We start from the raw sequence: 54,649 nt of genomic DNA on the forward strand, positions 1-54,649 counted from the left end.
TTGTGGACAGCATCGGTGAAGCGCGCCAGCAGTTTTCCGCCGCTGCCGATGCGCGCGGCAATCTCGGCTGGTTGCGCCGCTGGCTCGATAGGGACGGCGGCATCGGCCGCATTCCGCATCTGATGATCGGCATGCCGGGGGCGGGTTCCGTGCGCGAGCTCACCGGCACCGGGGCTGCGATCGCGACCCGGCGCTGGGCCGTTCTCGACGAGATCACCGCCTTCAACAACAACAAGAAGCCGTTCACCGTCATCGCCAACCAGATGGGGCAGAACGACACGGCCGCCACCTACACGCAGTTCTTCAACACCAACTACAGAAGCCTGGTGACACGGCTTCGGGCGCGCTACCCCGGCGTCAAGATTGTCGCATTGCCGCCGCTCGGCCGCACCGTGTCCACCCGCACGGTCACCCTGACATCGGTCGGCACCGTCGTCACGGCCACGATCGCCTCGGGCATCAATGGGCTTACGACCGGCCAGACGGTGTCGATCTCCGGCGCTGCGCAGACGGAGTATAACGGCAATGTGGTGATCACGGTCACCGGGCCGAACAGTTTTACCTATAATTTCGCCGGATCGGCGACATCGCCGGCGACTGGCACAATCACCGCCAACGATCTCTATCTCAGGGCCTCGTATCAGAGCTTCTCGGCCAACAACACCTGGCCGGCGGATGGCACGGATGCCTCGGGCAAATGGCGGCTGCGCGCCGATATAATGGCGAAGACCTCGGTCTGCTGCGACGATACGATCGATACCTATGCGGCCTGGGTCTCCGGCGAAAGGGATGGCGTCTGGCCCGGCATGCTGGAGCTGCCGAGCACGGCGGTGACCGTGCAATCGGGTACGGATGGGGTCGCGACCTATACGACGATCGAGGTGGCGGATGCCAGCATCTTCGGGCCGGAGCAGGAGATCAGCACCTATGCCGGGCCGGATGGCCTTGCCCGCCTGTCGACCACGTCGATCGGCAGCATCTCCGGCAATACGATCACCATTTCGATCCCGCGTTCCACGGTGCTGCCGGTCGGCTCCATCGTCCGCCCGAGCGTCACGCCGGATGGCGTCCATCCCTACGGCGCCGTGATCGACCGTGTCGTGGGCGGCATTCCGCAATCCGAAAAGCTGAAATTCAATCCATAGGCAGAGCGAACGAAGAGGCCTTCGCGTCACTTCGGCTCCGGCTGCTGGATGACCGGCGGCGGCGTTTCGCTCTTGCCGCTGCCTTGAATGAACGGCTTGATCACCGGGATGCTCAGGATCGACGCGACCATGACCCCGATGATGATCATCAATAACATTCTCATGGGCGCCTCGCTTCAGATCGATTGAGCTGTCTTGCGGCATGCATACGCCTCTTCGGGAATCCGAAGATTCAACATCCCCAGGCTGAAAACGTTCCATCCCACAACAGAGCACCGATAGAGATGACATCCAATGACGATATCCTGCGCGCCCTCGGACGCGTCGAGGGCAGGCTGACCGGCATCGAGGAAAACGTGGCACTTCTGCGCAACGAGGTCGGTGACGAAAAGGCCAATGCCCACGACTTCAGCGCCGTAATCCACAAGCGGCTCGACGAGCAGGCCAGGCAGATCGCCCATCTCGATACCCGGGCGGCGATCAGCGGCGGTGCGGATGCGTTAATCCGTGAGGAAATCAGAACCCTCAAGGAGACCGTCGAGAAGAACCAGGAGGCGGCGGGGCCGGCGCTTGAAGAGTGGAAACGGATGAAGACGATCGGCTACGGGATATCGGGGTTGATTGCCTTCGCCGGGCTGACGATCGGGGGCATCATTGCCTATGCGAGCGATGGCGCGGTGGCGGCGCTTCGGCATTGGTTGAAGATCAATTGAACTCGGTATTGCCGGTGAACGTCCTGGTGCAACAGCAGTGGCGGGCCTGCCAATCAGCGGTGAACCTCCTCAGAGCATATTCCCAAGCCGATTCCCGTTTAGGCTGGCAGGATGAACCACCTGCGGTTCCGGTCCCTCGATCAGCCGCTCGTACTCCTGCTCCGGCACGCCGTAGCAGCCGCCTGCAATCTCGATCAGCTTGTTGCGATCCGTAATGCGGACGTTGCCGCGTGTCGATTTAATGGCGTGCATGCCTTCGAGAATGTGCAGTTCATCGGTGACGCCCGCCCGCCTGACGCCCAGCATCAGCGCCAGGAATTCGTGGGTCAGTGGCAGATCATTGCCGTCTATGCGGTCGTGACACATGAGCAGCCAGCGGGCCAGCCGCTGATGCATGTTGAACTTTGCCGCAGCCAGCGCGCTGTGGGCAAGCTGCAGCTCGCAGGTATGCACATAACGCAGCAGCAATTGCCGCACGCAGGGGTGCTCGAGGACCGAAAGAAAATCCTCGGTGGCCACCTGAAGCCCGAAGCCCGCCACCTGCATGAAGGCTTTGTTCGGCGTTTGGTCGACGCCGAGGACGACAGGGTAGCCGGCGATGCCCTCGCGGCCGATATGACGGATTTCAACGCTTTTGCCGTCGGCGCTTTCCGCAACCATCGAGGCGAGGCCGCTTTCAAGAAAACAGACATGCTCGATCGGCTTGTGCGGCAGCACGAGCGGATGGTTGACGGGAAGATCGACAGGTTGGAGAAGCGGCGCGAGAAGCTCGAAGGCATCCCTCGGAAACCGGCGCAACAGTCTGTTCTTCACTCCGCTCTGGACCATCATTGTCATGATCTTACACCGCCTGCTGAATGCCCAACGCGAGGTTAATCCTATGGTTCAAGCGATTTCACAGTCTGTGCGGTTTTGACAATTGAAACGGCTCGTCAGGCGTCTGCGCCGGAGGCGCCAAAGCACGCTCGATCGTTCGGATTCGCATCCTCGCGCTTCAGCTCTTCATTCGGATTACGTCGGTCGCAAAAGGGGCGCACATCTTCGCGCGACATGCATTAGTCCAAGTGAATAGCCGACCGGAAGGGGACTGTCGCAACCAACGCGCCGTCTTCCGTCATGATCTCGAAGGCGCCGCCATTCGCCGGATCGCCGGTACGGATCCTCTCCGCCACGATTTCGCGGGCGGCAGCGGTTGCTTCCTCGCATGCAAGCTCAGGTGAGGCCAGGTCAATGCCTTCCGGATCTTCCTCGAAGACATCGTTCCGGCGGACATGGAAAAAATACTTTGGCATGATTTCCTCCGTCAAAGAGATTCCCCCAAACCGCGCGCAAGGCCAGTTGTTCCCCCGATCTTCGATCGAACTCCATGCCAAAGTGCCGAGTGCAGAAAAAAGCCCCACCGAGGCGGGGCGAGTTGGTTCTTGGGAGGAATGGTGGGCCGCACGGAGGTATCGAAGTGCATGGTTGTGAAACCTGCCCTCCACACGACCCGGCGCCCCTTACGCTTGCGGAATGCTCTTGTTCCCTGGCTGATGGAATATTCTCATCAATCGTTGCACTGAGCGCGGGTTCCACATCGTCGAAAGGAGTATTCTTTCCTCCATCCTTGCCGCGCGGCAAACCTGATAGTGGGTTAATTTCGGAACATGTCATCGCTAAATTTTAGAGTTCGCTAATGAACAAATCAGCGGCATTCAGGTTCTCCTTTCGAAAGGAGATCGACATGAAGAGCATGAACAATCGCCAGGTTCGCATTCCCGGTCCGCGAGAGCACGATGTTGCGGAGCACTGCCGCAAGTTCGGCATCGGCCCGGCGGAGGAGAAGAAGCTGAAGAAACTGCTCGGATCCAAGGCGCCGCTGCATGAGATCCAGGCCAATGCGCCGCCGCGCCAGCCAAGGTGGCGTTAATTGGGAGACGTTCGAAGCGGTTTCCCCGGGAATTGCATAATCCAAAAGATGAGAGCGATTCAGTCATGAAAGCTGAATCGCTCTCATTCGTGAAGAGGTCGCGAAAAGCGGCGCATATGAGCGTTTCACGCCGCGTTACGGCATTGATTCAAAGATTGAGCGAGACGATGAAGCGTCGGCAAGGCGTAGGAAAAGGCCCTTATTGCCTGGATTTCTGAATATCGATGGAGTTTAAGATGTGGGCCAACTGCTCGGCTGGCTCCGCTTCTACCCGCTGAAAGCCCCGCTCCGGCGGGGTTTTCGCGGCGGTCCGATCTGGCTGACGATCTTCACAAGCCGATCGGCGTGACGGCCGCAGTCGTGCCGGGCAGGGGTCAATGAGCCCTAGGAGGATTTTTCGGAATCGCGGTGCTGTCGCACTGCCTGGAACTTCAGGCAATATGAGGGGTTTTGCCGGCGGATCGCGCGGCAGGTCTCGTCTCCTGTACCACTGCTACCCCTGCAGTTGCTGCGCGGTCCACTGATGCAAACGACTCACGGAAGGCTTACTCGCGGCTCTTGACAGCGGGCGAAGCCACGCTTTTCGTCCGTCACCTGCAACGCTTAAGAAGGCACTGTTGCGCGCCCGCACAGCCTATCAATGCCGTGGTTGCCGCGACAGCATCAGGATGTAATCGTCTGCGATATCGGCAACCACCATGGCGGCTTCCGCGGCCGTGTATCCCCTGCCGATGGCGTCGCTGACGATCTTCATCACGGCAGGTTCAAGCGCTTCGCGGCAATCGGACAGGCTTTCGACATGCGGGCATTTTGGACGAAATTCCAAGACGTTATTCATGGCACACCCTCCATTTGATTGAGCTCGAGCCCTGTGAAGGCAAGCCGGCCTCTCCCAGAAAGGCGGGCCACGGTTCCGGCGAGCTGCTTCAGGAACCAGAAGCGTTATCGTGAAGCTACGATGGCATAGGAGCGGATGTATTCAAGCGCATGCTGATATTAAGGTAAGCCAGTAGGGTTAATTCGTCCACCGATGTTGCATCGTGGCATCGCCGGCAGAGGGAAAGCCGGCAGTCGCGAATACAATGTCATCCGAATGTTGCAGCGGTATTAGGATGACGACATGCATGAGCGCCTGCCAGACCATGTTCTGCCTTAGGCGCTGATGCGCCGGCCGGCCTTGTCCGCCTCTTTGCGATTGGCGCCGTGTTTTTCGATGATGTCCCGGGCATCTTCGTTGGAAATACGGTGTTTCTTCGCGAAATAGATGACGTCGTAGGGTCCGTCAGCCACGGCCGCTTTGGCGGGCTGGACCTTTTTGCTTGTATCATTGGTCATGATTTTTCCTTTCAGGGCAAAGTTGCGCCGGACATCAGCTGATGTCGCCGCGCGTCAGCTCTGGTACAGGATGATTTTTGGCCGGGTCGCCTCGAATCGGAATCCTGTTCTCAATTAAAGAGTTAGAGCATGATGTCGTTCGGTCGGCTGAAGAATTGGCTTCGCGCCGTTTTATCGATGCGCTCGGGCCGTCTTGTGTTTTTCCCAGATCTGCGTCGCCTGCGCTGCGATCCCGGTCTTGTGGAAGCGCAGCAGGTGCAGTCCTTCGTTCCGTCGTTTTTCGTTAAAGGCGCTGTTTTCGTAGTCGGTGCCTTCGACAATGCTCTCACTTTGAAGAACGGCCTTCAATTCCTGCACGTAGTGCCCAGTGATGTTGAAAAGGGCTTCATTCTCAGGTGCGTCTGTCATCATTTTCCCTGTGGGTGGTCGTGTGGCATTGAACGCGATGCTGCTTCAGCAAGCCGCGTTGGTAAGATGCATCAAGCAATCCGCGCCCCTATGGGAAGGCTGGTATCGGACAGCGCTTAGCCGTGTCTGTCTGGAGTTCCATATATCGTGCAGCAAAGCCGCGCCGAGAATCGACGGTAGAGGCGCAGCAGGTCTGAAGGCGGCACCTTAAACCACTTGTCTCCCCGATACCATCTCAATCGAAATGCCGAAGAATATGGAGGGAGCAGGGCCGTCTTCGCTTTCCGAGTTTAAGGCAAGCGATCCGGGTTCCCACCAAAACGATTGCTTCTGCAGGAGAGACCAGGCGTGGAGGCGTTCGTCATGCCGGGCCGGCGTATCGGTCAGCTCATCATAGGTGCCCTGAACAAGCACGCTCTTCCACGTTCGGTTTTCGCCGAATTCTTCAACCTGAACACAGGCCGGTGAATGAGCCCGCAATAGGTCAATCTTCAGGCCCGGCATTGAAAATACGAAAAGCCGGGCTTTTTCATAGGCATACTGGATGGGAACGATATAGGGATATTTTTCGCCCAGGCATGCCAGATGGCCACGGGTGTGGCCTGCCAGAAAGGCGAGGCAATCTTGTTCACCCATTTCTCGCAGTTGCATCGCGCTATCCACTTCGTTTGATAGGCAGCGTCTTCGGCTCGCGGCAACAGTCTTTGCAGCGCTACCAGAACACATCGTTGAGAATGATATAGACGATAAAGGCCAGACAGATTGCTGGTGTCGATTTGACCAGAAAGTCGATGTACCGGAACCTGCCGATATGCTGGGCGAGGCGTTTCCACGAATGGATGTTGACCGTGGAAGACATGATGCCCTCCTTTGGTTGGGGCCGGACTTTGATTACCCCGGGAAGCAGCGCCCGTTCACAAGCTGCCACTACACCAGATATGGGCGCCAATCAGCTGCACTACAAGGCGTGGCGGATTGCCGGTCCGGCAGCGAGATCCCGCTGCTGTGCACGATCGCAAAGGGCGGCGCGGAGGTGCCAGGATTACTGGGCACGTCCATACGCGATTGCGCTTCTACCTCAACCATTGCTTCGATCAGTTTCAGCCGATCGAGTTTCCGCCGTTGATCGTCGTAGAGCCTGCTGAGCAGCGCATAGGCCGGCCCGGAGGGTCTGCCTTTGCGCAATAGTTTCCTGATCACCATTTCCTGATCGGCAACGCGATGCGCCGCCTTCACGATATGGCGACGCGCCAGTTTCAGGTCTTTCGGGCGGTATCGTGTGGAAACCATATGCTTTGCTCCCCCTGTCTCATCCGGCAGTAGCAGGATGGTGGCCATTTCAGTTCACCGGCCGCATGCCTTCCAGCGATCAGCGAAAATCTGCAGCCGTGAGCGTGAAGTTGTTTCCGCGTCGATGCTGATAGGCTCTCGATGCGGCCTCCTGAATGGCAGAGCGCGCCGCATCAAAGGCATTGAGATAGGCGGCCTCGGAGGAGTTCTGGGTGATCGCGCTGCCGAGGGCTGCTTCTTCGACCAGAAACCGGACTTCGAACATGCCGTCATAGCCGGTGAAGCGGACGCCTTTTCTCGCTTCGTCGAAGCTGCGGCTTCTGTTGGGGAAAATAAGTGCCATTGCGGTTATCCTTGGAAGTGGGCGCGGCCGACCTGCGGAACTCGGGCACCGGTGATGATGATGGATGCACGAGGGAGCGAATAGCTTGACGCCGGATGTCCAGCGATCAGCCTGCCTGCATGTCCGGGCGTCGGCAGATCTTAGTGGATGGTCTGCACGATAACCCGGTTTTCAAGCAAGGCTTCCGATGTCTTGATCAAGCGCATCGTACCCGTGATAACCTCATCGGAATAGAGCGAATCCGCACGGGAAATTTCGTCCGTCATATCGCGGAGAACTTTATTGATCTCCAGCAGAGGCGGCACGAATTCCACCAATCCGGCGGCTGCCAGCCCGTGCGTCAGGCGCGCGATCGCCTCTCGCAGGTGATCGACCAGCGCACGCCTTTCCACCGGCAATGCCGACGGCTTTGTGAGGGTCGCTTCATCGTTGAACTGCATGATGCGCATCCTCCTTTAGCTAAAATGGGTTCCGCCATGGCATTATCAATGGCGGCTGCCGAATGAGGTTGCGGTCAGCCGGCAATAAGCGCAAGCTAATTTATCGGCGGGCACGATACGGGCACCGCTGCTTGGGGCGCGCCAGTGAACCCTAGCCCCAAGAAGGAGGACGTCATGTCTTCCACGTCAGATCAGTTTTTCGGTGTCGACAATCTGAGAATGCTCGATCGTATTCTGCGAAAGGCCGGCTTTCGCGGCGGCGAAACCCACGCGGCCGATGAGGGTGAGATCACCGCCACAAGCTTCCTCATTGGTTGTTTCCAGATGGGCATCGTCGATGAGGCCGCGTTGAGGTCGTCGCTGAAAATGTATCTCGCGACACAGTTGAGTTCAGGCCCGCTTCCGCAGGCAATGGAGGACGGCTCCTTTGCCCGATGGCAGGATGACGGCGGTGCCCCGGTGAAAGCCCATCGGATCGCGCGGTATACGGCGTCCGGGCGTGCGGACGCACCGCTGCGGCCGCCAGCCTACCGTTTTCCCAAAACCAGGCTGCCTGAACGACTGTCCGAGATCCCGTGAACAGGCCTGCTGCGATGTCGCCGGCAACCCCCGATCGATCGTCGCGATGACATGACGAACAAGGAAGAAGACATGTCTGGGATTCACGCAGTTCAAAAGGACAGGGCCAGGAAAAGCAAAATCATCGCCTTCTTGCGGAAAATCGTAACCTTAAGCCCGACTGCAGACGATCTCATAGCGCAGGCGCGTCAAGCGCGGTTGTCGTCAGCGGAGGAGGGGATCGATAGCGCCGCCTATGGTCTGGCGCGTCCACACAAAGGTCCGTTCGATAACGCGACGGCATTCAGTGCTTCCACCTACGACCATGATCTCCCGACGCGGCAGCAATTGGAGGCGGCGCAACGCAGCCACTCCGATGCGGTAAAGCAGCAAGAGGCAAACCGCCAAACAGGCAAATTTCGTAGGCGTGCAAAGCGGACGAAGCTGAAATCTCCCTGAGCAGGAAATAGAGAGACGGACGGCGCCCTGTAGATTTTTGCCGCCTGAGCGGTGCTTGGCTTCCGTCGAAAAGCCCGCCTCAGGCAGGCTTTCCTGTTTTGCGGCAAAGCTCAGGCCGCCGTCAGGCCGCCCCAAACGGCACGGCGACGAAGGTCTTGTTGCCGTCGCGTTCGACGAGCAGCAGCACCGACTTGCGGCCGGCCTTGCCGGCCTCAGTAATCGCGGTCTTGACGTCGCGGGCGTTGTGAACCGGTCTGTCATTCACCGAGACGATGACATCGCCGGACTGGATGCCGGCGGTAGCCGCCGACTCGTCCGGGGCGACCTTGGCGACCACAGCACCGCTGATCGAGCGCGGCAGGTTGAACTCTTGGCGCATGTCGGGCGTCAGATCGGCAAGGCCGATGCCGAGGCTCGGCTGGCCGGTGCTCTGGCCTTGGGCGTCCGGGTTCTCAGTCGCCGCCTGCTTCCGGCCTTCCTCATTGGTGCCGACGGTGACGTTGAGATCGATCGTCTTGCCGTCGCGCCAGACGCTGAGGGATTTTTTGGCGCCCGGCGAAAGGTCGGCGACCAGGCGCGACAGGTCCTTCGGCGTCTTGACGCTCTCGCCGCCGACTGAGGTGACGATATCGCCGGGCTTCAGGCCGGCATGGGCGGCCGGCGTATCGGCAGTGACGGCGGCAACCAGCGCGCCGCCGGTCTTGTCGAGGCCGACGGCATCGGCGACATCCCTGGTGACCGGCTGGATCTGTACGCCGAGATAGCCGTGATCGATCGAGCCGTCCTTCTGCAGCTTGGCGACGATCGTCTTGGCCTCGTCGGAGGGAATGGCGAAACCGACACCGACGCTGCCGCCGTTCGGCGAATAGATAGCGGTGTTGATGCCGACGACATTGCCGTTGCGGTCGACCAGCGGACCGCCGGAATTGCCGTGGTTGATCGGCGCGTCGATCTGGATGAAATCGTCATAGGGCCCGCTGTGCAGGTCGCGGCCGCGCGCCGAGACGATGCCTGCCGTCACCGTGGTGCCGATGCCGAAGGGGTTGCCGATCGCCAGAATCTGGTCGCCAAGCTTCAGCGTGTCGGAATCGCCCCAGGCAATGGTCTGCAGCGGCTTGCCCGCCTCTATCTTCAACACGGCGACATCGGATTTCGGATCGGTGCCGATCAGCTTGGCCGGCAGTTCCGTGCCGTCATCCAGCGTCACCTTGATGTCGACGGCATTGTCGATGACATGGTTGTTGGTGACGATCACCCCGTCGGGGCTGATGATGAAGCCGGAGCCGAGCGCCATCGCCTGCTGCGAAGGCCGCTTTTGCGGTGCCTGGCGCAGCAGCGGGATACCCTGATCCTCAAAGAACTGGCGGAACTGCTCGTCCATCGGCGATCCCTGCTCTCCGGCGCTGACATCGGTCGCCTTCATCGTCGTGGTGATGGTGACGACGGCAGGCTTGTCGGCATCGACGATGGAGGCAAAGGAGCCGCTCGGCGCGAGAATGCCGCCGGTATCAGAGGCCGCGGCAACGGCATTGGAGGCGTTGATGGCGAAGGGCAGGCAGGCTGCGCCGGCGATGATGGCGGCCCCGACAAGCGCTGCGGTGCGATGGTTGCGGAGGATGTGTGACATGGTGGTGATCCCTTGGGCGGGTCCCTTGCGAGAGCGTTGGCTTGGATGGCGTCGTGGTTCCATGTCCTGGGACCTGGCGTCGGATGGCGTTTGGCGCCAATTCCTCCTGGGAACACGCAGTCGTCGAGGGCGGTGGCCGGGGGAAGAGAAGAATTGGCGCTTGGGATTCATATGATCCCACCAAGCGGATTTACAAATTAAAGTTTGATCATGTTTATATTGCCGATTTGTAAGATTTGGCTGGAATTTAATCTTCGCTCCCGATGTGTTCCGGCCGACTGCCCCGCTTCAGAAATTCCGGCCTGGTCTTGCCTCGTTTCGCGTCCTTCGCGATGTTTTCATTCGAAAATAAATGGACTTATTCCCGAAGGCGGTGATCCGATTGCCGCCTGCGCCCGTAATTTGCCGAAAGACGATCCTGCGGCTGTTTCCGGAAATTATAGTCCCGGATCCTGTTGCGAATATAAAATGTTAGTAGACTCTAAATTATTTCTTCTTCAGAAAGTAAAGATCGCGAATCGAGAGCTAGCGAGTCTCGCGGGCGACATACAATGGGGCGGTGAGGACGGCAGTGGAGCGGGGGCGGAAGGCCAGGCGCGGCGCGCATGTGAAGTTGAGCGATGTGGCGAAAAAGGTTGGGGTCAGCCCCATCACGATTTCGCGCGCGCTTCGCAATCCTGAAATCGTCTCGGAAGATTTGCGGGAGGTTATTCTGCGCACGGTAGACGAGATGGGGTATATCCCCAATCTTGCCGCCCGGGCGCTGGCCGGCCGCCACAACGGCACCGTCGGCGTCATCACGCCCGCTTTGCACCGGCCCGCCTTTGCAGGCCTGATGATCGGCATCGAGGATCGATTGCGCGCCACCGAATTCGGTGTGCAATATTCCAACACGCTCCACCATGCCGATCGGGAGGCTGGCCAGCTGAAATCCTTCCTGATGCAGAAGCCGGCCGGCGTTATCATCGCCGGTGCCGAATCCTATCATGATCTTCTGCCGCTGATCGAGAATGCCGCCTGTCCGATCGCCCATATCACCGATCTCAGCCAGGAGCCGGAAAGGCTGGTCGTCGGCCTTGATCATCATGCGGCAGGCGCCGAACCCACCCGTTTCCTGCTGTCGAGGGGCTATGAGAGGATCGCCTTCATCGGCGGCAGCACGGATCTTCGCTCGCGCCGCCGCAGGGAAGGCTATGAGGACGCGATGCGCGAAGCCGGCCGTTTCGATCCCGAACTTGTCATCGGCGCGGATGCGGCAAGCACCACCGGTCTCGGAAGGGAATTGTTGACCCGCCTGTTGCAGCGCGTGCCTGATGTCGATGCCGTCTTTGCCCAGAACGACGAACTGGCGCTCGGTGTGCTCATCGAATGCGGCGTGCGCGGCATTCGCGTGCCGGAGGATTTCGGCATCTGCGGTTTCAACGATCTGGAATTTTCGGCCTTCACCGAGCCGTCGCTGACGACGGTCCACATACCGCGCTACGATATCGGCTACCGCGTCGCCGACATGCTGCTGCGCGCCGTCCGCGACGAGCCGCCCGGCGAAGACAAGGTCGATTGCGGCTTCTCCATCATCCCACGCGGCTCGACGCGGTAATTTGGTACGGTCGACGATAAAGATGGAGCGAGCTTTGCTAAGAAGAGCGGTAATTTCATACGTCCCTCGACTTAAAGCTATTCGGGCATCCGTCACTGAAAACGTCCTTGGCGATCCGTCCAATGTCATCGATGTTCACTATGAATGGTTCGTCGCAAACCCCGGCATTTTCGTGTGGGAAGAGCAAAACGAAATTGTCGGCTTTTCTGCCGCTGATCCACGAGATGGCAGCATTTGGGCGCTTTTTGTTGTTCCCGGATTTGAAGGAAAAGGAATAGGTTCCGTTCTCTTCCGCGAAGCTTGCAACGTTTTGAAAGCCGCCGGTGTCCACCGTGCCTGGCTTACAACCGATCCAAACACGAAGGCGGAGCGGTTCTATCGGAACTCGGATGGGAAGTGGCCGGGACGAAAGACAATGAGCTGCTCTTTGAGCGCACCCTCTGATCCATCCGTTGTGCGGGCCTCGCCAGCCTCGCCGGAATATGCCATCGAACTGCCGGCGCATGCTCGAACTAGGCATAGTCCAGATTATTCCCTATACCGAGGGAATGACGATCACTGTGCTGAAAAATGGATAACACGGGACTGTCTCTGGACAGAATGCGCACCTTTGTCCGCGTCGCCGAACGCGGCAACCTGTCGATGGTCGCAAGAGAGCTGGGTGTCGGTCAATCCACCGTGACGCGGCACCTCAGTGAACTGGAGCAGGCTGTCGGCGTACCGCTTCTCAGCCGAACCACGCGTCGCGTCACCCTCACCGACGAGGGCAGCCGCTATTATACGAACTGCCTGCAGATATTGCGCCTAGTCGAACAGGCTGCTGAAGAAGCCAGAGATGCCCGTCAGGCCCCCGCGGGTGCTGTCCGGCTTTCCTGTACGGCAGCGCTCGGTGTGATGCACATCACGCGCCTGATCTTTGATTTCCAGGACAAGCATCCGGACATCCGCGTCGACCTCAACCTGACGGACGAGCGGATCGATTTGGTTCGCGAAGGCGTCGACGTCGCACTCCGTCTTGGGCCTCTCGCCGACAGCGCAATGAAACTTCATGCGCTCGGAAAAAGCCATCGGTTGCTGGTCGGCGCTCCCACCTATTTGTCCGCCCACGGATGGCCGAAGCGCCCCGCCGATCTGTCACGCTACGAAACCGTCATAATGTCCAATGTGGCGGGGAGCGATCAGCTTGTTCTTTCCTCTCCCGATGGCACAAGCCTGATGATCCCGGTGAGCGGCAAGCTGCGCGTCGATCACGGGCTTGCGGCGCGCAGAGCCCTTGCCGCCGGACGCGGCATTGGTCCCGCACACCTCTGGTTGGTTCACGATCTTCTGGACGATGGCCGGCTCGAGGTCTTGCTTGGCGACTATCGTCCTTTACCGGTTCCGGTGAGTTTGCTGATCGTTCCAGAGCGTGCAGCCATTGCTCGCGTTCGGCTTCTGGTTGACTTTCTTGTCGCCGAGGTTTCTAAATTGCCGGGAATCCGGCCATCGTGATTTAAAGCTCGTCGTGCAAAACTGTGCAGCGGTTTCGCGCCAGCGACATCCAGAAAAACAAAGAGCTAAGGCACGACAAAGCGAATCCGAAAGATCGCGACGCGCTTTAGAATCCAAAAGATTGTTTATCGCCACGCCACCCCGTCTTCCGCAGATACTGCTCCCAGTTGAGCGTGTCGGGGTTCACGCCACGGCTCCATTCGAGGTCATGCTCCTTGCCGAAATATCCATATTCGACAGCATATTCGACCATCCCGAGAATCTCTCGAACGAGAAGTTCATTGGCGGCAAACTCTGGAAAATAGCGCAGCAGGCCATCCCTGGTGAAAGCGTTTCGATACTCGGCCTTGAGCCCGGTCGCACGCTGAAAGGTTTCGACCATCTCCCGCGGAGAAATGATATCCCCGACGATCGGCAGCGTTTTGCCGTTGTAGCGCTCGGGGTTTGAGAAAATTTCGAGGACGACCGGCCCGGTCGCCGTCAGCGGATCGACAAAAGGCGCTCGGAAATCTTCGGGAAGATAAATCGGCAGCAGGAGCGTATCGCCCTCCATGCGCGGCACATAATATTCGAGAAGATTGGTGTAGAAGAACGCCAGCATGACGAAGGAATGAGAAATAGGCAGGCCGCGAATATGGCCTGCAACGCGCGCCTTGTCGGTAAAATGCGGCGCATACTTCGTCCCGCCGGTGATCTTGTCGACATTCTCGAGCGTGCTGAAAACAATATGCCCGACGCCGGCCTCCACGGCGGCATCCGCCAGTTGCTGCCCGAGAGGAGCCTCGATTGTCTCCGGCGGGGCGATCGGCGGCGTCATCAGAAATGCGCCGTCCGCGCCTTTGAATGCAGCAACGAGGTCCTTCCGAAGGCCAAGTTCCAGAGGGACGGTGACGATCTCAGCGCCGAGTTTCTCCAGGCGTAAAGCTTCAGGCGAATCCTTTTTCCGGGTGAAAGCTCGCACCCGGAAACGTTGGCTCTGAAGGAGTGCCGCGGCGACGCTGCGCCCTTGTTTGCTCGTTGCGCCGGCGATCGCGATCAGTGGCTTTTCATGTGCAGACATAGAGCTTTAAACCTTTCCCTGTCATTGACGCCGGCTACGGTGCCAGGCGTCGTTTTGCGGAGAGCGCTCGGCCTGTGCCGAGAGCCCACCTCGATGGCGGGCACCGTATCGCAACAGGTTCTATGGCTGTAGATATCTGAAATACATAACATAATGCCATTTTTCGGATAAATGGCTGCCAGTTAGCGCGCATACAACTCGGTTCGCCATCCTGGATCAGAACGCCGAAACCCGCGCCCGGATGCTCGGAAGCGCCGAAAGCCATCCCCTGGACACTGCCGATATTCAGGATCGCGACGGCGCAAGTGTCGTTCTTGAAGCCATTTCTCAAACGCTGGCCTTGGCTCAGAGCTGCATTGCAAAGATCGCAAACTTCACCCTGCAGATCGCCAAATAAACCGATAAGGCCAAGGTTTTCGAAGTGCTGCCCGGTCGCCGCAAGATATTACTTTTATTGATTTCTTTTCGACTCAGGATCTTAGCCTGTCTGGCAGATGTATTAATCTTTGTTAAGTACTGTTGAATATGGTTAATATTATGCTAACCTTAAAGAGATCAGGGGGCGTTCAGCGCTTTCAAAGCGGAAATTCGAAACATGAAGCTTTCGAAGATAATATCTCCAGCGATGCCTAAATATAGGTCGAGAATCGGTTCTCGCCTACATCAAACAATACTGTGCGTGGTGTTTGCAGCAATTGTTCCAATGACGCCAGCAGCGGAAGAGTTACCTTCGCCTACGGAAGCGGTCTCGGTTGTGACACCTGGTGAGACTTCGGCCCGGCAGCCTCAATCGTTGCGTGACGGTCTTCGCTCGGGCGATAAATTGAATCTCGCATTTTATGAAAGCTTGGCCTCCGTCGAAGATCGCTGGACGGGCTCACGGGGCACGGTTCCCTGGAACTTTTACCAGCGGCCCGAGCTCACTGGCGAATACGTCGTTGAAGCGGACGGAACGATTGCGCTTCCGCTTTTGGGACGCTTTCCGGTTCGAGGGCTTCCTCCGGCGGATGTGGAGGCGATAATTCTTCCGTCGTACGAAAGTTTGGTCGGCAGAAAGGGGTTCGTGAATATCGTCAAGATTGAGCACCAGCCAATTTATATTACCGGCCCGGTTCGCAATCCTGGCTCGTTTCGATATGTCGATGGCATGACGGTTCTGCATGCCGTTGCGCAAGCGGGTGGCATGGCGGCGAAGAGTATCGAGCCGTGGCAGAGCGTGGACATTACACGCCAGATCGAGCGGTTGAAGGCTGGGCTGGCCGATCTGAAGCGGCTTGCGTCGCGAACCGAGGTGCTCAGGGCAAAGCGCGATTCCGTACAAATTGCCAGCATTGGCACACTTGTTCTTGGTCCCGATCCCGATGCTCAACGGTTGCTGGATGATGAGACATGGCAGCGCCAATTGGTAACGACGAGCAAGGATGCGCAGAGCAGTGCTTACGCAAGATCTGTGGCCAACGCTCAGGCCGATCTCGACCTGCGTCAGGCACGCGTCGGCAATTATGATGCCACCATTCGGGTCCGTCAGGATCGGCTGGCAAGTATCGAGAAGTTGGCCAAAAACAAACTTGTCACCAGCATTGAGTTGACCCGGGCACAAAGCGAACTGACCGAGTCGGAAGATCGAAAGCAGCAGGCCGTCATCGATGTCGAGAGCGCAAAGCAACGGCTGGCGGCAGCGAAACAGGACGTTGAGCGCGATCGTATCGAACGCAAGATCGAGATCGAAAAGTCGGCAGCGGATGCCGAAAGAGGCCTATCCACGGCGTTGAAGACGACCGAGAGCGATCTTGAAATTTTCCGGTCGATGGTATCGTCGAATGATAGCGCCGGTGTTGAATTTGAAATCGTTCGGCCTGGACCGAATGGTGTCATCGTCGAACCTGCGACCGAAGAAACGGTCTTACAGCCAGGCGATTTGATCAAAGTACATTGAGGCTTAGCCGCATACTCTTCCCGACTGGGGAGAGTTTAGTCCTCCTCTCGGCCAAAGAGCTCAGGGGCATCGTCGATTTGCGATTTGTCGCGCGGTCCAAAACGCCAAGGAGAGCTTATGTCTACAATCGAAGCTTTAGAATCCTCGCATTCCTCAGTGCCTGTCCAAGGCCCGATGTTCAAATTGCCAAAGACCTCACTCGTCATTCCAACCTTGAACGAAGCGGAAAACATTAAGCTGCTCTTGCCCCGCATACCGACGTGGGTGCATGAAATCATTATCGTCGATGGGCGATCGACAGACGGAACGCCTGACATAGCGCGAAGCATGCGCGACGATGTCAAGATCGTACTCCAGCCCAAGAAGGGCAAAGGCATCGCATTGCGGACCGGCTTCGAAGCCGCGTCTGGTGATATGATCGTCATGCTCGATGCTGACGGGTCGATGGATCCTTACGAAATCATCTTGTTCGTCGCGGCTCTTGTTGCAGGTGCGGATTTCGTCAAGGGTTCGCGCTTTATGCAGGGTGGCGGCACCAGCGACATGACAGTCATCCGCCGTTTCGGCAATCTCGGCCTGACCCTCCTGGTCCGCATGCTCTATGGCAGCTCTTTTAGCGATCTGTGCTACGGCTACATGGGCTTTTGGCGACGGCATGTTCCCTTGCTGCGTGCCGATTGCGACGGCTTCGAAATTGAGACGCTGATCAATTTGCGGGCCCTGAAGAACAAGCTCAAAATCATGGAAGTCGCGAGCTTTGAATCGGAACGTATCTACGGCGTCAGCAACCTGCGTGCCCTCCCGGATGGCTGGCGCGTGCTGAAGACGATCTTTAGAGAACGCGTCAGTACGCCGACGGGCGTCCAGGTCCTCGAGCAGAGTATTTCCTGAGGTCTGGATGTAATTGGCGAGGCCGCATGATGCGCATTTTGATGCTCAGCGCGAGATACCTGCCTTTTGCCGGAGGGACGGAAACCCATGTAAGCGAGGTCGCAACCCGGCTCGTGCGCAACGGGCATGCGGTAACGGTCTTGACGGGCAATCCTGACGGACTTCTTCCTGCAGCGGAAAGCCGAGACGGCGTGCGGATTGTCAGGCTGAAGACGTTTCCCCGTGGGCGGGATTGGTGCTTCGCCCCCAGCGTCTTTAAGGCCGTCGCCGAAGGTGATTGGGACCTGATGCATGTTCAGGGCTACCACACTTTCCTGGCACCGCTCGGAATGGCTGCCGCATCGCGCAAGGGGCTTCCTTTCGTGGTCACCTTTCACAGCGGTGGCCATTCGTCGCGACTTCGGTCTTCGATCCGGCGCTTCCAACACAGAATGCTTGCGCCTCTGGCCACCAGAGCAGCGCAACTCATTGGCGTGTCGCGGTTCGAAGCGGATCTGTTCAGCCACAATATGGCAATCGCGAGAGACCGGTTCATCGTTGTCCCCAATGGCGCGCGCCTGCCGGAAAAGTCCGGGCGGCGACCCCCTTCACCTCACGACAGGCCGCTGATTGTCTCGCTCGGCAGGCTGGAGCGTTATAAAGGTCATCATCGGGCGCTTGCTGCATTTCATGTGCTGGCAACGAAATTCCCGGATCTGCGCCTTCGGATCCTAGGAGAGGGGCCCTATGAGGCGAAGCTGCGTCAGCAGGTGGCCGAACTCGGGCTCGGCAACCGTGTCGAGATCGGGGCAATTCCGCCGACCGATCGGTCCGCAATGGCCGATCTTTTGTCTTCGGCCGCTCTTGTCGTGCTCCTCAGCGATTATGAAGCTCATCCCGTGGCGGTTATGGAGGCGCTTTCGGTCAAGGCTCCCGTACTGACCACCGACACATCCGGCTTTCGGGAGCTGGCTGAGGAGGGGCTCGTGCGATCCATTCCGCTCAACGCTTCGCCAGACTTCACCGCGCGTGAAATGCTCGCCGCCATGGACGCGGGGCCGATCTCAATCGAGACGAGGTTGCCGGACTGGGACGATTGCACGGACCGGCTGCTGATGGTGTACAGACGCGTCCTTTCGCATCCGCAGCCTGAACTGCGAACCGGTCCGGCACTGCTTGGAGATTTGAAGCACGATGACCGTTGTTAAGAGGCGGACTTCTCCAGATCAGCAGAAGTCCTACCAGGACGGAGCTTATCGGCATGGCTATACGGGAAGGGTTTCCCTTCCACGCGTCGATCTGTGGATCGCCGCATTTCTGGGCCTGCGCAGGCAGGACAGCGCGGTCGGGGGTAGTGCCGATCCTTCGTCGCTGGGGATGTCGCCGGTCTTCGCATTCCTATGCAGCTGCGCCCTTGTTGTGGCCGCTCTTGCTGCAAATGCCAGTCGGCTGGGAGAGGGTTGGGCGGTTCCGGCGTTCTATTGCGCCATCGCCGCGATCTTTCTCCCCGCGGCGGCGCGGATCATCCATCCGGGGGCCAGCCGCCTGGAGCGGTTGGCGCTCATAGTGATCGTAACCTCAGCCCTCTTCGTGGTACGCCTCATCCGCGCGCCCGTCGCCTTCATAGACCATGACGAATTCCTGCACTGGGCGACGGTGAACGACATTCTGGAGGCGGGGCGATTGTTCCTGCCCAATCCCCTGTTGCCGGTCAGCCCCCTCTATCCTGGGCTGGAGCTCATAACGTCCGCCTTGGTCAACCTGTCCGGACTGTCCGTCTTCGCTGCAGGCCTCATCGTGTTGGCGGCGGCACGGATGATGCTGATGCTCGCGCTCTTCCTGCTCTTTGAGAAGATCACGGGCTCGCCACGGATCGCCTCCATTGCCTGCCTGATCTACATGGGCTCGTCCGCGTTTTTGCTGTTTGACGTCCACTACTCCTATGAAAGCCTGGCGATCCCCATGCTTGCGGCGGTACTGTTGGCTTCGGAAAGCCGACGCATGGAGCGGGGCGGCACGGCAGGCTGGCCGACGATCGTCGCCACCATCGTCCTCATCGTGGCACTCGCAGTTACGCATCATCTCACCTCCTATTTTTGCATGGCCCTTTTGTGCGGCACGGCGGTGATGGAATGCCTGAGGCAGGGCGCGTCCTCTATGCAGAGGCAGCGGGCGATCCTGCTGGCCTCGATCGCCGTGATTGCTCCTGTCGCCTGGTCGAAGATCGTCGGGAATCCCACCGGCAGCTACATCCTTCCCGTACTGGCAGGCGGCATACACGAGGTAGTGCAACTCGTATCGAACTCGACCGCGACACGTAAGCTTTTCGTGTCGGACACGGGAGCCTTGGCGCCTGCTTGGCAACGTTATCTGACGATGGCGGGCGTCGCGCTGATCTGCCTGGGACTTCTCACCGGCTTTCTCCGCTCGCTCGTTTTCAATGGGCAGCTCCGGAATGCCAGCATGCTCTGGCCGCCAACCAGATGGCGCCTATGGCGGTCAAGCCTTCTCGTCGTCTTCGTTTTGGTGACGCTCGCCTATCCTGTCAGCATCATCTTCCGCCTGACGCGCAGTGGGTGGGAGATCGGCAACCGCATCGGCTCGTTATCCTTCCTCGGCGTCGCAATTGTCGTCGCGGTGGCTGTCGCGGCGTTCTGGCACGGCACGTCGCGTGGCTGGCTGCGCGCAACGGCGCTTGCCGCCGCCGCAACAACGGTGCTGATTGGTGGCGTCATCAGCTCCGAGGGGCCACGTATCCTGGTTCCGGCCGGCTATGAGGTGTCGGCCGACTCCTCGTCGATAGAACCTATGGGGATCAGCGCCGCAAAGTGGACCAGGGAATGGCTGGGCGGCGACCAGCATTTCGCAACCGACCGGATCAATCGCCTGCTCCTGTCCACTTACGGCCGGCAAAAGGTCTCGACCACGCTTGAGAGCGGGCAGGATACAGGCATGGCCATCACCGCTGCCGATCTCGGCTCGATGGAACGCAGGCTGCTGATCGACTCGAGCGTCGGGTTCGTCATGGTCGATCTGCGCATGACCACTGGCCTGCCCGGCGTGGGCGTCTATTTCGACGGCGGCACGCAGGACCGAAACCACACGGTCCCCCTCCAGTCGTCGTCGCTGCTCAAGTTCAATTCCGAGCCCGATGTCGACCGCACCTTCGACAACGGCTTCATGGTCATTTTCGATGTCGGGCGGCTCGGGAAAACACGGCAGCTCGCGGCCCCTCCTAGGCGGACCGGAGAGCCAGTGCAATCCGTAGGACGAACAGACGGAGATCTGCGATGATCGATAGCCGTATCGACGCTTTCATGTGCGTCCATTCGCGGGACATCGAATATTTGCTCGAAGCGTCCCTTCGCTCCTACCAGCAGCATTTCCCCGACAAGGGAAACCTGACCATGGTCACCGACAACCCGGCCGCTTTAAGAGCCTTCCTCGACGCCAAGGGTCTCGTGCCTCGCGCAGCCGTCACCGGCGACAACGACTGGCTTTCGGCTAGAGAACTGGAACTTCCCGGCTGGTTTCGGCAGCAGATCGTCAAGCTGCGCGCCTTCGAATTCTGCCGGACCGAGCATTTCTGCAATCTCGGTGCGGATACACTGCTGCTGCGGCCCATCGCGACGACCGATCTGATCGACCGGGGCGAACCGGTTCTCTATTATTCCAGCCACAGGCTACCCGATCTGCATTACCGTTTCGAGAAGCAACGGTTGCGCAATGTCGCAAAGATCCTCGGCGTCGAGCCGGCCCGGTCTTTTCGCTATATCGATTTCATCAACGATTTCTTCTGCTTCAAGCGCGAATGGCTCATCGCGCTGAATGACTACATCGCGTCGAAATACGGCTCAAAACCCTACGTCGAACTGCTCCAGGGTCTGAGTGCGTCAAAAGACCAGACACGGTTCGGAGAATGGACACTCTATTCCGTCTTTCTGCTCGATGTGATGCACCTGTCGCCGACGATGCGCGATGCCCGCGGCGCCTATCTGACGCAGATCCATAGCCGCCTCGGCCTGACTTTGAGCCGGCTGGACAGCAAGATCGTTCATCTCGTCCAGAAATCCTTCGACCCGAACGTGATACGCCAGAAGCTCATGAAGGTGAACCCGGGCGCCGCTCAGATCATCGGCGCGACGGCATGGGCGGATGCAGGAGCTCGTCCCCGATGATGGCCCGCCGTGTCTTTCTGGGAATCCTTCCGCTGTGGGTTCTTGCCGCTGCGTTGGCCGTAACTTGGCTGCCCGAAACCTTTTCGACGTGGGAGAAAGCGGTCCGCCTGGCGCTCTGCGCGCCGCTGATACTGTATTTCCCGGGCCGCATGCTGGTGGACACCCTGCGCATCGAGGGCGATATGGTCACGAGGGGGACGCTCGCGGTGTTCCTGAGCTTCGCGACCTGCATTTTTTTGGGGCTTCTGCTGCATGTCATCGGGCATCTCGATGCGCGAAGCTGGGTCTACGCGCTGGGCCTGACGACTATCGCCGTTCGGTGGCTGAATGTCGTTTTGCGGCTCGCAAGGCCGGATCCAGCCATTCCGTGGGCTTGGCCCGGCCGTCGTTTTTGGGCCTTCGCTGCTTCCATGATCTTGGCGACGAGTTCCGTCCTCGTGGCGCGCCCAGTCGCGCTTGAACACAAGCCGTTTCAGTTCACTGAGCTTTGGATGGTGCCCAAATGGACCTGGACGAACAATGTGGTAACGGTCGGCGTGCGCAACTCGGAAGACGCCAGGACGCTTTACAGTCTTGACCTTGTTCTGGGCGGCACATTGATTGGAAAGATGCCAGCCTTCGAACTGGCGCCTTCCTCCAGTCAAACCTTCGAATTCTCCGTACCGACAAAAACACGCCCACCCGCAAGGCTGGAAGCCTGGCTCTACAAGGACGGCGACAGGGGAACGATCTACCGCAAGGTCTGGATGACCATCGACACGCTCCAGTCGCCGGCACCGACCGGAATTACCCTTCAATTAACCCCGGAGCCGAAAAATGGATAATTTCCAGCACCTCGCGTCCGGCAAGCTCACGACGGCAATCGTCATCTGCTGCTATTCCGACAAGCGCTGGGACATTCTCAACAAAGCAATCGAGGCTGCAGCGCGCCAGGTCCCGGCCGCGGACGAGATCGTCGTCATCGTCGATCACAATCCGGCACTCGCGTTGCGTCTGCGCGCCAAGCAGTTCGAAAGCCCGGTCAGGATCGTCGAGAACATTCATCCGCCCGGCCTCTCCGGTGCCCGCAACACCGGGATTTCTGTCAGCCGCGGCGAGGTCATCCTGTTTCTCGACGACGACGCTGTGGCGGATCAGGATTTGCTGGCGACCTTGGTGCGGCAACTCGAGGATCCCTCGGTTCTGGGTGCCGTCTCCGCTATCCGCCCCTTGTGGGAAACAGACCGTCCGTCCTGGTTTCCCGACGAGTTCCTGTGGACCCTCGGCTGCAGCTATCGCGGCCTTCATCCGGGTCCGGTGCGCAACCTCATCGGCGCGTCGATGTGCATCCGCCGCGACGTCTTCGATCATACGGGCGGCTTCGATTCCGGCTTGGGCCGAACGGCCAAGGCTTTGCCGCTCGGATGCGAGGAAACCGAACTCTGCATCCGTGCAACCAAGGCCTTGCCGCATGGCCGTTTCGTCTTCGAGCCGTCGAGCGGCAGCGATCACGCCATACCCGCCGATCGCGCGACGTGGAAATATTTCCTCCACCGCTGCTGGGCCGAGGGGCTTTCAAAGGCCAGCCTATCGTTGATGGCAGGCTCCAGCGAGGCGCTGGCGTCGGAAAAGACCTATATGACGAGGACGTTGCCGCAAGGGTTTAGGCGGGGATTCGCCGATGTGCTGCGTGGCCAGCCGAGCGGCCTTCTTCGCGCCGCCGCGCTGGGCGCCGGCCTGACGGTCACCGCGGCGGCCTTCGCTCTCGGCCGGACCCGCGCTGCCCTTACGAGACCTTTCACCTCCGTTCCTGCTCGCGCTCTCGAACCGGTGGAATAGGCATGATGACCCTCAGCGCCGCCATGACCAAGGTCCAGAGCCTCCTGATGAACCAGGCGGTTTTGCTCCTCAATGCAGGCATGCTGGGGCTTGGGACGTTGATGACGGCCGTTCTCGGCTTCATCTACTGGTGGTTCGCGGCGCGTTCCTTCTCGGCCGAGGCTGTTGGCCTCGCCGCCGCCGCCATATCGTTGATGAATCTCCTCGCGAATCTCGGTGAAGTCGGTCTCGGACCCTTCCTGATGGGCGAGATAGGCCGTCAGAAAAGAGCAGGCCCATTTCTGACTGGCGCCCTCCTGGCCGCGTTCAGCGCCTCCATCATGGTGGGGCTGATCTATCTTGCTGTCGCTGCCTTCACATCGACGCAGCTTGGCTCGATCGTCGGTTCCTCAGCGACCGATCTTTTCTTCGTCGGTGCTTGCGCTCTGACTGCCGTGACCCTCGTGCTCGACCAAGCCCTGGTCGGCCTGTTGCAGAGCGGCCTTCAACTGGCCCGAAATGTCATCTTTGCCGCCAGCAAGCTTCTTCTGCTGGTCGCTCTCGGTCTGACACTTGGCCGGGCGAGCAGCGAACTGGCGATCTTCACCACCTGGTTTACCGGGCAGCTCGTCTCGCTGGTCGTCGTGGCCGGGCTTCTTGTTTATGCCGGCAGGCGCGTTTTCCACCGGCCGGAGATCCACGCCTTCCGCCCGGCGCTCGGACAGGTTTTCGGCCATCATACGCTCAGCATCGCTGTTCAGGCGCCGGCGCTGCTGCTGCCCTTCGTCGTCACGGTGATGCTGTCGGCCGAGATCAACGCCGCATTCTATGCCGCCTGGACGGTGCTGAACGTCGCGCTTCTCGTCCCTGCATCACTCGCCTCGGTGTTGTTTGCCATCGCTTTTCGGGAGCCGGAGCTATTTCCCGCGCGCCTGCGCCTGTCGCTCGGCCTGTCGATGCTGGTTTGCGCGGCGACTGCCTTGGCGTTCCTCTTCCTGTCGCGCTTCATGCTCTGGATATTCAATCCGGCCTATGCTGTGATTGCAGGAAATAGTCTCCAGTTTCTGGGCATTGCCGCTTTCGGAATGGCGTTGAAGTATCATTATCTCGCGGTTCAACGTGTCCGGCGGCGCCTGGGTTTGGCCACGCTCGTTCTGATCGGCGGTGCGGTCCTGGAGATCGTCGCCGCTGCCGCCGGCGCGCAATTCGGGATTGCAGGCACTGCCAACTTCTGGGTCATTGCTGTTTTTCTGGAAGGCCTGCTTCTGTGCCCGGCGTTGTATTGGGCCGCACGGCGCACTGGGACGCCGTCCGCCACCGCGCCATCAGCGGCAGACGGCGTCTCGACATACGGCAATGTCCTCGACAAGGCCGACCAAATCGGAATTGCGTCACGGGCTTGAGAGGGAGTTTCTTCGCATGAGGCCTATTCACCGTTTCCGGAATTTCGCTGTCGGCGCTGCGGCGGTGGCGCTTTTTTGGTCTGCTCAAGTCGGATCTGCGGACGCGCAGTCATCTGCGCATCCATCTTTCGTCACGACGAAAGAGGGGGGCTTCCTGCTGGACGGAAAGCCATTTCGCGTGGCCGGCGTCAACAACCATTATCTGACATTTGGCTCGCCAGGCGAAGTCACCCGCGTGTTGGACGATGCCACGGCAATGAGTGCCAATGTGGTGCGCACCTTCCTGCAACCGGTTATAGGGTCGCTGGACGGCCAGGTGCCAACGATCTGGAATTCAAAGAGCACGGCCGATTCCAGCAATCTGGGCACCAAGGGCATCTATATGATGAGTTGGGATCCGATAACCAACAAGATGGTTCCCAACGACGGACCCGACGGCCTGCAAAAGGTCGACTACCTCATCGCGGAAGCGGCGAAACGCAAGCTTAAGCTGATCCTCGCATTCGTCGATTTCTGGGCCTATACGGGCGGTGCCCAGCAGATGAACGCCTGGTACGGGAGTTCGGACAAATACACTTTTTTTGCCGCTGATCCGCGAACTCGCCGCGATTACAAGGCATGGGTTCGGCATGTTCTGTCGCGCGTCAACACGATTACTGGCGTCCGCTATTCCGATGACCCCACCATATTTGCCTGGGATCTGGCCAATGAACCTGACATCCATCCCAAACCGCTCCTTCATGACTGGGTGTCGGAAATGTCAGCCTATGTCAAATCCCTGGCACCGAAACAGCTCGTCACGACGGGCCATGGGAACATGGAACAGAAGCTGGCGGATATGAACATTCCCAGCGTCGATTTCGGCACGTGGCATGGCTACCCATCCTACGTCAAAATGAGCCATTCCGATTTCGACGCCCGCATTCGCGAATACTGCGCGATCGCACGAAATATCGGAAAACCGGTGATCCTGGAGGAATTTGGAATTCCCCGATCCGATGCCGATCAGGCAAATGCCTATGAAACTTGGCTGAACACGATCGCCACCTCGGATTGCGGAGGCTGGGTGGTCTGGCGGCTTACCAGCACGCAGGATTCGGGCCTCTATCCTGAGGACGACTACGACAAATTCGACATCCATAACGATGGAAGCCCTGCTTGGCAGGCTCTGCGCGCCGCCGCCCTCAAGCTCAACGATTGAGGCTATGAGTCTTCCGCCGGTCAGCATTCGTCGTCTAGAGCGGTAGGTCGGGTATGCCACGGGGCTGCCATTCGACTTGATGGCTGCCAACAACCGAGCATACAGCTCGATGGCGAAAACCGATTTCAAGAAGAAAATATAGGTGACACGAACCCGGATGGGTTGCGCGTCCTTTCCCCCGGACCAGGATGATTTTACGCCGGGTCGGCTAGACGAGTGATAGCGATCCTAGCACGCCAGACTATTGACCAAAATGCTTCCACATTTTCTTGCGATATAAACTGGGCCTCCGGCTTCGCCGGATGTTTGCGCTCTCCAGTATACCAGGGGAAAACCAGAGAATTTTCGAAGGTCAGCATTTGTTAATATGAATAATGCGGACGGCTCGCCCGCAGAAGCGGTATCGTATAATGAAACATCATCGGGCTAACCCGATTCGAGATAGGGATTGCGGCAGTGAACTCTTCACGCTTTCTTCAATCAGTCGCCGAAGCCGAATCCCATGATACACGCTTGAATTTCGCGCGCGCCGCGATTTTTCAGCTGTATAGTGCTTGCCTGCCGACCGGTTCTGCGCCGGCTCAGTTTTCCGTCGAACTCACCCTATCTGAACAACAAGCAGTCACGCTTGTCGTCCGGCCGGTTGTCAATAGTATCGAGGCACTTGGCGGGCTTGTGAAATCCCTGTTTTCGACAAAGGCGGAGACCGTACTGCGAGCCGTCCCATGCAGGGTGGAGGATAAGCTTGGATCCGGCATTGGATTGATGCTTTTCGTCGACGACGAGCCGATGATTACCATCGGATCGCTCGCCGATAATAGCGGACTGTTTCTCCGCCAGATCGAGCCCGCATCCAGGAACACGTCCGGGGTTGCCACAATCGGCACGGTGGTAGGCCAACGACTTGCCAGTGTGGTTCCTATTCCGACTGGATCTCTCCAGCGTAAGCCGAAATAACGGGCTCTGAGCAATCAAGGTATCAGCAGGATACTGCCCGCCGAGCGTCCGGATTCGATCTCTTCGTGCGCCTTCGCAACATCGGCCAAACGATATTCGGCACCGATCTGCGAAACGGGCGTGAGGCAAGGATGGCCGGTGCTCGATCTCTGCCGCATCACATCACTTTTCACAAAGCCGTCGGCCGCCGGAATATGGCTGATAAGTACAATCGGACGGCCGAAATGAGCGGTAACTGCGCGAACAGGCGGTGATGTTACAGGACAGGGGTGCGCCTTGACCATCGACTACTGCTTCGGCCGATCGCATTCCGTTCAGAGTCGGTTCGGTCGTTGCCTCACGCATGAAGTCCCGCCAGATATGCGCTGGCAGGTCGCCGCCCGTCACCCCCTTCATCGGCGCGTCATCATCATTGCCAACCCAGACACCGACGACGAGCGCTTCAGTGAATCCGACGAACCAGGCATCACGATTGTTCTGGCTCGTGCCGGTCTTACCGGCCGCAAACGTGCCAGGATCTGCCCCACGTCCAGTGCCGCGCTCGACCACCAACTGCAGCAGGCCGAGGAGGTCGGACTGGTAGGGCGAAAGATCGACATTCGGCTTTGCTTGTGAGCCAACTCGAAACGTCGTGGGCTGTCCTGCCGCCTGAAAGTCGATGATGCCCCACGGCCTGACAGGTGCCCTGCCGAGTTGGACGGACGCATAGGCGCTGGTGAGGTTAAGCAGATTTACTTCCGATGTGCCAAGCGCCAAAGACGGCGTGTTTGCCAGTGGCGCATCGATGCCGAGTTCACGCGCTGCGGCAATCACATTGTCCAGTCCTACCTCTTCGGCAAGCGCCACTGACGCGGCATTGAGCGATCGCGCGAATGCCTCGGCAAGCGTTACCCAGCCGCGATAATTGCCACCGGAATTTTCTGGCGACCAGCCATTGATGTCAATTGGCGCGTCCGGAACTTGGTCAGACAAGGTGAGCCCAGCCTTCAATGCTGCGTAATAGACGAATAGCTTGAAGGTGGAACCCGGCTGGCGCATCGCAGTGACGGCGCGGTTGAACTGGCTTGCCTTGTAGTCGCGCCCGCCAACCATCGCTACGACCGCGCCGTCGGGCGTCATCGCGACCAAGGCGGCTTGCGACGCAACGACGGTCTTTCCTTCACTGTCCAGGGCTCTATTCACGACCCTTTCGGCGATCTGCTGCAACCGCGGCACCAACGTGGTGCGCACCGTCGTCGAACCTGGCGAGGAACCGGCGATTTCGCTTGCTTGCGGCGAAATCCAGTCGGCAAACCAGCTTCCGGAGCGCGGCGTGGGCGTCGTTGGGTGCAGCCTGGCAAAGCTGGTCTTGGCTTCCGCCGCCTGTGGCTCGGTGATCTTGCCATTGGCCGCCATCGCGTCGAGAACGACCAAGGTGCGCTGCCGGGCACCTTCGAAATTGTCGATGGGATTCCATTGGCTCGGCGCCCGCAGCAACCCCGCCAGCATCGCCGACTCCGGCAGGTTGAGGGCGCCGATGTCCTTGTTGAAATAGATGCGCGCAGCGGCAGGCATGCCGGTGGCGCCCGCGCCAAGATAGACGCTGTTGAGATAGCGCGTCAGGATTTCCGCCTTGCCGAGCTTCCACTCCAGCCAAAATGCGATGACGACTTCCTGTATCTTTCGTTTTATGGTTCGGTCGCTGTCGAGGTATTGCAGCTTGATAAGTTGCTGGGTAATCGTGCTGCCACCCTCCACCACCGAGCCAGCCTCCAAGTTGCGCAGAAGCGCCCTCCCGATGCCCCTGGGGTCGACGCCGAAATGATCCATGAACCGGCGATCCTCGATCGAAAGGACGGCGGCGATCAGATGGGTTGGAAACTGGTCGTATCGAGCATATGGCCCTTGATAAGGTCCCTGTCTTACCAGCGGCGCACCGTCAGCGGTTTCCAGCACGACCACCGGCTTTAACGTTCCATCCCGGATTTCGCTCCAGGGCACGTCTTTCAGTGCCCACACCAGGACGCTTCCTACAAGGAGGCAGACAAGCAGGGCCGACCCGATAGCGAATTTGCGCCAGCCCGCAATGAACGGAGCGCTTCGTCGACTCTCACGCGGCTTTGATTGCTGACCGCGTCCCACTTTCACCAAAGCACTCGTCATCCACTTGTGGGAAGCTGACGCGATTCCGGGTCGCGTCGACCTCAGTTTCGTCCTCCAAAACAATGCGGCCGTCTTGATCTTTGCCAAAGCAGAACTTGCCTGCAAATCTTGGCGCAGCGCACGCAACAGAGTCCAGGCGGCCCGTCGAGTTTGGCCGAACGATCCGTGTGGAAGGATGTTTCCTGCTAAATCCGAGGCAGCCACTTGCGCTGGCGAATTTGGTGTCTGATTGCGACCCGAGCTCGAGCTGCTAACGCTTTCATCTGAGGATTCGGGAGAATTGGGCATCGATTACCGCGACAAAGCCAACGCACAATGTCCTTTATAGCCGGGTGATGCGGAGTGTTCCACCGCAAAAGGCCCCAACGGTTCCAAGGAATTTCCGGGCTCGATGCCCTCGGGCTGCAAGGCAACGATCTGCGCGTCGAAGGAAGGCCGACTTTCGGCTGGGCGTCGGGCGAGTTTTTGTTTGTTAATGTGCGACTTGGGAAGCGACCGACATCAATTCCTGGGAATTCGGTGCTTTGAACGTCTGAAGCCCAGCCTCCAGAACTTCTGTGAAGCTCCAGCGTACAATGCCCTCCCGGTCGATTAGGAACTGACCGACAAGCTGCCCGTGGTCGGCAGTCATCATCTGCCTATCGGCTTCGGTAATCTGATATCCTTCCTTCTTGTTGAGAAATTCATTCATCGCCATCACGCCCACAGGCTTGGGCAACTCGCCCGGAAGATCGAACCGTATCGCCATGACGGTGTCGATCCCGACCTCGCGTAAGCCGAAGGCTTGGTGCGAAGCCCGTACCGGGTCGGAAGCAGCAAGAAGATCGGGCATCGGATGGTAACGGAAATAGAGCCGCGCGCGTTCGACTGGGGTGTTTACCACCGCCAGGGATTGAACGCCTTTCTCGCGCAGCATCGGGTTGAGATATGCCATGGCCGCGACATGGCGCCGGCAGAACGGACAATGCAGGCCCCGAAACAAACCTATCAACAATGGGCTGCGGCCACGAAAATCATCAAGTGCGATCTTCCCCTCGCGCGAGATCGCATCAAACACAACGTTCGGGACCCGGTCGCCCGGTTGTAGCGGATGGTCGACATAGAGCGTGGACATGGACAACCTCCTCGCTCGGGGATCAGTCGAGAAAAGGCGCCACGTTAAGTGCTTCGAGGTCGAGATTGAGCGTTGCAAGGCCTGACCTCTCGTTTTACCGCACCGCCAGGATCCGACCTCAGAATGGCCCCACATCGGCCCGCGGGCAAGCGGAAAACGGCGAATCGTGAATTGAAAAAGTCCGTTTTCTGCAAACTCTGATTTTTTAGCGGCCGTAGACGCCGACACACAAAATTGAGCGGGGGACCTGCCAATTTTGCGTTCAAGCAGCGTGGGGCCGCGTAGCGGAAGTGGCACACAGAGCGGCTCGATCACATCGATAAGGGAAAGTCATTGCTGTTGATCACTGCGGCGGTTTCGCCAGTCGCTTTGAGTTTCTCGCCCTGCGAGTCACAACACGTCCAGTTTTCGGCGGATTCGTGCCAGTCGCCATCCTACGCCGCACCACCAGTTGTACTGTAAGAAGTGATTTACCACGCGCGGCATGTTAGCTGATGACGATGAAACCGATGGAGGTAACGCCGGTGCCCAGATTTCTTGCGGTCTACACTATGAAACCAGAAGCCCTCGCGTCGTTCCGAAGCTTGCCTAAAGCCGAGCAGGATGCCGTCGATGCTGCCGGCATACCCCAGTGGTCAGCCTGGGAGGAACATAATGCTGCATGCATTCTTGATCGCGGTGGCATGGTGGGCAAAACGACACGCGTGACGAAGGACGGGGTGCAAAAAGCTGAGAACCAGTTCTGTGGCTACCTGGTCGTGGAGGCGGAAACCGCTGATGCCGCCGCTCGCCTATTCCGGGACCATCCGCACTTCAATGTGTTTCCTGGTGACGGTGTAGATATCATGCCGTTTCTGACTTGAAGACGGTCTGGCGAACATCACCGACTTCCGCTTCTCTCACCTGCCTGTTGGAGGCGGCGGAAGTCCGCTAAGGGCCAATAACCGGCGTGAAGAGCTTGCCGCACCGTCCGAGGATCTGATTAATTTCATCGCTGAAATTTGCGACAGCGCCGTTCGCGAAGACTCCGCCGGGCGCAGCAAGCGGATCCGGCCCTGCATAAGGGGCCAGCCTTGCTGGCCCCTTACCTATTTCAGATATCGCTTGCAGCGCTCGACCAGAGGTCGGCCGCTTCGGCTGCCGTCATGCGCCGTACCTCGGCCTCATGGCTGCGGCTGGCGAAGAGTTCGCTTGCCATGATCTGCTCGGCAAGGTCGGCCGGAAGCGAGAGGATGACGCGGGCTTCGCCGTTGTGCAGGCCGCCAAGTTCGGTGCGCTTGCCGGTCACCATGCCGCCGGCGACCGTGTTGTTGGTCTCCGGATCGATCAGGATGAAGGAGCCGGAAAGCCGGTTCTGCTCATAGGGGTCGAAGATCGCCGCTTCGTCGAAGACGAGCCGGACTTTGCCGATGGCGTTCATGTAGAGCCGCTGGGCGGCGTTCCAGGCGCCGGTTTTCAGCTCCAGCTGGCTGAGCGGCTGCACCTGCACGCGCTGACGGCGGCTGCCGCTCTTCAGCCAGTAGCGTTTGCCGGGTTCGATGCCCTCGGGCTGCAGTGCTACGATCTGCGCGTCGAAGGCAAGGCCGACCTGCGGCTGGGCGTCGATCGAGACGATCATGTCGCCGCGCGCCACGTCCACCTGGCGGTCGAGCACCAGGGTGATCGCGTCGCCGGCAACGGCGGCGTTGCGGACGAGATCGAAGGTAACGATCTTGGAGACATTGGCGACCATGCCCGACGGCAGGATCATGACGCTGTCGCCCGGCTTGACCGAGCCGCCGGCAACCGTGCCCTGATAGCCGCGGAAGCTTTCGCCCGGACGCGAGACGCGCTGGACGGAAAGGCGGAAGCCGACCGTCTGCGACGAGCGCACGGTGGCAAGCTCCAGCGTCTCCACCAGCGACGGGCCGGTGTACCAGGGCATGGCGGCCTGGCCGGAATAGACGACGTTTTCGCCCTTCAGCGCCGACATCGGAATGGCGGTGATCTGCGTGACGCCGAGCGACAGGGCAAACTCGCGGAATTCATGGCTGATCTTGTCGAAGCCGGCGCGGTCGTAGCCCGTCAGATCGATCTTGTTGACGGCGAGCACGAACTGCTTGATCCCGAGCAGCGAGGCGATCGTGGCGTGGCGGCGCGTTTGTTCCAGAATGCCGAGGCGCGCATCGACGAGCAGGATGGCGAGATCGGCAGTCGAGGCGCCGGTTGCCATGTTGCGGGTATATTGCTCATGGCCGGGCGTGTCGGCGACGATGAAGGAGCGCTTGTCGGTCGAGAAATAGCGATAGGCGACATCGATGGTGATGCCCTGTTCGCGCTCGGCCTGCAGGCCGTCGAGCAGCAGAGCGAAGTCGGGCAGGCCGAGGTCGTTCTGCTTGCCGGTGGAATCGCGCTGCAGGGTGGCGGCCTGGTCTTCCTTGACCGCCTTGGTGTCCCAGAGCAGGCGGCCGATCAGGGTCGACTTGCCGTCATCGACGCTGCCGCAGGTGATGAGCCGCAGTGGCCTGGTATCGCGCTGGGCCTTGAGCGGCTCGGCGGCGGGCAGGTTGACGACGGTTGCGGCCGAGACGGCGGTTTGGGCTGCGGTCATCTCAGAAATATCCTTCACGCTTCTTCTTTTCCATGGAGCCGGACTGGTCGCGATCGATGGCGCGGCCCTGGCGTTCGGACACCGTTGCAATTTCGAGTTCGGCAATCACCTCTTCGAGGGTGGTGGCCTGTGAGCGGATGGCGCCGGTCAGCGGGAAGTCGCCGAGGGTGCGGAAGCGGATCATGCCTTCCTGGCGGACTTCGCCGGGTAGCAGTTCCAGGCGCGGATCCTCGGCCAGGATCATCATGCCGTCACGCTCGACGAATGGCCGCTTCTTGGCGTAATAGAGCGGCACCAGCGGAATGTCCTCGGCCTGGATGTAGCGCCAGATATCGACCTCCGTCCAGTTCGACAGCGGGAAGGCGCGCACGCTCTCGCCCTTGCGGATCATGCCGTTATAGATGTTCCAGAGTTCCGGCCGCTGGTTGCGCGGATCCCAGCGATGATCGGGCGTGCGGAAAGAATAGATGCGCTCCTTGGCGCGGCTTGCTTCCTCGTCGCGCCGCGCACCGCCGAAAGCCGCGTCGAACTGGCCGGCATCGAGCGCCTGGCGGAGCCCCTCGGTCTTCATGATGTCGGTGAAGGCGGCCGATCCATGCGTAAACGGCGTGATGTTTTCAGCCTTGCCGCGCGGATTGATGTGTTCGATCAGATCGAGATCATACTTCTTCGCGGTCTCGTCGCGGAAGGCGATCATCTCGGAAAATTTCCAGCCGGTGTTCACATGCAGCAGCGGGAAGGGCACGCGGCCGGGATAGAAGGCCTTGCGCGCCAGGTGCAGCAGCACCGAGGAATCCTTGCCGATCGAATAGAGCATGACGGGACGCTCGAATTCGGCCGCAACCTCGCGGAAGATGTGGATGGACTCGTTTTCCAGCGCTTTCAGATGCGGGTCGAGCGGCGCCTTGGCGCTCTGCGGATTGCTGAGTTCCGTATCCGGACGGCTATCGGGCATGTGTTACTCCAGACTGTCGATCCTTTGCGGGTGCCCGCAAAGCAATTCCTTGGCGTTGGCTTCCCCAAGGCTGCGGCGGTCGCCGCGCCCTGATTGGGAAAGCCGTGGGGTGATTATTGTGCGGCGATCGCTGCGGCCTCTTCGGCGACATGCAGGCCGCATTCGCGCGTCTCGTCCTGCTCCCACCACCAGCGGCCGGCGCGTTCCGGCTCGCCGGGCTTGATCGCCCGCGTGCAGGGTTCGCAGCCGATCGAGGGATAACCGCGGGCGTGCAGCGGATTGACTGGCACGCCATTTGCGGAAACGAAGGCTTTGATCGCCTCCAGGTCCCAATCGGCGAGCGGATTGACCTTCAAGAGGTGACGTTCGGCGTCGTATTCGGCAAAGGGCGTTTCGGCGCGGTTGGCCGATTGGCCGCGGCGCAGGCCGGTGACCCAGATCGCAGCACCTTCGAGGGCACGTGCAAGCGGCTTCAGCTTGCGCACGCCGCAACAGGCATGCCGGGCTTCGACGCTCTCGTAGAAACCGTTGAGGCCGTATTGCGCCGCATAGGCATCGATATCGGCCTTTTCTGGCTCGAAGCGATGGATATGGATGTCGTACTGGCTTTCGGTCTCGTCGATCAGCGACAGCGTCTCGGCAAACAATCGGCCGGTCTGCAGCGTCGCGATATCGATCGGCAGGCGGTGCGTGCCGATCTCGGCGGTGATCACCTGGTCCTCGATGCCGAGTGACGTCGTGAACACCACGCGGCCGCCAAGGCCGGAGACCAGCGACAGACGTCCGGCAAGGTCGAGACCTGCCAGTCTGTCGTTCAGCGCCTCGGCTTCCGCAATCGGCCCTTCTTCCGCAATCGTATTGATAGCAGTCATGAGAATCCTGTCCTTTGTTGACGTGAGTATCGCAGTTCACGCATGGATCGGACAGAAAAAGGGATTTCGAAAGCTGCGGGCGGAGGAGCAAATATCTCTCCGAAGCTGCCGCGATGCAGAAAAGCAGCCGCCTGCGGATGAAAATCCACATCGGCAGCTCGAATGTCTATAGAAATAGTAGAGTTACACGCAGCTTGTCAATCCGAAATCTGAAGTGATGCCGAAAATGGTGCAGAAGGCGCGGTTTTGGCATAAATTAAGCGCGCTTGGCCGAGGGCGAAAAACAAGGCCAAAACGCTTGTCTCTCAAGGCTTTCTCCGGCGCGTTCAAATTCCGTTCATGCTGGTTGTGCCATAGAGACAAAAGAACTTCTGTAGCGGTGCGAAGATTCGTGCCGTCTGTGTGTGTCGATGGTCAAAAATGATTACGCAAAAGGCGAAATATGCGCTGCGGGCGCTCACGGTCTTGGCTGATGCCGATGCCGACGAACCGGTGATGATTTCCGATATCGCGGCGCAGCAGAAGATCCCGAAGAAGTTCCTCGAACAGATCCTGCTCGACCTCAAGCATCACGGCATCGTCGTCAGCCGTCGCGGTAAGCAGGGCGGTTATCTCCTGCTGAAGCCGGCCCACGCCATCACCTTCGGCGAGATCCTGCGCATCATCGACGGCCCGATCGCGCCGCTTCCGTGCCTGTCGATCACCGCCTACCGCCGGTGCGACGATTGCGACGGCGAACAGAACTGCCAGATCCGCCATATCTTCGCCAAGGTCGCAGACGCCACCCGCAAGGTGCTGTTCTCCACCACTATCGCCGACGCCGTCGCCCCAAAGCACAACGCCGAAGTCACCCGGCTGCTGGCTTGAGCTTTTAGCATTACGTCAGGAATGAACGACGGTTGTATCGACCCTACGGCCGCAGACCTCCTATCGTATAGCCGCCATCAACGGTGATCTCTTGCCCGGTGACGAAGTTGGCGTCTTCGGAAAGCAGCCAGGCGACGGTTCCCGCAACATCCTCCGATGTCCCGTTTCGCCCAAGAGGCGTGTGTGCGGCGAGGCGTGCGGCAAAAGCCGGATCGATAACATCATCTGCCATCGGAGTCAGAATGATGCCGGGATTGATGGCATTGATCCGGATGTTTCGAGGACCTTGCTCCACCGCGAAGGTCCGCATCATGGCAAGCAAGGCCCCCTTCGTGCTTGCGTAGGCTCCCGCACCCGGCATCACGCCGCCTGCCGTCCACGAGGCGTTGATGAGAATGCTGCCTCCCTTCAGAAAGGGCAGGCAGTGCTTGAGCGTGAAGAAGGTGCCTCGAAGGTTGGTGGCGATCAGCGCGTCGAAATCATCCGCATCGGTCACTGCCAGTGGCTTGAATTCGCCGAGAACCCCTGCATTGGCAAAGACGGCGTCCAGGCGTCCGAAGCGTTCGATCGTCTTCTCGACAGTCGCCGCGACGGCTTCATTGTCTGCAATATCGCAAGCAATCGCGATTGCCGCACCGCCCGATACCTCGATCTCCGACAGCAGTTGACGGATTGGATCCAGGCGGCGGCCGACAAGGGCTACCTGTGCACCTTCGGCCACCAGGCGAAGGGCAGCGGCCCGCCCCATACCCGTTCCAGCACCTGTAATGAGGACCGTTTTGCCGATGAATCGGGTTTGCGTCATGTCTTGCTCCTTGAATGAATTGCGTCATGGCCGTTGTAATTCCAGCGGCATTTCACGATAATTGGAGAAATTGCGTATTCATTTGAAAGCAGAATTATCGAATGGGTCTTTTTCGCTCCATGCAGGTGTTTGTCACGACGGTGCAGGAAGGCTCGATGAGCGCAGCATCGGTAAAGCTCGGCATATCGCCGGCGATGGTCGGGCAACATGTGGCCGCACTGGAGGAGCGGCTCGGTACGCGCCTTCTGAACAGAACCACGCGTCGCCAGAGCTTGACGGATTTCGGCATGAGCTATGTCGAGCAGTGCAGGGACATCCTGGAGCGCGTAGCAATTGCGGATCAGGACGCAGAGGCATCACAGACGAAACCGCGCGGGCTATTGAGGATCACGGCGCCGACGACTTTTGGGGCAGAGGTTTTAATGCCGGCTTTGCATCATTATCGGGAGCTTGCCCCTGACGTGACGCTGGATATCACCTTGACGGATCGCAACGTCGATATCGTCGAAGAAGGTTTCGACATTGCTATCCGCATTGGAGAGTTGCCCGATAGCCGCCTCATCGCGCGTCATCTCGCTCCCTATCGAATGATGATCTGTGCTTCACCCGATTACCTCGAGCGTCACGGGAATCCCGGCCATCCAAGCGAACTTTCCGGCCACGAAACCATCGGCTTTACCCCGGCAGCACGGTCGCCATGGAAGCTGTCGAAAGGCAAGGATGAGGTCGAAGTCGTCCCTAAAACGGCAATCACCGTCAACAGCGGTCAGGCTGTCCGCATGGCTGCTCGGGCTGGGCTGGGTGTCATCATGCAGCCAGCCATTCTCCTGACGTCGGATATACAGGCTGGCCTTCTCGTCCGGCTCTTCCCGGATTGGAAACTGCGTGAACGGCCCATGTCGCTCATCTACCACCGTGATCGACGCATGACCCCGCGCTTGCGCAGCATCATCGCCTTTGCCATTGCAGAATTCGGCAGGGAACCTGAGGACTAGGTATATCGTCCCGCCGAATGACCTGAAGTCATTTGCCGGCAGAGACGCCTCTTGCTTCAAGATTTGGTGAAATCCCTTTTCTTCCAGTGGAGATGCTCCACCTGCCTGCCCATGCTGGTAGGGAGAATATCATGTTTGGAATTTCAGCACAGCGGATCGTGGCTGCGGCCATATTCTCGGCGGCCCTCGCGACAGGGGCGGCCGCTCATCACGGCTGGTCCTGGGCTGAGGCGGATCAGATCGAACTGCGCGGCACCATCGAGAAGATCTCGATGGGCGGTCCGCATCCGACGCTCGATGTCGCCACCGCCGATGACGGCGTCTGGCTTATCGAACTCGGCAATCCGCGCCAGACCGAACGCTCCGGCTTCGTCGAAGGCGTGGCCAAGCCCGGCGACCAGGTGGTGGCCCTTGGAAACCGTTCGCAGGATCCAAAGGAGAAGCGAATGAAGGCGGTGCGTCTCACCATCGGAGAGAAGCGCTACGATATCTATCCCGACCGCATCAAGACGAACTGACCTCTGGGCGAACTGACCTGTCGTGATGGACACGCTCGAATGGCTGTCGGCTACCACGCCTGCGCTCGCGCTCCGGCGTTCCGGAACGCTTTACATGTTGGTCAACGCAGCCCATATCCTGGCGATCGGCCTTTTGGTCGGTGCCATCCTGCCGCTCGATCTGAGGCTCGCCGGCTTCTTCCGCAAGGTGCCGGTTGAGATCGTCGCGCCGTTTCTATCACGCGCCGCCGCCGTCGGCCTTGCCGCGGCCGTTGTCACCGGCTTTTGCCTCTTCAGCGTCCGGGCGGTGGAATATGCCGCCAATCCCGCCTTCCTTGCCAAGCTTTGCCTGATCGCCATCGGCCTTCTCAACCTGTCGATCGTTCATTTCGGGCGAGGCTGGAAAACGGCGGTATCGACAGGCATCGTCCGGCCCGGCCTGCGCTTCTCCGCCACCCTGTCGGCCGCGATCTGGATCGCCGCTGTGATCGCCGGACGGTGGATCGGATTTCTCTAAGGCAAAGACCCGCTTGCCGGTCTTCGATCTCATCCATAGCAACTTGCTATAATTAGATAGTTGCGCTAGATTGCAGCCATAGCAAAATGCGATACGCGATTCCGGATTTATGCACATCATCACGCAGAAAAAAATCTGGGAGGCGAAAGACCGATGGCCTCAAACAGCCAATGCCCTGGATACTTGGTATCGACTGATGAAGTCGTCGGAGCCGACAGACTTCGCCGACATGAAATCACTGTTTCCGGCAACGGACAAAGTCGGGCAGCATCACGTGTTCGACATTGGCAGCAACAAGCTGCGCTTGATCGCGATGGTGCACTACAAATTTAGGAAGGTCTATATTCAGCGGATTATGGATCATGCCGAGTACGACAAAGGAGCATGGAAGGGTTAGGCCGATGAGCGCACTTGTAAAACTGGTAAGCGAGCACTGGACGCATGTGGCTCCTCTTCTTGCCATGCCGGCCAACGAAGCTGAGTATGATCATCTCGTGAAGCAACTTGACGAGATTCTCGCTGAAGTGGGCGACGATGAGGATCATCCTTTGGCGTTGCTTGCGTCTCGCATGGCGGACCTTGTTGAGGCCTATGACGAGCAAAACCGCCCAATGCCTCCGGTGACTGGCGCCGATGCACTCCGTTATGTCATGGAGGAGCGCAGCCTTGGCCAGTCCGAGCTGCCGGAAGTGGGCGCTCAGTCCGTCGTGTCTGAGATTTTGAGCGGGAAGCGACAAATCAATGTTCGACAAGCCCGCGCGCTGAGTGAGCGATTTCTGATACCGGCATCCGTATTTCTATCGCTCTGACGATAGACATTCCCGACGACCAGCGACGACCGGTCGGTGGCAGTGCTGCCCAATAGCTCTCTACGCTTCAGCGGTCGCTGACGGCCGCGCGCGGATTGACTCACGGTTCCTGGTTCGAGCGCGCCAGCGGCTGTTTGCCGAGGATATGGTCGGCCGCCTTCCCTCCGGTCATGATCGATGGTCTGTTCAGGTTGCCGAAGGTGACGTGCGGGAAGATCGAGCTGTCGGCGACGCGCTCCCTCCGCGGGCTCGAGCGGCACGGCGGTTTCAACATGCTGTTCGAATTCATCGCCCGAATCCTCTGCCGCGACCATCCCACCGTCAGCCTCGCAGCATGCGACGAGCTTCGTAAGCTTCCAGGAACTCCGGAGAGGCGACGTCATCGGCCAGCGCGCGCAGCGCAGCCGCGGAAGGACCGAGCACCACCTCAACGCGCTGATTGGCATCGGCCCACAGGGCCAATGCCTCGTGCAGGCGTTGCTCGCCAGGCGTCGTCAGCATTGCGTGCTTCGTCCGGCCATCATGTTCGTCAGGCATGAGCTCGACCAGTCCGTCCCGGACGAGCGGGCGAAGGGCGTGGGTCAAAGCAGAAATGCTGACGGCAAGACGCTCGGCGAGCAATAGCAAGGTTGGCCATCCATGGCTGCCCTCGTGCAACGCTGCGATCTGGGTCAGAAGGCCGACCTGGGTGGCCTTCAGGCCGGTTGGCGCTACTGCGTCATCATAGATCTGCCCCAACCGCCGTGACGCGCGTCGAAGGGCGGTGTTTGTGCACACGAGTTCGGCCAGGAGCTCCGGCGGGGTCAGCCTGCCCGCGCGCAACTCCTCCCCTGGATTGCCAATCGAAAGTTTCTTGCCCATCCCAGTGAAATAGTTGAGGGCTCATCCATTGACAAGAGGACATCGTGACCATACGTAAACTTGAGCACTCAACCAAATAGGATTTTGACATGTCTGCATCATCGCCCAAGCCAGTTGCCCTCGTCACCGGCGCCTCCGCTGGCATCGGCGCCATCTACGCCGCGCGCCTCGCCGAAAGGGGCTATGATCTCATCCTCGTCGCCCGGCGGGCCGATCGTCTGAAGGCGCTCTCGGACAAGCTCGGCGCAGCCCACGGCACGAAAGTCGAGGTCGTGGAAGCCGACCTGACGAAAGACGCCGACGTCACCCGCGTTGAAAAGGTGCTGAAGGAAAATTCAGCGATCACGCTCCTCGTCAACAACGCCGGCAACTCGACCTTGGCTCCGGTCGCCAAGACCGCTGAGGAAGACGCGGCTGCGATGATCGCACTCAATGTCACTGCGCTCACGCGTCTGACGCACGCCATTCTGCCTGCATTCCTCAGCCGCAACCGCGGCGCGATCATCAACGTCGCTTCGGTCTTGTCCTTTCATGCCTTGCCGATCAGCGCGATCTACAGCGGCACCAAGGGCTATGTGATGAACTTCAGCCGGGGTCTGCAGCAGGAGTTGGCTGAGACCAATGTCCGCCTGCAACTCGTCATGCCGGCGGCCACGGCGACCGAACTCTGGGATTTGTCGGGGGTGCCGCTGGCGTCGCTCAACCAGGCGACCGTCATGACGTCCGAAAACCTGGTCGACGCCGCCCTGGCCGGTTTCGACAAGGGTGAAGATATCACGCTGCCATCCGTTGCCGACGCCAGTCTGTGGGACAAGTTCGACCAAGCCCGATCCACACTGTTCGCCGCGACGCAGACCGGTGAACCTGCGCCCCGTTACCGCGCCGTCTAGACGCGCCGAACGATCGAGCGCACGGATTAACCCGTACGCCAGCGGCGTCGGCAGATCCGTGCGGTTGATTGATATTCATTTTAAGGAGATTCCATTGCCCAGCTTGTTCGACCAATTTACGCTGAAAGGCGTCATCCTCCGAAACCGCATCGCGGTATCCCCCATGTGCCAATATTCCGCGATTGATGGCGTTCCGAACGACTGGCACGCCGCCCATCTCACAAGCTTGGCGCGCGGTGGCGCTGGCCTCGTCAACGTCGAAGCCACGGCTGTCTCTCCGGAGGGGCGTATCACGCCGGGCTGTACCGGTCTTTGGAATGATGTCCAGGCCGAGGCATTTGGGCCGATTGTCGCCGGCATCGAAAAGGCGGGCGCGGTCGCAGGGATCCAGATCGGCCACGCCGGCCGCAAGGCCAGTGCAAACCGCCCTTGGGAAGGCGACGATCATATTGCCGATAGCGATCCGCGCGGCTGGGAAACCATCGCACCGTCCGCCATCGCGTTCGGCGGCGGCTTGGCCAAGGTGCCGCGCGCCATGACGAAGGCCGACATAGATCGCGTCCGTGGCGATTTTGTCGCTGCAGCGATCCGCGCGCGCGACATCGGATTCCGCTGGCTCGTGCTGCATTTTGCTCACGGGTATCTCGGCCAGAGCTTCTTCTCGCCGCATTCGAACCAGCGCGACGACGAATATGGTGGCAGCGCCGATAACCGTGGACGCTTTCTCCTTGAGACGCTGGCGGCCGTTCGTGAAGTCTGGCCCGAGGATCGTCCGCTCACGGCTCGCTTCGGCGTCATCGAGTTTGACGGTCGCGACCAGGAAACCCTGCGGGACGCGATCGATCTAGTCGGAAAATTCAAGGAGGCCGGCCTCGACTTCATCGACGTCAGCCTCGGCTTCTCAACCCCGGCCGCCAATATTCCCTGGGGTCCAGGGTTCATCGCGCCTTACGCCGATCAAGTCCGCAAGGCCACTGGCCTCCCCGGTGCCGCAAGTTGGAACATCACTCAGCCGGAGCAAGCGGACGAACTCATCCGAAGCGGGCAGCTTGACCTGGTTATGATCGGCAAGGCGATGCTCGCCAATCCGCATTGGCCCTACGAAGCCGCGCGCAAGCTCGGTGTCGAGCGTCCGTCCTGGACATTGCCTGCCCCTTACGCACATTGGCTCGCATCCTACCGCGCGGCCTGATTGATCGGGGCTCTCGAACAGAGTTGAGGGCCCTGTCTCTTGGCATAAAGGAAGCCACGAAGTCTTTTGGTCACCTGCATAGACGAACAAAGTACCGTCGGACGGCTCGCTTCTTATCGATCGCTGACGGCCGCGCGCGGGTTGATCCACGGTTCCTGGTTCGAGCGCGCCAGCGGCTGCTTGCCGAGAATATGGTCGGCCGCTTTCTCTCCGGTCATGATCGAGGGTCCGTTGAGGTTGCCGTAGGTGACATGCGGGAAGATCGAGCTGTCGGCGACGCGCAAGCCATCGACGCCGATCACCCGCGTTTGCGGATCGACCACCGCCATCGGATCGTCCTTGGCGCCCATCCGGCAGGTGCCGCAAGGATGATAGGCGCTTTCCAGATGTTCACGCAGGAAGGCGTCGATCTGTTCGTCGCTTTGCACGCCTTCGCCCGGCTGGATCTCCGGCCCGCGATAGTCGTGAAAGGCGCTCTGGCCGAAGATTTCGCGGGTGAGCCGCACGCAGTGGCGGAATTTTTCCCAATCCTCGGCATGGCTCATATAGTTGAAGCGCAGCACCGGATCGGCCTTGGGATCGGCGGAGCGTAAGCTCACGCTGCCGCGCGATTTCGACAGGTTATAGCCGACATGAACCTGGAAGCCGTGGCTCTTCGCCGCCGCCTTGCCGTCATAGCTGATAGCCACGGGCAGGAAATGATACTGGATGTCCGGCTGCTTCAGCCCGGGTGCCGAGCGCAGGAAGGCGCAGGCTTCGAACTGGTTGGAGGCGCCGAGCCCGCCGCGCGAGAGCAGCCATTGTGCGCCCGCCACCCCCTGCCAGAACCACGGCAACCAGGAATAGAGCGACACCGGCTTGGTGCTCACCTGCTGGAAGTAGAATTCCATATGGTCCTGCAGGTTGGCGCCGACGCCCGGCCGGTCGGCCTTCACCGCAATGCCCATGTCCTGCAGATGTTGGCCCGGACCGATGCCCGACAGCATCAAGAGCTTCGGCGAATTGAACGAGGAGGCCGAGACGATCACCTCGCGGTTCGCCTTCACCACCTCTGTTCTGCCGTTGCGCTCGATCTCGACGCCGGTCGCCCGCCCGTCCTCGAACACGATCCTCTGCGCAAAGCCGTAGACGATCCTGACATTGTCCCGCTTCAGCGCCGGTTTCAGATAGGCGTTGGCGGCAGACCAGCGGCGGCCGCCGAAGATGGTCTGCTCCATCAGACCGAAGCCTTCCTGCTTGCTGCCGTTATAATCCTCCGTCGTCTCGAAGCCGGCCTGTTTGCCGGCCTCGACGAAGGCGCGAAAGAGCGGATTGGTGAAACCGCCGCGCTGGACATGCAGCGGCCCGTCGGTGCCGCGCCAGCCTTCTTCGCCGCCATGTGAATGTTCCATCCGCTTGAAATAGGGAAGCACGTCGGCATAGGCCCAGCCGCTGGCGCCAAGCTCCTCCCAGCGGTTGAAATCCTCGGCATGGCCGCGCACATAGACCATGCCGTTGATCGAGGAGGAGCCGCCGATGACCTTGCCACGCGGCGCGGTGATGCGCCGGTTGTTGAGGTTCGCCTCCGGTTCGGACAGATAACCCCAGTTATATCGCTTCATGCTCATCGGCCAGGCGAGTGCCGCCGGCATCTGGATGAACGGCCCAAAATCGCTGCCGCCCGCCTCGATGATGATGACGCTGTTCTTGCCGTCTTCCGACAGACGGTAGGCGAGGGCGGAGCCGGCGGAGCCCGAGCCGATGATGACGAAATCTGCTTGTTGCATGACGTTCCCTTAAATTCTTTGCAACGGTTCGAAGACCCCGCCCCAAACCCCTCCCCACAAGGGGGAGGGGCTTAACTTGCGGCACCGGTTTTACCCTCCTTCGACCTCAACGTTTGTGGCGCTGATTTCGGAGTGAGGGGGAGCGGCAGGCTAGCCCCTCCCCCTTGTGGGGAGGGGTTGGGGAGGGGTCTTCACAGTCTCAATAAGGCGCCACCACCGGCCCCATGCCCACGTAGACCGTCTTCAGCTCGGAATAATGCTCCAGCGCGGCCAGCGAATTCTCGCGGCCGAAGCCGGATTGTTTCGAGCCGCCGAAGGGGATTTCTACCGGGCAGAGATTATAGGTGTTGATCCACAGCGTGCCCGCTTCCAGCCGGTCGACGACGCGGTGGGCACGGGTGAGGTCGGCGGTGAAGACGCCGCCGGAAAGGCCGAATTCGCTGGCATTGGCGCGCGCGATCACCTCGTCCTCGGCGTCGAAATCGAGCACGCACATGACAGGCCCGAAGATCTCCTCGCGGGCGATGGTCATGTCGTCGGTGACATCGGCAAACACCGTCGGCTGCACATAGTAGCCTTCGCCGGAGACATTGTTCGGAATGCCGCCGCCGGCAATGAGTGTCGCGCCCTCGGCCTTGCCCTTCTCGATGTAGGAGATCACTTTCTCGCGCTGCGCCCAGGAGACCATCGGGCCCACCTGCGTCGCCTCGTCCATCGGGTCGCCGATCAGCATCGCCTCGGTGCGGACCTTCAGCCGCTTCAGGAATTCGTCCTTGATAGCCTTCTGCACGAAGACGCGCGTGCCGTTCGAGCAGACCTGGCCGGTCGAATAGAAATTGCCGAGCATGGCGCCGCCGACTGCCGAATCGAGATCGGCATCGTCGAAAACGATCAGCGGCGACTTGCCGCCGAGTTCCATCGTCACGTGCTTGAGGTTGCCGGCGGCCGCCGCCGCCACCCGGCGGCCGGTCGGCACCGAGCCGGTCAGCGACACCTTGGCGACATCGGGATGGTTGACGAGCAGCGGCCCGGTGTCGCGGTCGCCCTGGATCACATTGAAGAGCCCTTTCGGCAGTCCCGCCTCGTGCAGGATCTCAGCGATCTTCAGCGCCCCGAGCGGCGTGTTCTCCGACGGTTTGAACACCATGGCATTGCCTGAGATCAGCGCCGGCGCAGCTTTCCAGCAGGCGATCTGCTGCGGATAGTTCCAGGCGCCGATGCCGACGCAGACGCCGAGCGGCACCCGCTTGGTATAAGCGAAGTCCTGGCCGAGCGGGATATGCGAACCGTTGAGGCCGGCCGGCGCAATGCCGCCGAAGAATTCGAAGGCATCGGCACCCGAGGTCGGGTCGGCGACAACAGTCTCCTGGATCGGCTTGCCGGTATCGAGCGTTTCCAGTTCGGAGAGCGCCCGGTTTCTCTCGCGCATGATGTCGGCCGCCCGTTTCAGGATGCGCCCACGCGCCATCGGGCTCATCCCCGCCCATTCCGGCTGGGCGCGTTTGGCCGCCGCAATCGCTTTCTCGACGATCGCGGGCGTTGCCGCATGCAGCCGGGCGATCACCTCGCCGGTCGCCGGATAGAGGCTCTCGATGACGGTGCCGTCGGTGTCCTCGACATATTCGCCATCGATGAAGTGCGAGGCTTTCGGCTGGGCTTTCATGTCATTTGTCCTTCGTTTTGTCGGCCACGGCATAATGAAAACGCCCTCATTCCTGTGCTCGTCACAGGAATCCAGCCACCGCGCGTCCGCGCGTTGAATGACTCTTTATTTTGGAAAATATTCCCTCTCGCGCCCAAGGACTTGGGCGCACTGGATTCCTGTGACAAGCACAGGAATGAGGGAGCGGATATGATCATCGTCCAAATCCTCGCAACTGCGCATTCAGATAATCTTCCGTCAGCGCGATCGAGGCTTCAATGCCGATCGGCGCGGATTTCAGACTTTGCCTGATATAGAGCCCGTCGATCATCGCCGCAGCGCCTTCGGCGATGCGTTCTGCGGCGTCAGTGGGCAGCAGCGCCTTGAGGTCGGCCAGCAGATTGGAGCGCAGCCGTCGCGCATAGATCACCAGGAAGCGCCGGGTCTCCTCCGAGCGCTGCGCTTCGGCATAAAAGGCAAGCCAGGCGGCAATCGTGCCCGGCGCGAACTGGTCGGCGTGGAAGCTGACGCGGATGATGGCCGAAAGCCGGGCGCGCGGCGTCCTGGCGGCCTTGAGCGCCGCCACCGTATCGCTGCGCAGCTGTCTCAGAAGCGAGCGGATCGTCTCGATCAGCAATTGCTCCTTGCTGCCGAAATAATGATGCGCCAAGGCTGGCGACACGCCGGCTTGCCGGGCGATGTCGGACATGGTGACAGCAAGCGAGCCGTGATCGCCGATCACCCGCAGCGCCGCATCGACAAGCGCCTTGCGGCGCACCGGCTCGATTCCGACCTTCGGCAACAGACCACTCCTTTGAAATCAGCGACAGGTTATTTTTGATTGACTGATCAATCAATAAAAATCTTTGCCGATTTGCTCGAACGCAGATCTTTCCCTCCCGAATTGCTGCAGCATATTCGAACCTGTCAGGAGGTGCGTCATGGCCGATGTCTTCGAGGGAACGCCGACATCTTCGCTGCAATCGAAATGGATCTGGTTTGCCGGCCTCGGCGTGCTGCTGCTCGTCTGCGGTCTGATCGCGCTCGGCAATCTGATGCTCGCCACCGTCGTCTCGGTCTATTATGTCGGCATGCTAATGCTGTTCGGCGGCGTGATCTATCTCGTCCATGCCTTCCAAGTGCGCGGCTGGGATCACGTGCTTTTCTGGATATTGAGCGGCCTGCTCTATGTGCTTGCCGGCATCTGCGCCTTCATCAATCCAATCCTGACCTCGGCGGCGCTGACGTTGTTCCTGTCGCTGGCGCTCGTCGTCGCCGGCGTCTTCCGCACCTGGGTCGGCATGCGCATGAAGCCGGTCAAGGGCTGGCGCTGGATCGTCGCAAGCGGCGTCATCACCGCTCTTGCGGGTTTCGTCATCGCGCTCGGCTGGCCGGTGAACAGCCTGTGGATTCTCGGCCTGTTCCTGGCCGCTGATCTCATCGTCCAGGGCTCAACCTTGATCGCTTTCGGGATCGGCATCCGCAGTTCAAACTGATGCCGCTGACCGTTCTTTTTTGACAAGACTAGGACAGGGGATTAGACTTAAGGGGTTACGGGCCAATCCCAGCACACGGATGGTCCGATGTGCGAATGCACCAAGGCACCGGCGAGATCGCCGAGAATGCTAAAAATGGTCATGCGTCCCCCAGAGGCAGGGTTCTGCCTGATCAGAAAAGGGAGGAAGTTCATGCCGATGGTCACCGTTTCCATCTCCCCGCAACAGGCAGCGGGAATCCGCGCCGCCGTCGATAATGGCGGTTATGCCTCGAGCAGCGAGGTTGTCCGCGAGGCGCTGCGCCTCTGGGATACCGCCCGCAAGCTCAATGAGTTCCGGGACGATATTCTTGACGACGGCGCCCCATCCGGCGGCAGATGCGTCGCCGACATGTTCGCTGATCACGAGGCGGAGCGCCGTCGCTCCGCCTGAACAAGCGTCTGATTGCATTGGAAAAATTGAATAAACGCGGAACGCGTGCAAGACCCTTGCGTGTTTCATAAAACTTTCACATTGGCGAAAGAGTTCATTGATCCTTCTGCGGCATGTTCCCTGCGAAAAAGAACAAGTCACAGTGGAGATCAGCATGTCCTTGGCTGCCACCGTCGCGCCGGATGTCCTGCGCCGCTACGCCAGCGATCAGATCGTAACCCTTGCAAAGCTCGTAGTCGAGAATGCCTTCCAGCCGATCGTCGAGGCCGGCACCGGCACGGTTTTCGGCTACGAATCCCTGATGCGCGGCCAGGAGCGCATCGGCTACGAGACGCCGGTCGACATCCTCGACGAGGCTCACCAGGCCGGCCAACTGCTGCAACTTGAGCAGATGGTCGCCAGCCGCGCGCTCGCCAAATTCGCCACACTGTCGAATTTCTCCACCTCGACGCTCTTCCTCAATCTCGATGTCCGGCTGATCCCGCATGGCGAACACCTGGTCGAGAGCCTGCTGCAGCATCTGCGGAAGGCGAATATTCCGCCATCCTCCGTCTGCTTCGAATTCTCCGAGCGTTTCGACAATACCAGCGTGCCGGAATTTTCCAGCCTGGTTTCCAGGCTGCGCAAGGCCGGTTTCAAGCTGGCGATCGACGATTTCGGCGTCGGTCACGGCGAGATGAAGCTGCTCTGCGACTATGCCGTTGATTACCTCAAAATCGACCGCCATTTCGTCGCCGAGATCGATCGCAGCCCGCGCAAGCGCCATCTGTTGAAGAGCATCGTCAACATCGCCCATGTGCTCGGCACGCGCGTCATCGCCGAAGGCATCGAGACCGAGGCCGAATTCATCGCCTGCCGCGAATATGGCGTCGATCTCGTCCAGGGCTGGTTCATCTCCCGCCCGACGACGCATATATCGGAGCTGGCGCCATCCTTCCCGCATCTGCAGGAGCTCGGCAAGAGCAAGCGGGGCAGCCAGTCGCTCGACGAAATCCTCATCCGCAAGCAGATCGAACTGCTGCCGACGGTCTATGAGAATGACAGCATCGACAGCGTCTTCGAACTCTTTCGCCGCAATCCGCGCCAGGCCTTCTTTCCCGTCCTCAACGCCAATGACGAGCCGCGCGGCATCATTCACGAGCATCACCTCAAGGAATATATCTACCAGCCCTTCGGCCGCGATCTCTTGAAGAACAAGATGTATGAGCGCTCTATCTCGCATTTCGTCGAGATGGCGCCGATCGTCGGCCTCGACAGCGACGCCGAGCAGCTGATGGCGATCTTCGCCAATATGGAAGGCAGCAACTGCCTGATCCTGACCGACAATATGCGTTATGCCGGCGTCGTCTCAGCTGCCTCGCTGATCAAGGTGATCAACGAGAAACAGCTGAAGACCGCGCAGGACCAGAACCCGCTGACCGGTTTGCCGGGCAATCGCGCCATCCGCGATTTCATGCGTCAGTCCGGCCGCGACGGCGATGAGCTCCGCCACTTCTGCTATTGCGACTTCGACAATTTCAAGCCGTTCAACGATGCCTACGGCTTCCATCTCGGCGACCACGCGATCTCGCTGTTTGCCGCGCTGATGCGCCGCTATTTCTTCGCCGAGCGCCATTTCCTCGGCCATGTCGGCGGCGACGATTTCTTCATCGGCGTCGTCGGCTGGAGCAAGGAAGAGCTGACGGAGATCCTCGACCGGCTGATCAGCGATTTTCATGACGATGTGCGGGATTTCTATTCCGATGAGGACCGTGCCGCCGGCCGTATCCTCGGTCACGACCGCACCGGCGCCGAAGCTTTGTTCCCGCTGATGCGCTGCTCGATCGGCGTCATCGAACTGCCGGAAGGCCTCGTTGTCGACGATATCAACCGCGTCAGCGCCGAAATCGCCATCATCAAGTCGGCCGCCAAGGACAGCGAGGAAGGTCTCGTCTTCCATTTGCTAGGCGAGGCGAATTGACGCCTTTGCCACATCGTGCCTTCCCAAGCCTGCGGGGCTGATTTATTCCGGTTGCTTCCGATTAGGGAGGAGCCGGTCATGCCTTTGCCTCAGGATATGCGTTTCGTCGATCTGCCGTCCTCCGGTGGCCCGGAGGTGATGACGATCGGCTGGAGTCCGCTTCCTGTGCCCGCCGACGGAGAGGTCCTGGTGCGCGCCGAGGCGATCGGCGTCAACCGCCCCGATATTGCCCAGCGCCAGGGCAGCTATCCCCCGCCGAAGGGTGCGAGCCCGATCCTCGGCCTGGAATTGTCCGGCGAAATCGTTGCCGTCGGCCCGGGCGTCAGCGGCTATGGCGTCGGCGATAAGGTCTGCGGCCTCGCCAATGGTGGTGCCTATGCCGAATATTGCCTGCTGCCGACAGGCCAGATCCTGCCCTTTCCCAAGGGCTATGACGCGGTAAAGGCGGCAGCTTTGCCTGAGACCTTCTTCACCGTCTGGGCAAATCTCTTCCAGATGGCCGGGTTGACGGAAGGCGAGACGGTGCTGATCCATGGCGGTTCCAGCGGCATCGGCACGACGGCGATCCAGCTCGCCCGCGCCTTCGGCGCCGAGGTCTACGCGACGGCGGGCTCAAAGGAGAAATGCGATGCCTGCGAAAAGCTCGGCGCCAGGCGGGCGATCAACTACAGGAGCGAGGACTTCGCCGAGGTGATCAAGGCCGAGACCGGCGACGGCGTCGATATTATCCTCGACATGATCGGCGCCGCCTATTTCGAGCGCAACATCGCCTCGCTGGCAAGGGATGGCTGCCTCTCGATCATCGCCTTCCTCGGCGGTGCGCTCGCCGAAAAGGTCAATCTCTCGCCGATCATGGTCAAGCGCCTGACGGTCACCGGCTCCACCATGCGGCCGCGCACGGCGGAAGAAAAACGCGCCATCCGTGACGACCTGCTCTCCGAGGTCTGGCCGCTGCTGGAAGCCGGGACAGTCGCCCCCGTCATCCACAAGGTCTTTGCCTTCGAAGAGGTCGTCGAAGCCCACCGGCTGCTGGAAGAGGGCAGCCATGTCGGCAAGGTCATGCTGCGCGTCGGCTAGAGCAATTCCAGCAAAGTGCGCAGCGGTCTTGCCAGGCAAAGCGCGAAGCGCTTTTGCCGGGAATTGCGTCAAAACAAGGAGATAGGGCGCTCTTACTGCGTCCTATCGGACGCGCGGCGCGGTAATGTCAGCGACACGCCAACCGCGAGAACACCGGGCAGCGCCATCAGCAGATAGAGCCAGTGCGCTGCCGACAACGCGCCTGATATGCCGCCGGGATGAACGAGGCCGGCGCCGTTGGCGATCAGGCCGGCAAAGGCGGCCCCGAACGCCCCACCAAGCGAACTCATTGTCGGGATCGCGGCAGAAGCCTTGTCCTTCTCGTTGTCGGCGACGAGCCTCAAAACCATGGCGACCAAATGCGCCCAGCCGAGACCGATGCCGAAGCCCATCATGAACATGCCAATCGCCGCCGGCACGATGAGGAGCATATGCCCCTCGGGATTCTCCTTGGCGAGGAAGACGGCGAGGCAGGCGGTCGCCGCCGCCTCGATGAGGGCGCCAATGACGATTGCCCAATAGGCTCGGCCGCCGGCCCACGAGCCGCTGAGGAAGGCCGCGAAGGTCCAGCCGAGGGCGACGAGCGCGACGAGATAACCCGAGACGATCGCCGGCACCCCATGCAAGGTTTGCAGGAAATAGGGAATGAAGACGTCGCTGACGAGAACGACGGTCACGGCGAGCATCGCCAGGTAGACCCGTGAAATCGGCTGGGAAAGGTTGATGGCGCCGGAGGGCAGCAGGTGGTTCGGGCTTCGGCCCTCGGTGACGATCATGCCGGCGACCGCGACGACCGAAGCCGCGATCAGCGCGACCTTCGTGGCTGTCGCCTCGACCGCGCCGGCCGCACTCACCATCAGGACGGCGGCAAGCAGCAGCCCGATCTGCGCAACCGGCGTCTTTGCCTGCTCGCGGTCGTCCTCGACGTCAGGCAATAGCCGCGGCGCCAAGACCGCCATCAGCAGGCCGAGTGGCACGAGCACGATGAAAGCATAGCGCCAGGCGTGGCCCGTAGAAAAGAAGCCGCCGAGCGTCGGCCCGATGACGGTCGAGACCCCCCAGATTGCCGCGTAGAGCGTCGAGGCCTTCGGCCATAGCGGCTCGGGATAGACGAAGCGGATGAAGGCATAGCCGAGGGCGGCAAGTGCGCCGGTTCCGAGACCCTGCACCGCGCGTCCGATCAGCACCACCGGCATCGACGGTGCGGCTGCGGCAATCAGGCTGCCGACGCCGAAGACCAGTGCTGCGATCACGTAGACGGACCGAAGCCCGATGCCGCGCGGCCGCATGGCGACGAAGATCGAGCCGAGCACGGCGGCGGCGACGAACAGGCTGGTGACCCAGGAAAACAGCGCGAGCCCGCCGATATTGCGCACGATCGAAGGCGCGATCGTCGCCATGATGTAACTCTCCACCGCATAAAGCGTCACGCCGCCGGCCAGCATCAATGTTGCCGGCAGGTGCTCGGGCAGGAAGAGGCGGAAAACGGAGCTGGCGCTGGGGATGGCCGCTGTCTGGTCGACATTCGACATGGGAGGACCCCGAGATTTTTACTGGCGAAGGATTATTTTCCAAGGTATAAATTGGAAAATTACATGCCACCTCGAATTAAACAAGACTTGACTTGGAAAATATGCGCCAGTCCCCAGCCAACCGGATCCTGATCCTGATAAAGACCGACGGCCCGCAGCTCGCCGCCGCGATCGGCGACGCTCTCGGCATATCGGGCGAGGCCGCCCGCCAGCAGCTTTCGAAGATGGCGGAGGAGGGGCTGGTGGAACCGGTGACCGTTGCCGCTTCTGGCCGGGGCCGGCCGCGCCAGCTCTGGCACCTCACAACGAGCGGCAACCGCCGGTTTCCCGACGGCCATGCGGAGCTGACGGCAAACCTCCTCGGCACGCTCGTCAATCAACTCGGCCCCGCAGCGCTCGATACCGTCATTTCCGCCCGCGAGGCCGAGACGCTGAAACGCTATCGGCAGGAGATCAGCCCGGCGCATGATCTTGCCGCGCGCGTCGAGGCCCTTGCCGGCATCCGCACCCGCGAAGGCTATATGGCCGATTGTTGGGAGGAGGCGGACGGATCCTTCATGCTGGTCGAAAACCATTGCCCGATCTGCGCCGCCGCCACGGCTTGCGCCGGCTTCTGCCGCTCCGAACTCGAAACCTTCCGCGCCGTCCTCGACGCCGACGTCGAGCGCAGCGAACACATCCTCGCCGGCGCTCGCCGCTGCGCCTATCGCATCACGCCGCGTTGAGGTGTGTCGATCGGAGCGCCGCATTTCACGCCGGTTGCCGCACCTGCCGCCTGCTGCTTTCGAGATAGAGCAGCACTCCGATCGATGCGAGACCCGCGGCCGCGCCGACGAAGGCGGTGCCGGAATAATCGGTGATCGCGGTGCCGAAGGCAAAGAGGCCGGCGCTGACGCCAACGCCAATGAACGTGTTCAGCGAGATCAGCGAGGTTCCGAGCCCCGGCCGGTCCGCGATCAGATCCTGCAGATAGGTGATCGGCACGCTGAGGATCGCTGCCGCCCCGCAGGCATTGAAGAGGAGGAGTGCGTAGACGTGCCAGGGTGCGGAAGCAAAGCCGAGCAGCAGCAGATAGACGCAATAGATCAGCGCGCCGAAGGCAAGCACATGCGCGCTTCGGAAGCGGCGCTGCGCAAAGCCCCACATCATCATGAACGGCATCTCGAGCAAGGCCGTCAAACCTGCCATGAAGCCGACATCGATCACGGTGCCGCCGGCCGCACGCGTGATGATCAGCGGCAGGAGCATGGCGTTCAGCCGCTGCAGCCCGAATAGCATCGCCATGACGATGGCCCGCGACAGCACATGCGGCACGAAAATCCGTTTCAGCGAAGCAAAGAAGCCGACTGGATCGGGGGCAGGGCCGCCTGAGCCATTTCCGGGTGCGAAGAAGAAATACAGGCAGAAGCAGGTGCAGCTTGCCAATGCCGCGATCCCATAGGCCGGCGTCATCGACGGCGAACTGACGAGATAGAGGCCGATCAACCCCGGCGCCAGCGCCCATGAGCCGGAAAAGAGCGCCCGCACCATTGCGGTGATCGCCGCCCCTTGGCCGCGGTCCATCTGGTTGGTCCTGGCGCGCAGGCTGGCAAACAGCAGCGAATAGGTGGAATTGCTCATCGGCACCAGCAACAGCGTGGAGAAGATGAAGACCGCGGGGCTATGAATGAGCGCGATCGATCCGAAGCCGAGCATGCCGGCGACGGAAAGCCCCAGCACCAGCGGCCGGCGCTCCTTCAGCCTGTCCGACCAGATCCCGAGCGTCAGGCTCGTCGTGACGTTGACGATCGAAGAGAAGAACACCAGTGCCGAATAGGCGCCGTTGCTCAAGCCGAGTTCGTTGATCCCGATAATCGACTGGTAGGGCGCGGTCGACGCATAGGTGAAGGCGAGCGCGACGAGTGTCACGGTCGGAATACGGATCCTGTTGTCGCGAAGGATCAAGGAAAAGGTGGATGGCATGGGGAGTGGTTCCTGATGCCCTACTCTTAGCCGCATCGAACCCATCAGAGAAACGATAGTTTTCGATCGCCTCGGTCAATTTATGTGATGAATATTTGGACGATGTGATCGCGCTCCGAGCCCGCGGTGGGGTGACGTCCAGCCACATATCGACCCGGTGCTCCATCTGGCGGGCACTCGCGCATGCGCCTAAGCCTTGCAAAGCGTCAACCCCGTTGGCTTTCGTCGCGTGACGCGTTATGGACTGCCCATCCCGCCAGCATCCGGACAAAAGCTCATGACCAATCCCGTCACCGTCGAAGTCACCCGCGGCCTGCTCGTCGAAAGTCGCCATCGCGGCGCGGTGGCTGTCGTCGATGGCGATGGTAAGCTTGTCTTCTCGCTGGGCGACATCGAGGCCGCGGTCTTCCCACGCTCGTCCTGCAAGGCGATGCAGGCGCTGCCGCTCGTGGAGAGTGGTGCGGCCGACGCCTATGGTTTCGGCGACAAGGAATTGGCGCTGGCCTGCGCCTCGCACAATGGCGAGGACGAGCACGTGGCGCTCGCCGCCTCCATGCTGTCGCGTGCCGGCCGCGATATCGAAACACTGGAATGCGGCGCCCATTGGTCGATGAGCCAGAAGATCCTGATCCAGCAGGCTCGCACGCTCGATGCGCCAACCGCGCTGCACAACAATTGCTCGGGAAAACATGCCGGCTTCATCTGCGCCTGCTGCCATCAGGACGTCGATCCGACGGGTTATGTCGGCTATGAGCACCCGCTGCAGGTCGAGATCCGCGCGGCGATGGAAAGCCTGACCGGCGCCGTGCTCGGCGCGGAAAGCTGCGGCACGGATGGCTGCTCCATTCCGACTTATGCCGTGCCGCTCAGGAGCCTTGCCCACGGTTTCGCCAAGATGGCGACCGGCATCGGCCTGGAAGCTTTGCGCGCCAAGGCATCCCGCAGGGTGATCGAGGCTT

60 protein-coding genes and 1 pseudogene (2 of these 61 cut by a window edge) are annotated in these 54,649 nt (G+C 60.2%); 34 read left to right on the plus strand and 27 right to left on the minus strand.

Translation table 11 applies throughout. From position 1 onward, the window contains the following. Positions 1-1,145: the 3' portion of an SGNH/GDSL hydrolase family protein gene (locus RWJ89_RS24790; protein WP_316031618.1), read on the plus strand. 697 nt of this gene lie to the left of the window's left edge; the window shows 1,145 of its 1,842 coding nt (coding positions 698-1,842); the start codon falls outside the window, past its left edge; the stop codon is at positions 1,143-1,145. A 26-nt stretch (positions 1,146-1,171) separates the two neighbouring features. Here the strand turns inward: RWJ89_RS24790 and RWJ89_RS24795 are convergent, their stop codons facing one another. Continuing rightward, entirely contained in the window at positions 1,172-1,309 is a 138-nt protein-coding gene (locus RWJ89_RS24795; protein WP_155247477.1) for a hypothetical protein, read from the minus strand. Between the two features lie 120 nt (positions 1,310-1,429). Between RWJ89_RS24795 and RWJ89_RS24800 the strand changes: the two genes are divergently transcribed. Then, positions 1,430-1,858, plus strand: coding sequence for a DUF1515 domain-containing protein (locus RWJ89_RS24800; RefSeq protein ID WP_221948210.1), 429 nt, complete (start codon positions 1,430-1,432; stop codon positions 1,856-1,858). 69 nt (positions 1,859-1,927) lie between these two features. On the opposite strand, the gene RWJ89_RS24805 is transcribed toward RWJ89_RS24800, so the two are convergent. Together RWJ89_RS24805 and RWJ89_RS24810 are read right to left on the minus strand one after the other, a co-directional pair. Next, positions 1,928-2,695: a Crp/Fnr family transcriptional regulator gene (locus tag RWJ89_RS24805; RefSeq protein WP_131666498.1), complete on the minus strand. Its 768-nt coding sequence runs from the start codon at positions 2,693-2,695 to the stop codon at positions 1,928-1,930. 218 nt (positions 2,696-2,913) lie between these two features. Next, the gene (locus RWJ89_RS24810; RefSeq protein ID WP_025393683.1) at positions 2,914-3,150 is read right to left on the minus strand and encodes a DUF6894 family protein; all 237 of its coding nucleotides are present in this window, start codon (positions 3,148-3,150) and stop codon (positions 2,914-2,916) included. 431 nt (positions 3,151-3,581) lie between these two features. Between RWJ89_RS24810 and RWJ89_RS24815 the strand changes: the two genes are divergently transcribed. Continuing rightward, entirely contained in the window at positions 3,582-3,767 is a 186-nt protein-coding gene (locus RWJ89_RS24815) for a hypothetical protein (protein ID WP_131666496.1), read from the plus strand. A gap of 637 nt (positions 3,768-4,404) precedes the next feature. Here the strand turns inward: RWJ89_RS24815 and RWJ89_RS24820 are convergent. From RWJ89_RS24820 to RWJ89_RS24855, 8 genes are all read right to left on the minus strand, one after another. Beyond that, on the minus strand, positions 4,405-4,605 hold the full coding sequence (locus RWJ89_RS24820; protein WP_017993327.1) for a hypothetical protein: 201 nt from the start codon (positions 4,603-4,605) through the stop codon (positions 4,405-4,407). A 314-nt stretch (positions 4,606-4,919) separates the two neighbouring features. Then, positions 4,920-5,102, minus strand: coding sequence for a DUF3606 domain-containing protein (locus tag RWJ89_RS24825; protein ID WP_077975832.1), 183 nt, complete (start codon positions 5,100-5,102; stop codon positions 4,920-4,922). A 171-nt stretch (positions 5,103-5,273) separates the two neighbouring features. Further along, a complete protein-coding gene (locus RWJ89_RS24830; protein WP_131666494.1) occupies positions 5,274-5,510 on the minus strand; it encodes a hypothetical protein in 237 nt (78 codons plus the stop codon). Between the two features lie 207 nt (positions 5,511-5,717). Beyond that, positions 5,718-6,161 carry a pyridoxamine 5'-phosphate oxidase family protein gene (locus RWJ89_RS24835; RefSeq protein WP_168323925.1) on the minus strand — a complete coding sequence of 148 codons (444 nt, stop codon included), beginning with the start codon at positions 6,159-6,161 and terminating at the stop codon, positions 5,718-5,720. Between the two features lie 61 nt (positions 6,162-6,222). After that, positions 6,223-6,369, minus strand: coding sequence for a hypothetical protein (locus RWJ89_RS24840; protein ID WP_017959492.1), 147 nt, complete (start codon positions 6,367-6,369; stop codon positions 6,223-6,225). Positions 6,370-6,437: 68 nt separating this feature from the next. After that, positions 6,438-6,800 carry a hypothetical protein gene (locus RWJ89_RS24845; protein WP_221947656.1) on the minus strand — a complete coding sequence of 121 codons (363 nt, stop codon included), beginning with the start codon at positions 6,798-6,800 and terminating at the stop codon, positions 6,438-6,440. A gap of 79 nt (positions 6,801-6,879) precedes the next feature. After that, positions 6,880-7,143, minus strand: coding sequence for a DUF1488 domain-containing protein (locus RWJ89_RS24850; protein WP_012756525.1), 264 nt, complete (start codon positions 7,141-7,143; stop codon positions 6,880-6,882). A 140-nt stretch (positions 7,144-7,283) separates the two neighbouring features. Beyond that, positions 7,284-7,583: a hypothetical protein gene (locus RWJ89_RS24855; RefSeq protein ID WP_011650973.1), complete on the minus strand. Its 300-nt coding sequence runs from the start codon at positions 7,581-7,583 to the stop codon at positions 7,284-7,286. A gap of 174 nt (positions 7,584-7,757) precedes the next feature. Between RWJ89_RS24855 and RWJ89_RS24860 the strand changes: the two genes are divergently transcribed. After that, positions 7,758-8,162 (plus strand): hypothetical protein, encoded by a 405-nt coding sequence (locus tag RWJ89_RS24860; RefSeq protein WP_222060414.1) that lies wholly within the window; start codon positions 7,758-7,760, stop codon positions 8,160-8,162. A gap of 72 nt (positions 8,163-8,234) precedes the next feature. Continuing rightward, a complete protein-coding gene (locus RWJ89_RS24865; protein ID WP_168287953.1) occupies positions 8,235-8,600 on the plus strand; it encodes a hypothetical protein in 366 nt (121 codons plus the stop codon). A 121-nt stretch (positions 8,601-8,721) separates the two neighbouring features. Here RWJ89_RS24865 and RWJ89_RS24870 read toward each other — a convergent pair whose 3' ends face one another. After that, the gene (locus RWJ89_RS24870; RefSeq protein ID WP_316031619.1) at positions 8,722-10,227 is read right to left on the minus strand and encodes a DegQ family serine endoprotease; all 1,506 of its coding nucleotides are present in this window, start codon (positions 10,225-10,227) and stop codon (positions 8,722-8,724) included. Positions 10,228-10,834: 607 nt separating this feature from the next. Between RWJ89_RS24870 and RWJ89_RS24875 the strand changes: the two genes are divergently transcribed. The 3 genes from RWJ89_RS24875 to RWJ89_RS24885 are packed head-to-tail and all read left to right on the plus strand — an operon-like array spanning position 10,835 to position 13,315. Then, positions 10,835-11,824 (plus strand): LacI family DNA-binding transcriptional regulator, encoded by a 990-nt coding sequence (locus RWJ89_RS24875; protein WP_221947654.1) that lies wholly within the window; start codon positions 10,835-10,837, stop codon positions 11,822-11,824. A 22-nt stretch (positions 11,825-11,846) separates the two neighbouring features. Next, a complete protein-coding gene (locus tag RWJ89_RS24880; protein WP_246732148.1) occupies positions 11,847-12,506 on the plus strand; it encodes a GNAT family N-acetyltransferase in 660 nt (219 codons plus the stop codon). Beyond that, positions 12,395-13,315 (plus strand): LysR family transcriptional regulator, encoded by a 921-nt coding sequence (locus RWJ89_RS24885; protein ID WP_222010733.1) that lies wholly within the window; start codon positions 12,395-12,397, stop codon positions 13,313-13,315. Before RWJ89_RS24880 ends, RWJ89_RS24885 begins: the two co-directional genes overlap by 112 nt. A 106-nt stretch (positions 13,316-13,421) precedes the next feature. Here the strand turns inward: RWJ89_RS24885 and RWJ89_RS24890 are convergent, their stop codons facing one another. Further along, positions 13,422-14,375: an NmrA/HSCARG family protein gene (locus tag RWJ89_RS24890; protein WP_168283731.1), complete on the minus strand. Its 954-nt coding sequence runs from the start codon at positions 14,373-14,375 to the stop codon at positions 13,422-13,424. A 241-nt stretch (positions 14,376-14,616) separates the two neighbouring features. Between RWJ89_RS24890 and RWJ89_RS24895 the strand changes: the two genes are divergently transcribed. The 11 genes from RWJ89_RS24895 (at position 14,617) to RWJ89_RS24945 (ending at position 26,717) form a co-directional block, all read left to right on the plus strand. Further along, positions 14,617-14,772, plus strand: a complete 156-nt coding sequence (locus tag RWJ89_RS24895) for a hypothetical protein (RefSeq protein WP_158081395.1) — start codon at positions 14,617-14,619, stop codon at positions 14,770-14,772. Positions 14,773-14,970: 198 nt separating this feature from the next. Then, a complete protein-coding gene (locus RWJ89_RS24900; protein ID WP_245503933.1) occupies positions 14,971-16,311 on the plus strand; it encodes a polysaccharide biosynthesis/export family protein in 1,341 nt (446 codons plus the stop codon). Between the two features lie 117 nt (positions 16,312-16,428). Continuing rightward, on the plus strand, positions 16,429-17,202 hold the full coding sequence (locus tag RWJ89_RS24905) for a glycosyltransferase family 2 protein (RefSeq protein WP_077975853.1): 774 nt from the start codon (positions 16,429-16,431) through the stop codon (positions 17,200-17,202). A gap of 26 nt (positions 17,203-17,228) precedes the next feature. Beyond that, complete coding sequence (locus RWJ89_RS24910; RefSeq protein ID WP_077975855.1) at positions 17,229-18,389, plus strand: glycosyltransferase family 4 protein; 1,161 nt, start codon at positions 17,229-17,231, stop codon at positions 18,387-18,389. After that, positions 18,376-20,475, plus strand: a complete 2,100-nt coding sequence (locus tag RWJ89_RS24915; protein ID WP_221985107.1) for a hypothetical protein — start codon at positions 18,376-18,378, stop codon at positions 20,473-20,475. The genes RWJ89_RS24910 and RWJ89_RS24915 overlap by 14 nt, the downstream gene beginning before the upstream one ends. Then, complete coding sequence (locus RWJ89_RS24920) at positions 20,472-21,359, plus strand: DUF6492 family protein (RefSeq protein ID WP_221947651.1); 888 nt, start codon at positions 20,472-20,474, stop codon at positions 21,357-21,359. The genes RWJ89_RS24915 and RWJ89_RS24920 overlap by 4 nt, the downstream gene beginning before the upstream one ends. Further along, positions 21,356-22,183: a hypothetical protein gene (locus RWJ89_RS24925; RefSeq protein ID WP_221947650.1), complete on the plus strand. Its 828-nt coding sequence runs from the start codon at positions 21,356-21,358 to the stop codon at positions 22,181-22,183. Before RWJ89_RS24920 ends, RWJ89_RS24925 begins: the two co-directional genes overlap by 4 nt. Continuing rightward, positions 22,176-23,177 carry a glycosyltransferase family 2 protein gene (locus RWJ89_RS24930; RefSeq protein WP_221947649.1) on the plus strand — a complete coding sequence of 334 codons (1,002 nt, stop codon included), beginning with the start codon at positions 22,176-22,178 and terminating at the stop codon, positions 23,175-23,177. The genes RWJ89_RS24925 and RWJ89_RS24930 overlap by 8 nt, the downstream gene beginning before the upstream one ends. A 2-nt stretch (positions 23,178-23,179) precedes the next feature. Next, the gene (locus tag RWJ89_RS24935; RefSeq protein WP_316029959.1) at positions 23,180-24,559 is read left to right on the plus strand and encodes a hypothetical protein; all 1,380 of its coding nucleotides are present in this window, start codon (positions 23,180-23,182) and stop codon (positions 24,557-24,559) included. Positions 24,560-24,575: 16 nt separating this feature from the next. Further along, positions 24,576-25,760 (plus strand): glycoside hydrolase 5 family protein, encoded by a 1,185-nt coding sequence (locus RWJ89_RS24940; protein ID WP_131666474.1) that lies wholly within the window; start codon positions 24,576-24,578, stop codon positions 25,758-25,760. A gap of 456 nt (positions 25,761-26,216) precedes the next feature. Further along, positions 26,217-26,717, plus strand: coding sequence for a hypothetical protein (locus RWJ89_RS24945; RefSeq protein WP_077975868.1), 501 nt, complete (start codon positions 26,217-26,219; stop codon positions 26,715-26,717). A gap of 14 nt (positions 26,718-26,731) precedes the next feature. Here the strand turns inward: RWJ89_RS24945 and RWJ89_RS24950 are convergent. The 3 genes and pseudogenes from RWJ89_RS24950 to RWJ89_RS24960 form a co-directional block, all read right to left on the minus strand. Beyond that, positions 26,732-26,833: pseudogene (locus tag RWJ89_RS24950) on the minus strand (quinone oxidoreductase); the annotation flags it as partial. A 46-nt stretch (positions 26,834-26,879) separates the two neighbouring features. Further along, positions 26,880-29,147, minus strand: a complete 2,268-nt coding sequence (locus RWJ89_RS24955) for a PBP1A family penicillin-binding protein (RefSeq protein ID WP_316031620.1) — start codon at positions 29,145-29,147, stop codon at positions 26,880-26,882. Positions 29,148-29,331: 184 nt separating this feature from the next. After that, a complete protein-coding gene (locus RWJ89_RS24960) occupies positions 29,332-29,973 on the minus strand; it encodes a peroxiredoxin-like family protein (protein WP_077975872.1) in 642 nt (213 codons plus the stop codon). 524 nt (positions 29,974-30,497) lie between these two features. Here RWJ89_RS24960 and RWJ89_RS24965 point away from each other — a divergent pair. After that, a complete protein-coding gene (locus tag RWJ89_RS24965) occupies positions 30,498-30,836 on the plus strand; it encodes a hypothetical protein (protein WP_077976274.1) in 339 nt (112 codons plus the stop codon). A 230-nt stretch (positions 30,837-31,066) separates the two neighbouring features. Here RWJ89_RS24965 and cysN read toward each other — a convergent pair whose 3' ends face one another. From cysN to RWJ89_RS24980, 3 genes are all read right to left on the minus strand, one after another. After that, positions 31,067-32,563 carry a sulfate adenylyltransferase subunit CysN gene (cysN, locus tag RWJ89_RS24970; protein ID WP_077975874.1) on the minus strand — a complete coding sequence of 499 codons (1,497 nt, stop codon included), beginning with the start codon at positions 32,561-32,563 and terminating at the stop codon, positions 31,067-31,069. A gap of 1 nt (position 32,564) precedes the next feature. Next, a complete protein-coding gene (cysD, locus tag RWJ89_RS24975) occupies positions 32,565-33,518 on the minus strand; it encodes a sulfate adenylyltransferase subunit CysD (RefSeq protein ID WP_003546395.1) in 954 nt (317 codons plus the stop codon). A 113-nt stretch (positions 33,519-33,631) separates the two neighbouring features. Then, positions 33,632-34,390, minus strand: a complete 759-nt coding sequence (locus RWJ89_RS24980; protein WP_018068798.1) for a phosphoadenylyl-sulfate reductase — start codon at positions 34,388-34,390, stop codon at positions 33,632-33,634. 420 nt (positions 34,391-34,810) lie between these two features. Here RWJ89_RS24980 and RWJ89_RS24985 point away from each other — a divergent pair, with 420 nt between their 5' ends. Then, complete coding sequence (locus RWJ89_RS24985) at positions 34,811-35,257, plus strand: RrF2 family transcriptional regulator (RefSeq protein WP_131641529.1); 447 nt, start codon at positions 34,811-34,813, stop codon at positions 35,255-35,257. A gap of 43 nt (positions 35,258-35,300) precedes the next feature. Here the strand turns inward: RWJ89_RS24985 and RWJ89_RS24990 are convergent, their stop codons facing one another. After that, positions 35,301-36,062, minus strand: coding sequence for an SDR family NAD(P)-dependent oxidoreductase (locus RWJ89_RS24990; protein ID WP_316031621.1), 762 nt, complete (start codon positions 36,060-36,062; stop codon positions 35,301-35,303). 119 nt (positions 36,063-36,181) lie between these two features. On the opposite strand from RWJ89_RS24990, the gene RWJ89_RS24995 reads away from it, so the two are divergent. From RWJ89_RS24995 to RWJ89_RS25015, 5 genes are all read left to right on the plus strand, one after another. Then, positions 36,182-37,057 carry a LysR family transcriptional regulator gene (locus RWJ89_RS24995; protein WP_260692841.1) on the plus strand — a complete coding sequence of 292 codons (876 nt, stop codon included), beginning with the start codon at positions 36,182-36,184 and terminating at the stop codon, positions 37,055-37,057. A 131-nt stretch (positions 37,058-37,188) separates the two neighbouring features. Beyond that, positions 37,189-37,575, plus strand: a complete 387-nt coding sequence (locus tag RWJ89_RS25000; RefSeq protein WP_077975880.1) for a DUF6152 family protein — start codon at positions 37,189-37,191, stop codon at positions 37,573-37,575. A gap of 22 nt (positions 37,576-37,597) precedes the next feature. Then, a complete protein-coding gene (locus RWJ89_RS25005) occupies positions 37,598-38,071 on the plus strand; it encodes a DUF6644 family protein (RefSeq protein ID WP_316029963.1) in 474 nt (157 codons plus the stop codon). Between the two features lie 109 nt (positions 38,072-38,180). After that, positions 38,181-38,468: a type II toxin-antitoxin system HigB family toxin gene (locus tag RWJ89_RS25010; protein ID WP_131666468.1), complete on the plus strand. Its 288-nt coding sequence runs from the start codon at positions 38,181-38,183 to the stop codon at positions 38,466-38,468. A 4-nt stretch (positions 38,469-38,472) separates the two neighbouring features. Continuing rightward, positions 38,473-38,880 (plus strand): helix-turn-helix domain-containing protein, encoded by a 408-nt coding sequence (locus RWJ89_RS25015; protein WP_077975883.1) that lies wholly within the window; start codon positions 38,473-38,475, stop codon positions 38,878-38,880. 100 nt (positions 38,881-38,980) lie between these two features. On the opposite strand, the gene RWJ89_RS25020 is transcribed toward RWJ89_RS25015, so the two are convergent. Together RWJ89_RS25020 and RWJ89_RS25025 are read right to left on the minus strand one after the other, a co-directional pair. Next, positions 38,981-39,169 carry a hypothetical protein gene (locus tag RWJ89_RS25020; protein ID WP_316031633.1) on the minus strand — a complete coding sequence of 63 codons (189 nt, stop codon included), beginning with the start codon at positions 39,167-39,169 and terminating at the stop codon, positions 38,981-38,983. Positions 39,170-39,201: 32 nt separating this feature from the next. Next, the gene (locus tag RWJ89_RS25025) at positions 39,202-39,741 is read right to left on the minus strand and encodes a MarR family winged helix-turn-helix transcriptional regulator (RefSeq protein WP_131666463.1); all 540 of its coding nucleotides are present in this window, start codon (positions 39,739-39,741) and stop codon (positions 39,202-39,204) included. An 89-nt stretch (positions 39,742-39,830) separates the two neighbouring features. On the opposite strand from RWJ89_RS25025, the gene RWJ89_RS25030 reads away from it, so the two are divergent. Then, positions 39,831-40,631, plus strand: a complete 801-nt coding sequence (locus RWJ89_RS25030) for an SDR family NAD(P)-dependent oxidoreductase (RefSeq protein WP_316031622.1) — start codon at positions 39,831-39,833, stop codon at positions 40,629-40,631. A gap of 94 nt (positions 40,632-40,725) precedes the next feature. Beyond that, complete coding sequence (locus RWJ89_RS25035) at positions 40,726-41,823, plus strand: NADH:flavin oxidoreductase/NADH oxidase (RefSeq protein WP_168323941.1); 1,098 nt, start codon at positions 40,726-40,728, stop codon at positions 41,821-41,823. A gap of 113 nt (positions 41,824-41,936) precedes the next feature. On the opposite strand, the gene betA is transcribed toward RWJ89_RS25035, so the two are convergent. The 3 genes from betA to betI all read right to left on the minus strand — a co-directional run bounded on the left by betA (position 41,937) and on the right by betI (position 46,033). Beyond that, complete coding sequence (gene betA / locus RWJ89_RS25040; protein WP_168283742.1) at positions 41,937-43,589, minus strand: choline dehydrogenase; 1,653 nt, start codon at positions 43,587-43,589, stop codon at positions 41,937-41,939. 199 nt (positions 43,590-43,788) lie between these two features. Further along, on the minus strand, positions 43,789-45,252 hold the full coding sequence (gene betB / locus RWJ89_RS25045; RefSeq protein ID WP_316031623.1) for a betaine-aldehyde dehydrogenase: 1,464 nt from the start codon (positions 45,250-45,252) through the stop codon (positions 43,789-43,791). A gap of 193 nt (positions 45,253-45,445) precedes the next feature. After that, positions 45,446-46,033 carry a transcriptional regulator BetI gene (gene betI / locus RWJ89_RS25050; RefSeq protein ID WP_316031624.1) on the minus strand — a complete coding sequence of 196 codons (588 nt, stop codon included), beginning with the start codon at positions 46,031-46,033 and terminating at the stop codon, positions 45,446-45,448. 139 nt (positions 46,034-46,172) lie between these two features. Between betI and RWJ89_RS25055 the strand changes: the two genes are divergently transcribed. The 4 genes from RWJ89_RS25055 (at position 46,173) to RWJ89_RS25070 (ending at position 50,196) form a co-directional block, all read left to right on the plus strand. Next, positions 46,173-46,727, plus strand: coding sequence for an HdeD family acid-resistance protein (locus RWJ89_RS25055; RefSeq protein ID WP_077975887.1), 555 nt, complete (start codon positions 46,173-46,175; stop codon positions 46,725-46,727). A 192-nt stretch (positions 46,728-46,919) separates the two neighbouring features. Next, positions 46,920-47,159 (plus strand): ribbon-helix-helix domain-containing protein, encoded by a 240-nt coding sequence (locus tag RWJ89_RS25060; RefSeq protein WP_018241158.1) that lies wholly within the window; start codon positions 46,920-46,922, stop codon positions 47,157-47,159. Positions 47,160-47,313: 154 nt separating this feature from the next. After that, positions 47,314-49,119 (plus strand): GGDEF domain-containing protein, encoded by a 1,806-nt coding sequence (locus tag RWJ89_RS25065; protein WP_131641520.1) that lies wholly within the window; start codon positions 47,314-47,316, stop codon positions 49,117-49,119. Positions 49,120-49,197: 78 nt separating this feature from the next. Beyond that, entirely contained in the window at positions 49,198-50,196 is a 999-nt protein-coding gene (locus RWJ89_RS25070; RefSeq protein ID WP_221955762.1) for an NAD(P)H-quinone oxidoreductase, read from the plus strand. 92 nt (positions 50,197-50,288) lie between these two features. Here RWJ89_RS25070 and RWJ89_RS25075 read toward each other — a convergent pair whose 3' ends face one another. Next, complete coding sequence (locus RWJ89_RS25075; protein WP_316031625.1) at positions 50,289-51,728, minus strand: MFS transporter; 1,440 nt, start codon at positions 51,726-51,728, stop codon at positions 50,289-50,291. Positions 51,729-51,829: 101 nt separating this feature from the next. Here RWJ89_RS25075 and RWJ89_RS25080 point away from each other — a divergent pair, with 101 nt between their 5' ends. Further along, on the plus strand, positions 51,830-52,453 hold the full coding sequence (locus RWJ89_RS25080) for a helix-turn-helix transcriptional regulator (protein ID WP_168285200.1): 624 nt from the start codon (positions 51,830-51,832) through the stop codon (positions 52,451-52,453). A gap of 25 nt (positions 52,454-52,478) precedes the next feature. Here RWJ89_RS25080 and RWJ89_RS25085 read toward each other — a convergent pair whose 3' ends face one another. Then, on the minus strand, positions 52,479-53,690 hold the full coding sequence (locus tag RWJ89_RS25085; protein WP_316031626.1) for an MFS transporter: 1,212 nt from the start codon (positions 53,688-53,690) through the stop codon (positions 52,479-52,481). A 277-nt stretch (positions 53,691-53,967) separates the two neighbouring features. Between RWJ89_RS25085 and RWJ89_RS25090 the strand changes: the two genes are divergently transcribed. Then, positions 53,968-54,649, plus strand: partial view of an asparaginase gene (locus RWJ89_RS25090; RefSeq protein WP_131666775.1) — the 5' portion only. 326 nt of this gene lie beyond the right edge of the window; only the first 682 of its 1,008 coding nucleotides appear in the window; the start codon lies at positions 53,968-53,970; the stop codon falls past the right edge of the window.

Origin of the sequence: Rhizobium sp. 10PS4, from assembly GCF_032464805.1 — a bacterium.
GTDB classification, from domain to species: domain Bacteria; phylum Pseudomonadota; class Alphaproteobacteria; order Rhizobiales; family Rhizobiaceae; genus Rhizobium; species Rhizobium laguerreae.

Excerpts from the sequence above, each read along its gene's own strand:
- RWJ89_RS24795 (WP_155247477.1), bottom strand. The coding sequence starts at position 1,309 with ATGAGAATGTTATTGATGATCATCATCGGGGTCATGGTCGCGTCGATC.
- RWJ89_RS24800 (WP_221948210.1), top strand. The coding sequence starts at position 1,430 with ATGACATCCAATGACGATATCCTGCGCGCCCTCGGACGCGTCGAGGGC.
- RWJ89_RS24805 (WP_131666498.1), bottom strand. The coding sequence starts at position 2,695 with ATGACAATGATGGTCCAGAGCGGAGTGAAGAACAGACTGTTGCGCCGG.
- RWJ89_RS24810 (WP_025393683.1), bottom strand. The coding sequence starts at position 3,150 with ATGCCAAAGTATTTTTTCCATGTCCGCCGGAACGATGTCTTCGAGGAA.
- RWJ89_RS24815 (WP_131666496.1), top strand. The coding sequence starts at position 3,582 with ATGAAGAGCATGAACAATCGCCAGGTTCGCATTCCCGGTCCGCGAGAG.
- RWJ89_RS24820 (WP_017993327.1), bottom strand. The coding sequence starts at position 4,605 with ATGAATAACGTCTTGGAATTTCGTCCAAAATGCCCGCATGTCGAAAGC.
- RWJ89_RS24825 (WP_077975832.1), bottom strand. The coding sequence starts at position 5,102 with ATGACCAATGATACAAGCAAAAAGGTCCAGCCCGCCAAAGCGGCCGTG.
- RWJ89_RS24830 (WP_131666494.1), bottom strand. The coding sequence starts at position 5,510 with ATGACAGACGCACCTGAGAATGAAGCCCTTTTCAACATCACTGGGCAC.
- RWJ89_RS24835 (WP_168323925.1), bottom strand. The coding sequence starts at position 6,161 with ATGCAACTGCGAGAAATGGGTGAACAAGATTGCCTCGCCTTTCTGGCA.
- RWJ89_RS24840 (WP_017959492.1), bottom strand. The coding sequence starts at position 6,369 with ATGTCTTCCACGGTCAACATCCATTCGTGGAAACGCCTCGCCCAGCAT.
- RWJ89_RS24845 (WP_221947656.1), bottom strand. The coding sequence starts at position 6,800 with ATGGTTTCCACACGATACCGCCCGAAAGACCTGAAACTGGCGCGTCGC.
- RWJ89_RS24850 (WP_012756525.1), bottom strand. The coding sequence starts at position 7,143 with ATGGCACTTATTTTCCCCAACAGAAGCCGCAGCTTCGACGAAGCGAGA.
- RWJ89_RS24855 (WP_011650973.1), bottom strand. The coding sequence starts at position 7,583 with ATGCAGTTCAACGATGAAGCGACCCTCACAAAGCCGTCGGCATTGCCG.
- RWJ89_RS24860 (WP_222060414.1), top strand. The coding sequence starts at position 7,758 with ATGTCTTCCACGTCAGATCAGTTTTTCGGTGTCGACAATCTGAGAATG.
- RWJ89_RS24865 (WP_168287953.1), top strand. The coding sequence starts at position 8,235 with ATGTCTGGGATTCACGCAGTTCAAAAGGACAGGGCCAGGAAAAGCAAA.
- RWJ89_RS24870 (WP_316031619.1), bottom strand. The coding sequence starts at position 10,227 with ATGTCACACATCCTCCGCAACCATCGCACCGCAGCGCTTGTCGGGGCC.
- RWJ89_RS24880 (WP_246732148.1), top strand. The coding sequence starts at position 11,847 with ATGGAGCGAGCTTTGCTAAGAAGAGCGGTAATTTCATACGTCCCTCGA.
- RWJ89_RS24885 (WP_222010733.1), top strand. The coding sequence starts at position 12,395 with ATGGATAACACGGGACTGTCTCTGGACAGAATGCGCACCTTTGTCCGC.
- RWJ89_RS24890 (WP_168283731.1), bottom strand. The coding sequence starts at position 14,375 with ATGTCTGCACATGAAAAGCCACTGATCGCGATCGCCGGCGCAACGAGC.
- RWJ89_RS24895 (WP_158081395.1), top strand. The coding sequence starts at position 14,617 with ATGCTCGGAAGCGCCGAAAGCCATCCCCTGGACACTGCCGATATTCAG.
- RWJ89_RS24900 (WP_245503933.1), top strand. The coding sequence starts at position 14,971 with ATGAAGCTTTCGAAGATAATATCTCCAGCGATGCCTAAATATAGGTCG.
- RWJ89_RS24905 (WP_077975853.1), top strand. The coding sequence starts at position 16,429 with ATGTCTACAATCGAAGCTTTAGAATCCTCGCATTCCTCAGTGCCTGTC.
- RWJ89_RS24910 (WP_077975855.1), top strand. The coding sequence starts at position 17,229 with ATGATGCGCATTTTGATGCTCAGCGCGAGATACCTGCCTTTTGCCGGA.
- RWJ89_RS24915 (WP_221985107.1), top strand. The coding sequence starts at position 18,376 with ATGACCGTTGTTAAGAGGCGGACTTCTCCAGATCAGCAGAAGTCCTAC.
- RWJ89_RS24920 (WP_221947651.1), top strand. The coding sequence starts at position 20,472 with ATGATCGATAGCCGTATCGACGCTTTCATGTGCGTCCATTCGCGGGAC.
- RWJ89_RS24925 (WP_221947650.1), top strand. The coding sequence starts at position 21,356 with ATGATGGCCCGCCGTGTCTTTCTGGGAATCCTTCCGCTGTGGGTTCTT.
- RWJ89_RS24930 (WP_221947649.1), top strand. The coding sequence starts at position 22,176 with ATGGATAATTTCCAGCACCTCGCGTCCGGCAAGCTCACGACGGCAATC.
- RWJ89_RS24935 (WP_316029959.1), top strand. The coding sequence starts at position 23,180 with ATGATGACCCTCAGCGCCGCCATGACCAAGGTCCAGAGCCTCCTGATG.
- RWJ89_RS24940 (WP_131666474.1), top strand. The coding sequence starts at position 24,576 with ATGAGGCCTATTCACCGTTTCCGGAATTTCGCTGTCGGCGCTGCGGCG.
- RWJ89_RS24955 (WP_316031620.1), bottom strand. The coding sequence starts at position 29,147 with ATGCCCAATTCTCCCGAATCCTCAGATGAAAGCGTTAGCAGCTCGAGC.
- RWJ89_RS24960 (WP_077975872.1), bottom strand. The coding sequence starts at position 29,973 with ATGTCCACGCTCTATGTCGACCATCCGCTACAACCGGGCGACCGGGTC.
- cysN (WP_077975874.1), bottom strand. The coding sequence starts at position 32,563 with ATGACCGCAGCCCAAACCGCCGTCTCGGCCGCAACCGTCGTCAACCTG.
- cysD (WP_003546395.1), bottom strand. The coding sequence starts at position 33,518 with ATGCCCGATAGCCGTCCGGATACGGAACTCAGCAATCCGCAGAGCGCC.
- RWJ89_RS24980 (WP_018068798.1), bottom strand. The coding sequence starts at position 34,390 with ATGACTGCTATCAATACGATTGCGGAAGAAGGGCCGATTGCGGAAGCC.
- RWJ89_RS24985 (WP_131641529.1), top strand. The coding sequence starts at position 34,811 with ATGATTACGCAAAAGGCGAAATATGCGCTGCGGGCGCTCACGGTCTTG.
- RWJ89_RS24990 (WP_316031621.1), bottom strand. The coding sequence starts at position 36,062 with ATGACGCAAACCCGATTCATCGGCAAAACGGTCCTCATTACAGGTGCT.
- RWJ89_RS24995 (WP_260692841.1), top strand. The coding sequence starts at position 36,182 with ATGCAGGTGTTTGTCACGACGGTGCAGGAAGGCTCGATGAGCGCAGCA.
- RWJ89_RS25000 (WP_077975880.1), top strand. The coding sequence starts at position 37,189 with ATGTTTGGAATTTCAGCACAGCGGATCGTGGCTGCGGCCATATTCTCG.
- RWJ89_RS25010 (WP_131666468.1), top strand. The coding sequence starts at position 38,181 with ATGCACATCATCACGCAGAAAAAAATCTGGGAGGCGAAAGACCGATGG.
- RWJ89_RS25015 (WP_077975883.1), top strand. The coding sequence starts at position 38,473 with ATGAGCGCACTTGTAAAACTGGTAAGCGAGCACTGGACGCATGTGGCT.
- RWJ89_RS25020 (WP_316031633.1), bottom strand. The coding sequence starts at position 39,169 with ATGAATTCGAACAGCATGTTGAAACCGCCGTGCCGCTCGAGCCCGCGG.
- RWJ89_RS25025 (WP_131666463.1), bottom strand. The coding sequence starts at position 39,741 with ATGGGCAAGAAACTTTCGATTGGCAATCCAGGGGAGGAGTTGCGCGCG.
- RWJ89_RS25030 (WP_316031622.1), top strand. The coding sequence starts at position 39,831 with ATGTCTGCATCATCGCCCAAGCCAGTTGCCCTCGTCACCGGCGCCTCC.
- betA (WP_168283742.1), bottom strand. The coding sequence starts at position 43,589 with ATGCAACAAGCAGATTTCGTCATCATCGGCTCGGGCTCCGCCGGCTCC.
- betB (WP_316031623.1), bottom strand. The coding sequence starts at position 45,252 with ATGAAAGCCCAGCCGAAAGCCTCGCACTTCATCGATGGCGAATATGTC.
- RWJ89_RS25055 (WP_077975887.1), top strand. The coding sequence starts at position 46,173 with ATGGCCGATGTCTTCGAGGGAACGCCGACATCTTCGCTGCAATCGAAA.
- RWJ89_RS25060 (WP_018241158.1), top strand. The coding sequence starts at position 46,920 with ATGCCGATGGTCACCGTTTCCATCTCCCCGCAACAGGCAGCGGGAATC.
- RWJ89_RS25065 (WP_131641520.1), top strand. The coding sequence starts at position 47,314 with ATGTCCTTGGCTGCCACCGTCGCGCCGGATGTCCTGCGCCGCTACGCC.
- RWJ89_RS25070 (WP_221955762.1), top strand. The coding sequence starts at position 49,198 with ATGCCTTTGCCTCAGGATATGCGTTTCGTCGATCTGCCGTCCTCCGGT.
- RWJ89_RS25075 (WP_316031625.1), bottom strand. The coding sequence starts at position 51,728 with ATGTCGAATGTCGACCAGACAGCGGCCATCCCCAGCGCCAGCTCCGTT.
- RWJ89_RS25080 (WP_168285200.1), top strand. The coding sequence starts at position 51,830 with ATGCGCCAGTCCCCAGCCAACCGGATCCTGATCCTGATAAAGACCGAC.
- RWJ89_RS25085 (WP_316031626.1), bottom strand. The coding sequence starts at position 53,690 with ATGCCATCCACCTTTTCCTTGATCCTTCGCGACAACAGGATCCGTATT.